The organism is Azonexus sp. (assembly GCF_041909095.1).
Lineage (GTDB): Bacteria > Pseudomonadota > Gammaproteobacteria > Burkholderiales > Rhodocyclaceae > Azonexus.
The window spans coordinates 112,350-167,069 of sequence record NZ_JAYREB010000006.1 but is presented as its reverse complement, the minus strand read 5'-3'; the positions used below and the strand labels follow the sequence as shown (position 1 = coordinate 167,069).

Here is a 54,720-nt window from a genome sequence, read left to right as displayed (position 1 = left end):
CGATGTCGGCTGCCATGCCAGCTACCTCGCGGACGCGTACCCGGTTGGCTGGCAGGAAAGCCTGAAACAGACGGCGGTTGCCGTAATTGACGAAAATCTGGCTGCCCCAGCGGGCGCTGGGGTGTTCGGCAATGGCAATCGAGAAACGGCTGTCGCCATCCTTTTCTCGCCACGCGGCGACGAATCCGTCATAAAACTCGCGGCCGATCGGCGTGACCGTCTGGGCGACGACAACGCCACTCGGATCCTGGCGCAGCAGGGTAGGGCCAAGGCCGTTCTGTTCTGCCGCATGGTCGGCGGCATGGGCGACTGTCGCAGCAGCGGCGATCAAGGCGATGGTCAGGTGGCGCAGCAGGTTCAAGTTGGCGGCCGGTGTTTTAGTTGTACGTCATTATTGTATCGGTGGGCTATTTTTTTGTCATCGTTCGTAACGAGAGAAATTTTATGGTGTTGTATTTCTGGCGTGCAATTTTCCTGGGCAGACAGGATGTCTTGCAGGTGCCGGAATCGGTTTGCCTGGCGTATCCGGCGTGACGCTTCTTTACGGCAAGTGAAGTCGCGGCGCCAACGGCCAGTGGCGCGAGCGTTGCAGAAGCAGCCAGGTCAGCACGAGGCAGGCGGCGTAACCGGCCAGCAGGCTCCAGAACGGCGCGACGCCGTAGGCCAGCGGCTTGGCGACGCCGAGAAAACTGCCGTAAAACAGCGAACCAAGCGAGACGGCAAACATCGCCATGCGCCGCCGATCCAGTCCATTGCCGCCGTAGCGGCGCAGCAGCCAGGAGTTGAAGCTCCACAGCACGATCAGGATCACCTTCACCCACAGCTTCGGATTATCAAAGTAGGGCAGGCCCTTCATGGCGACACCGAGTGCGATGATCAGCGAACCGGAAAACCACAAATGGGCTTCGCCGTTCAGGATCAACGGGCGTTCCACCGCCATGCCCCGCAGACGGCAAAGCGCCAGGAAAACACCGCTCAAGGAGGCGAACAGGGCCGCCAGATGATAGAAAACCGCGAGCGTGACGAGAAGTTCCATGATCGATCTGCCGGATAAATGCGCAGTCGTCATTTCAGAGGCGGGGGGTGACAGGGTGATGACGAATGGCTGGTTTTTGCAGGCCTCCTCTCAAGCGCTGCAGAACCTGGTCAATATTTGCGAAAATAGCGGACCCGATAACAACGACAGCCGACGATGCCCCACAAGAAACTGAAAGTCTCCGCTACCGGCATGCTTGACGCCTATGATGAGTTGCTTGCCGAGCGCGGCTATGTCGCCGATGCGGCGCAGCGGAGGGCGGCGCAGGCCTTGCAGTCGCTCTATGGCAACCTGCTTTCCTTCAAGGTGGACCGGGGCAGCACGATCAAGCGGCTGCTGAAGCCGCCTAAGCCGCCGCGCGGTGTGTATTTCTGGGGCGGCGTCGGGCGCGGCAAGAGCTTCCTGATGGATTGTTTCTATGCCTCGGTGCCGTATCGGCGCAAGAAGCGTCTGCATTTCCACTCCTTCATGCAGCAGATCCATCGCGACCTCGACAAGTATAAGGGCGAGCCCGACCCGATGCTGAAGCTGGCCGCGGCGATCGCCCAGGACGTCCGCCTGCTCTGTTTCGACGAATTCCACGTCTCCGACATCGCCGACGCGATGATCCTTGGCCGCCTGCTCGAAGGCTTGTTCAGCCATGGTGTGATCCTGGTGATGACCTCGAACTACCCGCCGGACATGCTCTATCCCAACGGCCTGCACCGCGAGAGTTTTCTGCCGGCGATCGCCCTGCTCAAGAAACATCTCGATGTGTTCGAGGTCGATGCCGGTGTCGATTACCGCCTGCGCGCGCTGGAGCAGGTCGAGATCTACCACCATCCGGCCGATGACGCGGCGGAGCGCAAGATGCTCGACTACTTCCGCATGGTCGCCGGCGAGGACGGCGAGGAGGGCGGGCAGATCGAAGTTCTCGACCGCCAGATCGCCACCTTGCGTCGCGGCAACGGCGTCATCTGGTTCGACTTCCGCACTTTGTGCGGCGGCCCGCGCTCGCAGAACGACTACCTGGAAATTTCGCGCGGCTACCACACGGTCCTGCTTTCCGGCATCCCGAAGATGACCGTGCACCAGGCCTCGGAAGCGCGTCGTTTCACCTGGCTGGTGGATGTCTTCTACGACAACAAGGTCAAGCTGATCGCCACCGCCGACTGCGCCGCCGATGATTTGTACACCGAGGGTACGCAGGCCAGCGAGTTCAAGCGCACGGTGAGCCGGTTGACCGAGATGAACTCGCGTGCCTATCTCGCCGAACCGCATATCGTCGCCCCTTGAGGAGAGCGCCATGAGATCCGTCCTGAAATTCCTGCTTGCGGTGTGCGTCGTCTTCTGGGCCAGCGTGGCTACGGCGCAACTGGAAGTCATCGAGCTGAAGAGCAAGACGGTCGACGAAGTCCTGCCGGTGCTGCTGCCGCTGGTCGAACCCGGTGGCACCTTGAGCGGCCTGAACAACCAGCTCTTCCTGCGCGCCTCGCCGCGCAACCGCGAGGACATCAAACGGGCGCTGGCGGCGATCGACAAGCCGGCGCGCCGGCTGATCATCCAGGTCGCTCACGACCGCAAGCGGATGAACGCCCAGCGCGAGGCGGAAGCCATCGGCCAGGTGGTGCTCGGCAGCAACAGCCGGGTCGAGGTCGAAGGCCGGGTCTGGGATACCCAAAGCCAGCGCGAGGAAAAAGCCGCGCAACGCGTGCAGACGGTCGAGGGCGGGCGCGCCTTCATCCAGGTCGGTCGTTCGCTGCCGGTGCCGATGCGCATGGTCGCGGTCGGTCCGGGCGCGGCGGTGGTCAACGAAGGCGTCGTTTATCGCGACATCGGTAGCGGCTTCTACGCGACGCCGCGCCTGGCCGGCGAGCGGGTGACGCTGGAAATCTCCCAGCAGGCCGAGCAGATGGAGCGCGGGCGGCCCGGTAGTATCGCCACGCAACGCCTGAGTACCACGGTCAGCGGCCGCCTCGGCGAATGGATCGAACTGGGCGGCACCGGCCAGCAAGCCGGCAGCCAGCGCGATGGCTCGTTCAGCGTCGGCACTGGGCAGACGCGTGAACAGCGGGCGATCTGGTTGCGGGTCGAGGAAGTCGAATGAAAACGGGCCGCGCCAGCGGCCTGTTCGCTGAGACTCCTGCCTGCGCGCATTCCCGCGCGTGAATCTCCTGCCGCCACCGCTGCGCTCCGGTGCTCTACATGCAGCGATAGAGCAGCAGAACGACTGCCAGCAAGCCGGCGTAGCGTAGCCAGCGTACTCGCTGAAAGGCAATGACAACGAGGAGCAGGAAGGGCAGCCAGCGGGGAATGCTGGATTTTTGCGCCGGTGCTTCGGCGTCGGCATCGCGTTGCTGCCGCCAGTGCGCAGCGCGTTCCGGGTCGTGCCAGGGGCTGTCGGCGGCTTCGCTGAGCTTGATGAGACGTTCGATGCAATCGGTGTTACCGGCCAGGGCGCCGGTTTCCAGGGTGTCGGGCAGTTCCCGGTCGTGCTTGGGAACGATGCCCTCGTTTTGCAGCAGGTCGGCGAGGGCCAGGCAGGCCGCGCCGATCGTGTTGCTGTCGGCGGTGGCGAGTTCGCGGCGCTGGCATTCTGCGGCTTTTTCCATTTGGCGCAGCCGTTTCTGGTCGCTTTTGTTTTTTGCCAGCCGGGCGATGAGCAGGCCGGCCCGGTGGGCTGCGTCAGGGACGCCGCGCTTGTCGGCCTTGCTGAATTGCTGCATGGCTTGTTGCGGATTGCCTGCCACGCCCCAGCCGTTTTCCAGACAAATGCCGAGATTGAAGGTGGCGTAGGGGTTGCCCTGATCGGCCGAGAGGCTGAAATGGCGGTAGGCGGCGGCTTCGTCGGCCGGGCCGCCGTGGCCGTTGAGCAGCATGTGGCCGAACAGGTTGCGATAGCCAGCGCTCGGCCAGTCGGCGGCGCGTTGCAGCGCCGTTTCGAGCAGCTCGCGGGCGCGTGTCTGCTGCGCCTCGTCGTCCGTTTCGGCGAGGATTTCAGCCAGTTCGGCCTGCGCGGCGGGCAGGGGCTTGTCGCCCCCGGCGGCGCACTCCAGCCAGTGCCGCGCCTGTTCGTCATCTTGCGGCAGGCCGTTGCCGCTGCGATAGGCGCGGGCGAGATCAAGCGCGGCCTGCGGGTTACCGGCGGCGTAGTCGGCGGCGAGTTTGTCGGCGAAATCGAGGGTCGTGCCGTCGGCCTGCAGCCAGAGGTTGCGCTGGTCGGCGCTGCGGTGGGCGAGGATCGGCTGGCCGCTGAGCCAGAGGTCGGCGAGCGCATTGCGGGTCAGTTCGATATCGGTATTGCGCGCAATGCCGTGGTTTTCGATGATCCAGTCGAATGCCGGCGCAAAGAGGGTCTTGCCGTCGCGCTCGACAATGCCGAAGAGCGCCTGCCCGGCCGCTTCCTGTACGACGAGAAAGAGCGGCGGTCGCTCGGGATCGGGGAAGAAGGCGGCAATGGCCTGGTATTCACAGGGGACGATCAGCGCCGGCAGGTCGAGATTCCACACGCCGAGCCGGCCCTTGTCGCCGCGTTCCTGCACGAGCACGAGGTGGAGGGCGGTGCAGGTACGATTGGCGTGCCATTGCGGCAGCAGGTGGTCGATGTCGCCGTAGCGGGCGGGAATGAGTTCGCGGCCATCGGCGGCGATCATGCCGAAGCCCGTTTCGCTGGTGACGGCGAATTGCGGCGGCGTGGTTTCCGTGCCGCGGATGGCGAGTTCGAGATATTGGCAGGGGGCGCATTGCCGGCCGGTGTGATCGAGCAGGCCCCAGTGTTTTTCGCGGCGTACGGCAAACCAGCAGGGGGTGTCGCCTTGCGCGACGATTTCATCCCATTCGATGGCCAGCCAGGCGCTGCCGTCGGGATGGGCGAGCCCGAGCTTGTCGCCGAGGCGCAGGCGCCAGCCGGGAATGGCCGGGTCGTGGTCGATTTCGTCATGGATCGGCGGTTGTGCGTAGCTTCCGTCACGGCGCAGCAGGCCTTGCTTGCCCTGCTCGGTGACGCTGGCGATGCCGTCTTCGCTGAAGGCGTCGCAGTGCTCGAAGCGCGGGGGGATGATCCAGTTGCCGGTGCGGTCGATGTAGCCATGCAGGTCGCCGCTGCGGGCGGCCGCCAGGTCGCCGGAGAAATCCCAGAGATCGTCGAAGGTGGGCGCGATCTGCCAGGTGCCGTCACGGCGCAGCATGCCCATTTTGTCGTCTTGCTTGACGACGGCGAGGCCGTCGGTGAACCCCCAGAAATCGTCGAGACAGGGGGGGAGAAGCAGCGTGGCCGGGCCGCCGGCGGGCAGGCGCAGAAGCCCGATGCGGCCGTCGCGCTGGACCCAGAGTTCCTCGCTGGCACCTTCGTCGTCGGCCGGCCAGATTTCGCTCCATTCCGCCGGCAGCAGAATCTCGCCGGCTTCATCATCGTCGTTTACCTGGCATACGCCGAACAGCCCATCCTGTTCGACCTGCCGCCGGTTGAGGCCGAGGTCGTTGGCGCGGGCGACTTCCCAGGGATCGGGCTGCGGTACGAAATCGGCGAATTCCTCCTCGCGCGGCGCGTCGTCGCAGTTGCGGAAATAGGCATGGTAGTCGCCGAAGCCGCCGATGCCGAATGACCAGCACCACTGGTTCCAGTCGGTGAAATCGTCGTTCTCGAAGCCGAGAGCACGTTCGAGGCCGAGGTGGTCGCCACGCCGGATGCAGTCGTCGATGTCGGCCCAGACCGTGTTGAATTCGCGCTGTTGCATGGTGACGAATTCTTCCGGCGAGAGGTCGTAAAACCAGGAGTATTCGTCGAGATTTGCCGAGAACAGGATGTCGTCGCCCGCTTGTTCGTCGACGCATTCTTCGAGATAGGCCGCCACGGCACGCAAATGGCGGGGCAGGGCGGGCAGGCGGTCGATCAGCGGGTGTTGCAGCAGGGCATCGGTGACGCGCTGGAAGCGGTTCAGCGCAACGCGGGCATCGGCCGAGAAATTGGGGGTGCCGGCGTCGGCAAAGACGCGCTGGTCAGTGATAGCGTCTGCGGTTTCTCCCAGAGCCAGCAGGATGTACCAGAGGCGCGGCAGGTTGTTGTTGGCTTCGGAAATTTCACGCCGGTCGTCGGCGTCGCCATGTCGGCTGGTCAGGTAGAGGTAGCTGCGATTGCCCATGTCAGTCTCTTGGAATAAAGGCGGATTATGCCATCGGGCTTGTTGGCGGGCGGCGTGCGTCTGCGAGCATTGGAAACTGCTGCCGGGTCGCGCTACGCCAGGGCTATCGCTGCCTGCATGAGAAATCACCAATGCCAGCGCGCTGGCTGGTTCAGCGTCGGCACTGGGCAGACGCGCGAACAGCGGGCGATCTGGCTACGGGTCGAGGAAGTCGAAAGAAAAACGGGCCGCATCTGCGGCCCGTTGTGCAAGCGGTGTATCAGGCGGCGGCCTTGGCAGGCAGCGGGGTGACGACCGGGGCGGGGCCCTTGCTGATCAGGCCCAGCGGCTTGCCCAGCGGCAGCAGGGTGCGGCCGAAGAAATTGTTCAGGAAGACGGCGCCGGCGGCGTAGAAGCCGAGCAGGGAAATGCCCAGTTCCGACCAGGCAGCGAGGGGGCCGAACAGTTCCTTGTTCACGCCGAGGATGGACAGCGCCAGCGACGGCAGCAGGACGTTGATCAGGACCAGGATGACGGCGAACACCTTGTTGGCTTCGAAGGCGGCGACCATGATGAAGAGCGAAAAGATGAAATAGCCGATGCAGGCAAAGGCGAGTTGCTTCGGGTCGGCATTGGCGCCGACCTCGCCCAGCCAGCCGAGGCTGATTGCCCAGTGCATGGCGACGGCGATCCAGAACAGACCGTAGGCGCCGAGGACGATGGCGCCGAAATAGTTGCTCTTCTTGAAGTCGACCATCGAGGCCCAGATCTGAGCCAGCGAGCCGAGGAACAAGGCCCACGGAATCAGGTAGGCGACACCGGTGGTCCAGCCCATCTTGGCCGATGCGGCGACGAAGGTGACCATCGATAAACCGAATACCCCCAGCGCCGTGGGGTCGGACATGACGATCCTGGTTTCAGTGACTTGCTGTTGCATACGCGCTCCCTCGAATTGATTTGTGATTTTTTTGCTGCACTGCGTCAAACGATCGTTTGGACGATCCGGGCGATTTTCAACGGGGGCATGCGAGCGCCATCTGATTTAGGTCAACAAAACAAAATAAATATTTAAAATCATTGAGTTATGAATAATTCAATGCATTATGGCTGAGTGGATGCGGCGCCGCTTGGGCGCAAAAAAAGCCCGGCGTTGCCGGGCTTGCTCGGGATTGCCGGTGACTCAGGCGGCGTTCAATGCCTGGTCAAGGTCGGCGATCAGGTCATCGACGTGCTCGATGCCAACCGACAGGCGGATCATGTCTTCGGAAACGCCGGCCTTGGCCAGTTCTTCCGGCGACAGCTGGCGGTGCGTGGTCGACGCCGGGTGGCAGGCGAGCGTCTTGCAGTCGCCGATGTTGACCAGGCGGGTGACCAGTTGCAGCGCATCCTGGAACTTGCCGCCGCCTTCGCGGCCACCCTTGACGCCGAAGTTGAGGATGCCGGAGGCGCGGCCGCCCATGTACTTCTGAACCAGCGCGTGGTCCTTGTGGTCGGGCAGGCCGGCGTAGTTGACCCAGCTGACCTTCGGATGCGTCTTGAGGAATTCGGCGATCTTCAGCGAGTTGTCGCAGATGCGGTCCATGCGCAGGGCCAGCGTCTCGATGCCCTGCAGGATCAGGAAGGCGTTGAACGGGCTGATCGCGGCGCCCATGTTACGCAGCGGCACGACGCGGGCGCGGCCGATGTAGGCGGCGGCGCCGAGCGCTTCGGTGTAGACGACGCCGTGGTAGGACACATCCGGCTCGTTGAGGCGCTTGAACTTCGCCTTGTGCTCGGCCCACGGGAACTTGCCGCTATCGACGATGATGCCGCCGATGCTGTTGCCGTGGCCGCCGAGGTACTTGGTCAGCGCATGCACGACGATGTCGGCACCGTGTTCGAACGGGCGGCACAGGTAGGGCGAGGGCACGGTGTTGTCGACGATGACCGGGACGCCGTGCTTGTGGGCGACTTCGGCGAGCTTCTCGAAATCGACGACGTTACCCAGCGGGTTGCCGACCGATTCGCAGAAGACGGCCTTGGTTCTGGCGTCGATCAGCTTTTCGAAGGCATCCGGGTCGCGGTAGTCGGCGAAGCGCACTTCGATGCCGTATTGCGGCAGCGTGTGGGCGAACAGGTTGTAAGTGCCGCCGTAGAGCGTCGACGAGGTGACGATGTTGTCACCGGCTTCGGCGATGGTCTGGATCGACGCGGTGATCGCCGCCATGCCGGAGGCCATGGCCAGCGCTGCAACGCCGCCTTCCATCGCGGCGACGCGCTTTTCCAGCACGTCCTGGGTCGGGTTCATGATCCGCGTGTAGATGTTGCCGGCGACCTTGAGGTCGAACAGGTCGGCACCGTGCTGGGTGCTGTCGAAGGCGTACGAGGTGGTCTGGTAGATCGGCACGGCGACTGCCTTGGTCGTCGGGTCCGGGCTGTAGCCGCCATGAACGGCGAGGGTTTCGATCTTCATCCGCGTGTCTCTCTTTTGTGTTTGGAAAGAAAGTGAAGTTTACAGGAGCCCGGCTAGCTTAACCGGGCGTGATGCGGGCTGCCAATAACATCGGCAGCTAAGCTTATGCAGGTTTCACGTGCGGTCGTCGAAGCCGTCGTCTTCCTGCAACCGGCCGGCAGGTTTGAGCAGGAAGCGGCCGGGATCGACGCCGTCCACCAGGTCGTTTTCCAGCGGCAGCGGCTCGCCTTCGAGGCGGCTGAGCAGCAGGTCGGCCATCAGCGACGACCAGACGATGCCGCGCGCGCCGAAGCCCTGCACGCACCACAGGCCGGGGTGGCGGGGCAGGGCCGGCAGGCGTGGCTGGCCCTTGATGGCGGTAAGGTCGGGCAGCGGGCCGACGATGGGTAGGCGGTCGGGCGACATCGGGCGCACACCGCAGCGGCCGCTGAGCGTCGCCGGGTCGAGGGCGGCGGCGAAGCCGGGCAGGCTGCGCTGCAGGCGGGCCAGGTTTTCGGCGTGGTCGGCCGGGCGCAGCGCCAGGTCGGCTTCGCCCGGCTGCAGCGTGGCACCGCTCAGGCAGATGCCGTCGATCGCCGGCATCAGGTAGCCGTGGCGGCAGACGACATGCGGCAGCGGCGTGATGCTGGTGGCCGGCAGGTGGCTGACCTGGCCGCGCGCGCCTTTCTGCGGCTGGCCGGCGAACTGCGCGAAATGCGTGGCGCCGGCACCGGCGGCCAGGATCACCACCGGCGCGCGCGCGATCTCGTTGCCGTCGGCGGTGAGCAGGCGCCAGCCATCGTCCGTTTTTTCCAGACGGTCGACGGCGACGCCGTAGCGCGTGGCGATGCGCTCGGGAAAAGCCGCCAGCGCGGCGCGGCAGACCGAGGCCGGATTGACCCAGCCGCCTTGCGGGAACCACCAGCCGCCGGTTTCCACCGGCCGGCCGAGGCGCTTGGCAACGGCGTCGGCAGCGGCGAACTGGAGGATTTCGGGCGGCAGTTGCAGGCGCTCGACGACGCGGCGCTGGGTCGCTTCATGCGCCGCGTCGCGGCCGAGGTGCAGCACGCCGCAGGGCGACCAGCGGGCGTCCGGCAGCGTCTGCAGCAGGGCGCGGGTGGCCAGGTAGCCGGCGCGGGTCAGGCGCGACAGACGGTTGTCGTCGGCGCTGGGCAGCGGCCGTAGCACCCCGGCGATGTTGTTCGAGGCGCCGGTGGCCGGCGTCGCCGCGCTTTCAATCACTTCGACCTGCCAGCCGGCGCCGGCCAACGCGCTGGCCGTGGCGCAGCCGGCGATGCCGGCACCGATGACGATGGCGCGTCGCTCAGCCGGCGGGCGGTGGCGGTCGGGCCGGCGCGAGCGGAAACGGCCGTGCAGCATCTGCCGCTTGCCGGCGAAGCCGGGGCGCTTTTCGAGGTCGAACTCGGCAGCCTCCAGCGCTGCGCGGACGTGCCCGGCGACCGACCAGGTGGCCAGCGTGGCGCCCGGCGCGGCGAGGCGTGACAAAGCGCGGCACAGTTCCGGCGTCCACAGTTCGGGGTTCTTCGCCGGCGAGAAGCCGTCGAGGAAGAAGGCGTCGACCGAGGCGTCGAGCTGGCGCAACTGGGTCGTCGCGTCGCCGAAGAACAGGGTCAGGATGACCCGACGGTCGTCGAGGAAAAGGCGATGCACGCCCGGCGTCAGCAGCGGCCAGCGGGCCTGCAGTTGCGCCGCCAGCTCGGCGAACTCCGGCCAGGCGCGCTGGGCGACGGCGAGGTCGGCGGCGGAAAACGGGTGCTTCTCGAAGGAAACGAAATGCAGCCGCCGGCAGCGCTGCGGGTCGGCGCGCCAGGCCTGCCAGGTGGCGAGGAAGTTCAGCCCGAGGCCGAAGCCGGTTTCGAGGATGACGCAGCGGTCGCGTCCCTGCCAGCGCTGCGGCAGTTCGTTGCCGCCGAGAAAGACGTGGCGTGCCTGCGCCGGGCCGCCATGGGCCGAGTGATAGACGTCGCCGTAGGCGCTCGAATACGGTGTGCCGTCGTCGGCGAATTCGAGCCGGGCGGGGCGCAGCGGTTCCACTAGTGGAGCAGGCCGGGCTTCTTGTCGCCAGCCGGCATGACTGGCATTTCCCCGGTTGCCGCCGGCGCATAGTCGAGGGCGAGATCCCAGGCGGCCTGGTCGGCCGCCGCACGCAGCATGGCGCACAGCGCCTGCATCAGTTCGGCGTTGAGGTTCAGGTTGAAGGCGCGTTCGCGACCTTCGCGGAAAGTCAGCCGGGCCAGGCCTTCACCCGCCTCGGCCAGCGTCGCCTCACTGGCCAGCAGTGGCGTCGAGCCGAGCGGATAGAGCGGGTTGTCTTCCTTGAACGGCTGCTCGAAACTCGCCTGCGCCGCCTTGGCCGGTGCCTCGGACGCCGGTCGCGGCCGGGCGGCAAGATGCCCGGCGAGCATCGCCGTCAGGTGCGGCCACAATTCGCGCAGATAGCGCCGGGTGATCCAGACCCGGTATTCCTCGTTCGCCTGCGTCGCCACGCGCAACGTCAGGCGATCCTGAACGGCGTCGCGGGCAACCTGGAGCTGGCGGATCTGCATCAGTCGATCTCGTGCAACTGTTGATCGACGCATCCAAGGCATGAGCGAGCGCAGGCGAGACAAGGCGCAGCCGGCCGCCGCATAGCAGCGCTATGCAAGGCCGGATGCAACGCCGTATCGCCAAGCGCAGCCATGCCTTACTCGGGGCGCATTTGGGGGAAGAGAATCACATCGCGGATGGCCGGGCTGTCGGTGAGCAGCATTATCAGCCGGTCGATGCCGATGCCGCAGCCACCAGTCGGCGGCAGGCCGTATTCCAGCGCGCGGATGTAGTCGGCGTCGTAGTACATCGCTTCCTCGTCACCGGCATCCTTGGCCTTGGCCTGCTCCTGGAAGCGGGCGGCCTGGTCTTCCGGGTCGTTCAGCTCGGAGAAGCCGTTGGCGATCTCGCGGCCGACGATGAACAGCTCGAAGCGCTCGGTGATTTCCGGGTTGCTGTCGGAGGCGCGGGCCAGCGGGCTGACTTCGACCGGGTAGTCAATGATGAAGGTCGGTTCCCAGCACTGCGCTTCGGCGCAGGCTTCGAACAGCTGCAGTTGCAGGCTGCCGAGGCCGCCCGGCTTGACCTTCTCGCCGAAGGCAACGATCTTGGCCTTGAGGAATTCGGCGTCGGCCAGTTGTTCGTCGGTGAACGACGGCTGTTCGCGCTGGATCGCCTGGGTGATGGTCAGACGGTGGAAGGGCTTGGACAGGTCGAGTTCGCGCCCCTGATAGATGAAGACTTCCTTGCCCAGCGCTTCGCGGGCGGCGTGGCGGATCAGGCCTTCGGTGAAGTCCATCAGCGTGTGGTAGTTCGCGTACGCCTCATAGAACTCCATCATCGTGAATTCGGGGTTGTGGCGCGGCGAGAGACCTTCGTTGCGGAAGTTGCGGTTGACCTCGAAGACCTTCTCGAAGCCGCCGACGACCAGACGCTTCAGGTACAGCTCGGGCGCGATGCGCAGGAACTGCTGCATGTCGAGAGCGTTGTGGTGCGTGACGAAGGGCTTGGCCGCGGCGCCGCCGGGAATCGGGTGCATCATCGGCGTCTCGACTTCCATGAAGCCGTGGCCGCACATGTAGTTACGGATCGACTGGACGATGGCCGAACGAGCGCGGAAGGTGAAGCGCGTTTCCTCGTTCATGATCAGGTCGACGTAGCGTTGGCGGTACTTCATTTCCTGGTCGGCCAGACCGTGGAACTTGTCCGGCAGCGGGCGCAGCGACTTGGTCAGCAGACGGATGCCGCTCGCCGCGATGGTCAGCTCGCCGGTCTTGGTCTTCATCAGCGTGCCGACGACGCCGAGGATGTCGCCCAGGTCCCAGCCCTTGAAGGCGGCGTAGCTTTCCTCGCCGACCTTGTCGCGCGCGACATAGACCTGGATGCGTCCGGAAACGTCCTGCAGCGTGGCGAACGATGCCTTGCCCATGACCCGCTTCAACATCATGCGGCCAGCAACCTTGACCTCGACCGGCAGGCCTTCGAGTTCCTCGGCCGATTTTTCGCCGTAGCCGTCGTGCAGCTTCTGCGCGGTGTTCTCGCGCTGGAAGTCGTTCGGGAAGGCGACCCCACCCTGACGCAGCTCGGCCAGCTTGGCGCGGCGCTCGGCGATGATGTGGTTCTCGTCTTGTTGCTGTTCGGCGTTGGACATCGGGGAATCCTTGGGGAAATCGGGGTTTGGCGCGGTGGCGCGCGAAAGAGGGGATTTTCGCCGATTCGGGGGGGAGGGACAAGGGAAAGGGGGCTGTTTTCGGTCGGTGGCCGGCGGTTGCGGCTTTGTCTGCTGAGCCGCGGGGTTCCGTCGCTGACTGGCAGGCGGCTTTAGTTTCTGAGGCGCCGTTTTCCGCGCCTGACGCGCGGGCGTACTTTCTTTTTGATGGCAAAAAGAAAGTAGCCAAAGAAAAAGCCACCCCAGGTTACGCGGTCGGCTACGCCGACTCCCCTGCGCTACTCGAAGGGCCGGGCGGCTGCGCAACTCGCCGCTGCGCGGCTCAGACAGTGCTCGCCGACTTCCCCCGGCCCTTCTCCGTTGCTCGGCGCTCCACATGGGGGCCCCGAAAGGCGTCTCTGCTGTACGGCCAAGGTTTAAAACACGACCATCTCAGCAGCGCTCGGTTTTCCGGGCCCCTTGGGAGGCGCCGAGCAACGCAGGCGTTGGCGGAAAAAGGGCGAGCACTGTTTGAGGGGCAAAGCCCCGAGTTGCGCAGCCCCCGCCAACGACGAGTAGCGCAGGGTACCCGCGCAGCGGGCGCCGACCTAGGGTCGCCTTCTTCTTTGGCTACTTTCTTCTTGGCGAAGCAAGAAGAAAGTACGCCCGCCGGTCAACGGCGGAACCCGGCGGTTAATCAACCAAACACGCCCGCGCGTCAGGCGCGGAACCCTGCGCTCGAAAAAATGCGCTGTGCCAAGCAATGCCATAATCCCGCCCCATGGAAATCCTCATCGAAATTCTCCTCAAGGCCGGCCGCTCGGCGGTCGAGCTTTCCCTGTTCATCCTGCTGCCGGTGATGGTGGTGATGCTGTCGCTGATGCGCCTGCTCGAGGCGCGCGGCGCGCTCGACTGGGTGGTGGCGAAACTGGCGCCCTTGCTCAAACCCTTCGGTCTGACCGGGTTGGGTGTGTTCGCTGCGCTGCAGATCAATTTCGTCAGCTTCGCGGCGCCGATGGCGACGCTGACCATGATGGATCAGCGCGGTGCCTCGGACCGCCACATCGCGGCGACGCTGGCGATGGTCTTCGCGATGTCGCAGGCCAACGCGGCGCTGCCGATGATGACGATGGGCCTCGACATCGGCCTGACCCTGCTGTGGTCGCTGATCGGCGGCCTGGCTGCGGCGGCGGCGACCTACTACCTGTTCGGGCGCGGGCTGTCGGCGGCGGAGGGCGTGGTCGACGAACACCTCTCGCACCCGGTGGCGGAAAGCGCCAAGGGCGTGCTCGACGTGATCAACCGGGCCGGCGCCGAGGCTTTCAAGCTGGCGGTGGGGGCGATCCCGATGCTGGTGTTGTCGCTGGTGGTGGTCACGGCGCTGCGCACTTTCGGTGCGATCGATCTGCTGACGAGCTTGCTGGCGCCGCTGCTCGATCTGCTGGCGATCGACCGGGCGCTGGTCCTGCCGGCACTGACCAAGTATCTCGCCGGCGGTACGGCGATGATGGGGGTGATGGACGAGATGCGCCGCGCCGGTCAGGTCAGCGTCGAACTCCTGAACGCCAGCGCCGGTTTTCTGATCTCGCCCTTCGATCTGCCCGGCGTCGCCGTGCTGATCGCGGCGGGGCCGCGCGTCGCCAGGGTGTGGAAACCGGCGGCTCTCGGCGCCTGCATTGGCATCGCGCTGCGCACCGTCGGCCACCTCGTTTTCGCCTGATTCGGCAGGGGCTGGAGTGCGTTGCCGCCAAGGAATCGATTGACCGCCGGACGGCGCTCATTGATACTGAAAAATGACAAACACATCTTCAGGAGCCGCAATGACCGCCCCCCATCCCTTGCTGACCAATCTCCGTGCCCTCCTCGACGACCCCGCTGTGGACAAGATAAGCCAGTTCAAGGCCGATGGCTGGTTCCTGCGGCTATGGATGCCCGGACAGGCGCAGGACCATCCCAGCGGTCAGGTGGCAATTTCATTTTCCGCTGCCGAGATCGAAGGCGTTGATCGTCCGGTCCTCTTCACTTATGTCGATGAAGGCCAGGCGCGTGAGCAAAATCCCGGTGACGAACTGCTGAACTATCCCCTCTCCGTTGTGGCAATGCTGGCGCACCAACGGGAAATGGATGTTGCCGTGATCGATGGCGAGGCCAGCGAGGTGGTGACTCACGAGCAGTTGATGTTGCTGCGTGAATTCATGCTATTGGAAGATGATCCCCAGGTCCGGAATTCGTCGCTGGACAATCGGTTCGTCGAGCAATTCAACGTTTACGCGAAGCGGGTGCTCGATTACTGCCGGGGTACCCGGGACATCCACCGTCTGCATGTGGCGGCAATCGTGCCGGGCGGCGCACCGATGCGCGCGGGTATCCTGATGCGGGCCAACAGTTCGACGGCGCATCGGAAAGCGCTGGAGGCCATGTTCGAGAAAATGATGCAACCGGGCGACAAGCTGACCTTCATCGACCCACTGGAGATGGCGCATCGCCCCTTGGTCGATGCGTTGGAGCAGCAGCCGCCGACTTATGCGCGGCAGCCTGATCAGGGATGGTGGCGCCGGTTGATGCGCCGCTTCGAACAGCCCAGAGTTGTGCTGCTGCAGATGGAGATCACGCTGGAATAGGCGTGACCGGCGTTGTCGGGCCGGGCGTGATGCCAGTTGCGGAATAGAAGACGGTCAACCAGACGGTGACCTGATCAGGCGCCGTCCAGTCGACGCGGTGTTTGCGATGCGCGGCGATGTCGAGGCAATCGCCGGCGCGCAGGTGGCGGGCATCGGTTTCGTCGGCAAAGCGCAATTTCGCCTCGCCCTGCAGCAGAGTCACCCATTCGCCTTCGTCCTGGTCGTACCAGAAACCTTCCGGGCTGGCCTGGCCGGTCGAGACGATGCGCTCGATGCGCAGGCCCGGGCGCTGCAAAAATGTTGCGAATTGCTCGTCGACCGTGACGGTCGACGGCAATCCGGCGAACAGGTTGGACGTCACACGCCCTGTTTCAGGCTGGCCTCGATGAAGGGATCGAGGTCGCCGTCGAGCACGGCCTGGGTGTTGCCGGTTTCGTGGTTGGTGCGCAGGTCCTTGATGCGGCTCTGGTCGAGCACATAGGAGCGGATCTGGTGGCCCCAGCCGATGTCGGACTTGGCGTCTTCCAGCTTCTGCTGTTCGGCCTGCTGCTTGCGCAGTTCGAACTCGTAGAGGCGGGCACGCAGCATCTGCCAGGCTTCGTCGCGGTTGCGGTGCTGCGAACGGTCGTTCTGGCACTGCACGACGATGCCGGTCGGGACGTGCGTCAGACGCACGGCGGAGTCGGTCTTGTTGATGTGCTGACCGCCAGCGCCGGAGGCGCGGTAGGTGTCGGTACGCACGTCGGCCGGGTTGATGGCGATCTCGATCGAATCGTCGACTTCCGGGAACACGAAGACCGAGGTGAAGCTGGTGTGGCGGCGGGCGTTTGAGTCGAACGGCGACTTGCGCACCAGGCGGTGGATGCCGGTTTCGGTGCGCAGCGTGCCGTAGGCGTAATCGCCGCTGAACTTGACGGTGGCGCTCTTGATGCCGGCGACGTCGCCTTCCGATTCTTCCATCACTTCCACGCTGAAGCCCTTCTTTTCACCGAATTTCAGGTACATGCGCAGCAGCATCGCGGCCCAGTCCTGGGCTTCGGTGCCGCCAGCGCCGGCCTGGATTTCCAGGAAGCAGGGCATCGGGTCGGACGGGTTGTTGAACATGCGGCGGAATTCAAGGGCGGCGAGCTTCTTTTCCAGCTCGGCGTTGTCGGCTTCGACGGCGAGCAGGGTGTCGTCGTCGTTGTCGTCCTTGCCCATCGCGAACAGTTCGCGGCCGTCATTGACGCCACTGTCCACGGCTTCGAGGACGAGGACGATGTCTTCCAGCGATTTCTTTTCCTTGCCCAGTTCCTGGGCTCGTTTCGGATCGTCCCAGATCTTGGGATCTTCCATCTCCTGGTTGAGGAGGGTCAGGCGTTCGCGCTTGTGATCGTAGTCAAAGATACCTCCGCAACTCGGCGGCGCGCTGCGCCAGGTCGTCGAGTTTGTTGGCGATGCTGTTGAGCTGTTCGGCTTCCATGTCGGTTCAATTCGTTCAAAGGCAAAACGCGGATTATACATTGACCGGCTGGCGCACCCGGCGCCACCCGGCGGGGAATGGATGCACCATGTCGGGGCGCGATTTTGTCGTTTTTCCGTCGGGTTGTCACAAAACTGCCTGAATCTGCTGGGTCTGGTTGGTGGCAAGCCTCTTGCTTAACAGTGTTTCGGATTAACCGAGATTTACGATTGTGAACGACCAGGCATCTTCCCCCGGCTTTCTTCCCGTACTGCGCAAACGCCGCGAATCGGCCTGGAACAGGATCGACAGCGAGCGCGTCCTGCAGGTGCTGGTCCGCAACCTTGAGGGCATGGTCTTCCGCTGCGCCATCGACGACCACTGGACGATGCATTTCGTCAGCGACGGCAGCCGCGAGCTGACTGGCTACTGCCCCGACGAGCTGGAATACAACAAGCTGGTTTCCTACGAGGCGATCACCCATCCGGAGGACCGTCTGCCGGTGCGGCGGCGCATCGTCGAGGCGATGAACGGCGTTGCCCGTTACCGCGTGCAGTACCGGCTCCTGCACCGCGATGGCGGCGAGCGCTGGGTGCTCGAACGGGGCGCCATCGTGCTCGACGAACAGGGGCGGCGGGTGCTCGAAGGCTTCGTAGAGGACATCACCGACCAGGTTCTCAGCCAGCGCCAGCTGAGCGACGCCGAGCAGCGCTACCGCAGCATCTTCGAGGATTCCGTGGTCGGCATGTTCCAGACCTCGATCGACGGCCGCTACATTGCTGCCAACCGCGCGCTGGCGCAGCTTTATGGTTACGCCGGAGCGGCCGAGCTGATCGCCGGCCTGTCCGACATCGCCGGCGATCTCTATGTCGAGCCAGGGCGTCGCGCCGAGTTCGAGACGCTGATGCGCGAGCACGGCCGGGTCAGCGACTTCGAATCCGAGGTCTATCGCCGCGACGGCAGTCGCATCTGGATTTCCGAGCACGCTCATGTCGTCCGCGGTCCCGCCGGCGAGCCACTGTATTACGAGGGCACGGTCGAGGATATCACCGCCCAGTACCACTACCGCCAGCAACTGGAGTATCAGGCGACGCATGATCCGCTGACCGGGCTGCCCAACCGCAACCTGTTGCAGGACCGCCTGCAGCAGGTGGTGCGCCTGGCCAACCGGCGTGGCTCCAAGGGCAGCCTGGCCTTTGTCGATGTCGATAACTTCAAGCTGGTCAACGACAGTCTCGGCCATGGTGCCGGCGACAAGCTGCTGGTCGAGGTCGCCCGCCGCCTCAAATCCTGCCTGCGCGATTCGGATACCGTTGCCCGCTACGGTGGCGACGAGTTCGTCCTCATCCTCGGCGACTACGACGGTCTGGCCGAGACCCTGAATATCCTGCACCGCATCCAGGACGCCATCGCCGAGCCGATCACCCTGGACGGCCAGGAAGTCCGCGTCAATTGCAGCATCGGCGTCAGCATCTTCCCCGACGACGGCGTCGACCTCGATGTCCTGTTGCGCCACGCCGACGCCGCGATGCACCACGCCAAGAAGCTGGGCAAGGGGCAGTTCCAGTTCTACACCGAAACCCTCAACGTCGAGGCCCGCGAGCGTCTGGCGCTCGATTCGGCCTTGCGCCGGGCGATCGAGGAGGAGGCGCTGAGCGTCGTTTACCAGCCGAAGGTCAACGCCCGTGGCCGTGCCTGCGGTTTCGAGGCTTTGGTGCGCTGGGAGTGTGCGGAGTTCGGCAGCGTCTCGCCGGTGCGCTTCATTCCGCTGGCCGAGGAAAACGGCCTGATCGGCCAGCTCACCTGGTTCGTCCTGCGTCAAGCCTGCCACCAGGCCGCCGGCTGGCGTGCGGCTGGCCATCCGGACCTGCGCATCGCCGTCAACATCTCGCCCAGCCTGTTTCGCGAGAAGGACCTCGCCGCGCTGGTCGGCGCCGTTCTCGAGGAAGCCGGGCTGCCGGCCGCCAACCTCGAGCTGGAGATCACCGAGGGCATGCTGATGGGCGATGTCCAGCGCAGCCTGGCGGTGCTCGGCGAACTGAAGGCGATGGGTGTCGACATCGCGGTGGACGACTTCGGCACCGGTTATTCCTCGCTTGCCTACCTGAAGCGTTTCCCGATCGACATTCTCAAGGTCGATCGCTCCTTCGTCCTCGAATGCGACAGCGGCAACGGTGGGCTTGCCATCACCCGCGCCATCGTCTCGCTGGCGCACAGCCTCAACCTGCGAGTCGTCGCCGAAGGCGTCGAGCAGCAGACCCAGTTCGCCGTGCTCAACGCGCTCGGCTGCCAGGAATTCCAGGGCTACTATTTCGCGCGGCCGATGCCGGCCGGGCAGGTTGCCGCCTATCTGGCGGGCACCTGAAAAAAATGCCGGAATCCGCCGCCTGGGGCGGGATTCCGGCAAAGGCCGGCGCGGCGGTGCGCCGACCGGGGGTTCAGCTTTGGTTCAGGCTGAGGATGCTTGACTTGCGATATTCCTCGTTGGGGAAAACGCGACCGCTGAGCAGGGTTTCGAAGATGTGATCGAAGACGACGCCGGGCTGGCCTTTCTTGAGGCCGGCGCGGAAATAGGAATGGCCCTTGGGTGGATCGTAGAGCGTATTGACGTCGTCGCAATCGATCGCATACACATTCTTCGGCGTCCGCTCCATGTCTTCCGGGCCGGAGTGACCGAGGCGGCGCGAGGCCTCGCCGTTCTTGACATTGCTCACCTTGCTGGCGCGCAGCGCCAGGTCGTCGGAGGCGTAATACACCACCACGTTGCGCGAGGCGTGGCTGATCAGTTCGCCGGGTTGGCCCTTGTGCAGGGATTCGTTGACGATGTCGGCGGCGACCATGAAAGTGTTGCGGAAGAGCAGCGGCAGGCCCTGCGGCTGGTCATAGCGCCGCCAGTTTTCCAGCGTCTGGCGCAGCACCCGGTTACCCATCGAATGGGCCAGCAGGTTGATGCGCTTCAGGCAGGGATCGTCTTCCGGGTTGTATTCAAGCGAGTTGCGCCATTCCATGAAGCGCTGCATCACCCGGGCAAAGGTGAAGGCGCTCTGGTCGGCCGCCTTCTGGTCGTCCCAGTAGTCCTTGATGATGCCGAGATCGGCGTCGCATGGCCAGATCAGCGGCAGGACCAGGACTTCGCCCGCCTTTTTCTTGTCGCACAGTTTCTGCAGTTCCTCGGTCGCCGCGAAGACATCTTCGGGCAGGTTGGCGAAGCCATGGATATACACCAGCACCTGCCGCACCTTCGCCGCTTTCAGCGTCTTGAGCAGGTTCATGCTGCCGATTTCCTCGTACTTGCCCTTCTTGTGCCGGAAACAGCAGAAGAAGCTGCGGCTCGACGAATTGTTCTGCAGGTCGAACGCGAAATCCTTGTTTAGTGCAGGCTCCGTGTTGACCGTCGGCATGCGGCTGGTGATGAACAGCATCGGGCTCCTCCTGTGGGCGTTTACAGACCGCCTCCGAGGGCGATTGCCGTCAAGCTTAGTAGCTGCATGGAATATGTCAAACGATTTTTGCGCGGGCTTTGGCGGGTGAGATGCTGCGTGCTTGCAGCCGCCAGGGGCGCCCTCAGAAACGGCGCATCAGCAGTTGGCGCCCGGCCAGATCGCTGTCGCGGATCTCGTCGAAACCGTGATCCCGGAAACGGCGGGGTTTGACTGCCGAAACCAGGATGCGACCGCTCTTGAAATTGGCGGTGATCCAGTCGACCCGCGCCTTGATCATCGCCCGTCCCAATCCCTGGCCCCGGCGTTCCGGCGCTACTGCCGACAGGTAGAGGATATGGGTGCGGCTCGCCCAGTCGGCCGCCTTGACGCCGCCGACGGCGAGCACCTGTTCACCGGCTTCGGCGATGAAGAACTTGCGGTAGAACACCGGATCGTTCGTCTGCAGTTCCTGGCGCAAGCGTGCGGCGTCGTAACGCAGGGGGTCGGCGAAGGCATCGACGAGGAGTGCGACGCTGGCCTCGACCCGGTTCGCGCAGCCGCTATCCAGCGGGACGATGGCAATCCCTGCGCTGGCGTTGGGAGCCGTGTCAGGTTTCGACAAGTTGGCGCAGCCGCCAGTTGTGTTCCGCGGCGCGGCGGGCGAATTCGCGGTTGAGCGCCGTCTGTCGTTGGCCGAAGGCGTCGCGTTCGCCGTGATCGCGGCGGGCGGCCTCGATGCTGCGCAGGCAACGCCAGCGATAGCCGTGACGGGTCCGGAACAGGCGCATCTCGTTCTTGGCATGATGCACACGGCAGCAGTAGCAGAACAGCATTTCTGTCATCACAACCTCGCGGGAAAGGTCTCGTTGCCAGAACAGCTTGCCGGTGGCGTGTTACGGCAGGATGAAGGCGGCGCGCGCGAGCGCCGGCGGCTGCCGACACGGGGTTCGCCTCAACGGGCGGCGCCGTCCTTGATCGCCGCCAGCTTGACGTACAGCGTGCTGCGGGCGATGCCCAGGGCGCGCGCGGCGCGCGAGACGTTGCCGTTGGCGCGGCGGATGGCGAGCTGGATCGCTTCCTGTTCGAGGTCCTCCAGCCGTCCGGGCACGGCCGGCAGGGCGGCGGTGGGGGGCGTCGTCAGCAGGTCGGCGGCGATGTGCGGCGGCAGCAGGCTGTCGTCGATGCTTTCGCCTTCGCTCAAGGCGAACATCGCTTCGAAAACGTTCTGCAGTTCGCGGATGTTGCCCGGCCAGCGGTAGCGCAACAGGGCTTCGCGGGCGGTCGGCGAAAGCTGTTTCGGCGGGCAGCCGTACTTGCCGGCCAGGCGTTCGTTGAGATGCTCGATCACCGCCTCGATGTCGCCCGGCCGTTCGCGCAGGGCGGGCAGCTTGAGGCTGACCACGCACAGGCGGTGGAAGAGATCCTCGCGAAAGCGCCCGGCCTCGACTTCAGCCAGCAGGTCGCGGTTGGTGGCGGCGACGATGCGCACCGCGACCTTGCGCTCGCGGGTGTCGCCGAGGCGGACGACGATGCCGTCCTGGAGCACGCGCAGCAGGTGCGGTTGCATGTCGAGCGGCATTTCGCCGATTTCGTCGAGGAACAGCGTGCCGCCGTCGGCCTGTTCGAACTTGCCGGGCAGGCCGCCCTTGCGCGCGCCGGTGAAGGCGCCTTCGGTGTAGCCGAAGAGTTCGCTGGCCAGCAGTTCGCGGGTCAGGGCGCCGCAATTGACAGCGACGAAGGGGCCGTCCGGGCGGCTGCCCGAGCGATGCACGGCGCGGGCGAAGAGTTCCTTGCCGGCGCCGGTTTCGCCGAGCAGCAGTACCGGCAGGTCGAGCGGGGCGATGCGCCGGGCGCGGCTCTTGGCCATGCGCAGGCTTTCGCTGCTGCCGATGATTTCGGCGAAGGGGTCGGCAGCCGCGGCCGGCGCCGTTGGGGCATGGGCCGCCGGCCGGCGCGCGCCGCCGAGCGGGATCACCAGCAGGGTGCCGAGTTCGCCGTCCTCGTCGCGGATCAGGCGCTGCCATTCCGGACGTAGCCAGTCCGGGCGCTGCTGGCGGCGGTCGAGTTCGGGCTGTGCCAGATTCAGCCCCGGTACCTGGCCACCGATCTCGAAGGGCAGGCGGACGCCGTGCTGTTCGCGGGCACTCTGCACGCTGCCGGTCGTCTTGACCACCCGGCCGCGGTGATCGAAGAGGACGACGCAATCGCTAGCGTAGCGGGAAAAATCGTCGATTGCCCGGGCCAGCAGGCGGCCGTGCAGCAGGCCGTCGTGGCGCGCCAGTTCGCCTTCGATCTGCTTGGCGGCGGCCATCACCAGGGCCAGGGTGTGGCCGTGGAAGGTTTCCTTGACGCCGGAGACGTCGACCACGCCGAGCAGGGTGCGCGCCAGCGGATCGAGGATGGGCGCGGCGGCGCAGGTCCAGCGCTTGACGTCCATGCAGAAATGCTCGCTGGCGTAGATCTGCACCGGGGCGGCGGTGGCGATGGCGGTGCCGATGGCGTTGGTGCCAATCACCGCTTCGCTCCAGCAACCGCCGGTCGCCAGGTTGATGTCCTCGCCGACGCTGCGCGCCCGGGTTTCGCCGTTGAGGTCGATGATGGTGCCGCTGTGGTCGCACAGCATGATCAGGGTGCCGCATTCGCGCAGGATGTCGCGCAGGCCGTCGAGTACCGGGCGCGCCGCCGCGCACAGGTCGCGGTTCTGCCACTGCAACTGGCGGATGCGTTCGGCAGCCGCGCCCGGGGCGCTGCGCAGTGCCGGGTCGACGGCTTCCGAACGGCAGCGCTGCCAGGAATCGAGGACCACGTCGCGGACGCCGCCGCCGGACCACGGCCGATCCTGCAGGAAACGCTCCCAGGCGGTGGCGACGACGTTCTCGTCGCCAATCCGGGGAACCAGGGAGCCGCATTGGGAAAAGGGCATGGGGCGTCGATCTCGTTGGTTGGTGGTTTTTTGATTAGGTGAAGCGATAAACCATTCCATAACCCTAGTCGGCTTGTCGGGTTATGTCAATAAACTCCTTATGGATCAATGGCTTGTGCGGCGCAGCACGGCGCCGGAAAAGTGTCCGGATTTCGGACACAGGCGTCCGTTCGTCGGGAAAACGGACAGTGGCGGACAGTCGGTGAGGGGGTGCGGGCGGCATCCGGTCAGCGCTCGCAAAGTGCTGATTCACCAGCGAAATTCGGGACATTTGGCGACGCCGTGCGGCGCCTGGCCCGGCCCTTGCCAAGAAGCTGGTGTGGGGAAACCCCCCATGCACACACCAAATACAGGAGGCAACATGCAACAACAATCCACCGTCCAGGTGATGGGAATCGATGCCGGCGGCACGATGACCGACACCTTCTTCGTCCGGGACGACGGCCGCTTCGTCGTCGGCAAGGCGCAGAGCAACCCGGGCGACGAGTCGCTCGCCATCTTCAACTCGTCGCAGGACGCGCTGGCGCACTGGAATCGCAGCGTCGACGAGGTCTATCCGGAACTGGCGACCTGCGTCTATTCCGGTACCGCGATGTTGAACCGCATCCTGATGCGCAAGGGGCTCGACGTCGGCCTGATCTGCAACAAGGGCTTCGAGCAGATTCACTCGATGGGCCGCGCGCTGCAGAGCTACCTCGGCTACGCGCTGGAAGACCGCATCCACCTCAACACCCACCGTTACGACGACCCCCTGGTGCCGGTTTCGCGCACCCGCGGCGTCACCGAGCGTACCGACGTGCAGGGCAAGGTGGTCATCCCGCTGCGCGAGGACGAAGTGCGCCAGGCCATCCGCGAATTGGTCGAAGCCGGCTCGCAGGCCATCGTCATCTGCCTGCTCCAGTCGCACAAGAACGAAAGCAGCGAGCAGCGCGCCCGTGACGTGGCGAGGGATGAATTGCAGAAGCTCAAGGTCGATATCCCGGTCTTCGCTTCGGTCGATTACTACCCGTCGCGCAAGGAAAGCCACCGGATGAACACCACCATCCTCGAAGCCTACGGTGCCGAACCATCGCGCCAGACGCTGAAGAAGGTCAGCGACCGCTTCAAGAAGCACGGCGCCAAGTTCGACCTGCGGGTGATGGCCACGCACGGCGGGACGATCAGCTGGAAGGCCAAGGAACTGGCGCGCACCATCGTCTCCGGGCCGATCGGCGGCGTTATCGGCTCCAAGCTGCTGGGCGAAGCCCTCGGCGACGAGAACATCGCCTGTTCCGACATCGGTGGCACCAGCTTCGACGTGGCGCTGATCACCAAGGGCAACTTCGCGATCAAGTCCGACCCCGACATGGCCCGCCTGGTGCTGTCGCTGCCGCTGGTCGCCATGGATTCGGTCGGCGCCGGCGCCGGCAGCTTCGTCCGCCTCGATCCGTACAGCAAGTCGATCAAGCTCGGCCCCGATTCCGCCGGTTATCGCGTCGGTACCTGCTGGCCGGAAAGCGGGCTGGATACGGTTTCCGTTTCCGACTGCCACGTCGTGCTCGGCTACCTGAACCCGGACAACTTCCTCGGCGGCGCGATCAAGCTCGACGTGCAGCGCGCCCGCGACCACATCAAGGCGCAGATCGCCGACCCGCTCGGCCTCTCGGTCGAAGACGCGGCGGCCGGCGTCATCGAACTGCTCGACCTGACGCTGTCCGAATACCTGCGCGCCAACATCAGCGCCAAGGGCTACAACCCGGCCGAGTTCACCTGTTTCTCCTACGGCGGCGCCGGCCCGGTGCACACCTACGGCTATACCGAGGGCGTCGGTTTCAAGGATGTCGTGGTGCCCGCCTGGGCCGCCGGCTTCTCGGCCTTCGGCTGCGCCTGCGCCGATTTCGAGTATCGCTACGACAAGTCGGTCGACCTCGGCGTCGCCCAGCTCGCCGCCCCCGAAACCAAGGCCGCCGCCTGCCGGACGCTGCAGGAAGCCTGGGGCGAACTGGCGGTGAAGGTCATCGACGAGTTCGTGTTGAACGGCTACAAGGCGGCGGACGTCATCCTGATCCCCGGCTACAAGATGCAGTACATGGGCCAGTTGAACGACCTGGAAATCGTCTCGCCGGTGACCAGCGCCGCCACCGCCGCCGACTGGGATCAGATCGTCGATGCCTTCGAGACCACCTATGGCCGGGTTTACGCCAACAGCGCGCGCTCGCCGGAACTCGGTTTCTCGATCACCGGCGCCATCCTGCGCGGCATGGTCGTGACGCAAAAGCCGGTGCTGCCGGAAGACCCGGACGCCGGCCCGACGCCGCCCAAGGAAGCCTATCTCGGCACGCGCCCCTTCTACCGCCACAAGCGCTGGGTCGACGCCGCGCTGTGGAAGATGGAAAGCCTGAAGGCCGGCAACCACATCGTCGGCCCCGCGATCATCGAATCCGACGCCACCACCTTTGTCGTGCCGGACGGTTTCGAGACCACGGTGGACAAGCATCGGCTGTTCCACCTCAAGGAAGTGAAATAAGGAGACCCACCATGAACATGATGAGCAAAAAGGAAATCGGTTTTGCCGACCTGCTGCAAAACGGCCAGACCCTGAAGCAGTACCGCGACGGGATCATCGCGCGGACCAAGGCCAGCGGCTGCTACAACGGCCTGGAAAAGCTGGCCTTCCGCGACAGCGACCCGATCGGCTATGAAAAGCTGTTTTCCAAGTTGCGCGGCGGCCTGGTGCATGCCCGCGAAACCGCCAAGAAGATCGCCGCCAGCCCCATCGTCGAGCAGGAAGGCGAACTCTGCTTCACGCTCTACAACGCGGCCGGTGACTGTGTGCTGACCTCGACCGGCATCATCATCCACGTCGGCACCATGGGCGCGGCGATCAAGTACATGATCGAGAACAACTGGGAAGCCAACCCCGGCATCAACCCGGGCGACATGTTCACCACCAACGACTGCGCCATCGGCAACGTCCATCCCTGCGACATCGCCACCATCGTGCCGATCTTCTGGGACGGCAAGCTGATCGGCTGGGTCGGCGGCGTCACCCACGTCATCGACACCGGCTCGGTGACGCCGGGCTCGATGTCCACCGGCCAGACCCAGCGCTTCGGCGACGGCTACATGATCACCTGCCGCAAGACCGGCATCAACGACGAGCCGCTGCGCGACTGGCTGCATGAGTCGCAACGTTCGGTGCGTACGCCGAAGTACTGGATTCTCGACGAGAAAACCCGCATCGCCGGCTGCCACATGATCCGCGAACTGGTCGAGGAAGTGATCCGCGCCGATGGCATCGAGGCCTACGAGAAGTTTGCCTTCGAAGTCATCGAGGAAGGCCGCCGCGGCCTGATGAGCCGGGTCAAGGCGATGACCCTGCCCGGCAAGTACCGCAAGGTGTCCTTCGTCGATGTGCCGTACAAGCACGACGACGTGCAGGTCTCCAACGCCTTCGCCAAGCTCGACTCGATCATGCACTCGCCGTGCGAGATGACGATCAAGCCGGACGGCAAGTGGCGGCTCGACTTCGAGGGCGCCAGCCGCTGGGGCTGGCACACCTTCAACGCCCACCAGGTGGCCTTCACCTCCGGCATCTGGGTGATGATGTGCCAGACCCTGGTCCCTACCCAACGCATCAACGACGGCGCCTACTACGCCACCGAGTTCCGCCTGCCCAAGGGCACCTGGTGCAACCCGGACGACCGCCGCACCGGCCACGCCTACGCCTGGCACTTCCTGGTCTCGGGCTGGGCGGCGCTGTGGCGCGGCCTGAGCCAGTCCTACTTCAGCCGCGGCTATCTGGAAGAGGTCAATGCCGGCAACGCCAACACCTCGAACTGGCTGCAGGGCGGCGGCATCAACCAGGACGGCGAGATCCACGCGGTGAACAGCTTCGAGGCTTCGAGCTGCGGCACCGGCGCCTGCGCGGTCAAGGACGGCCTCAATCACGCCGCCGCGATCTGGAACCCGGAAGGCGACATGGGCGACATCGAGATCTGGGAAATGGCCGAGCCGCTCCTTTACCTCGGGCGCAACGTCAAGGCCAACTCCGGCGGCTACGGCAAGTATCGCGGCGGCTGCGGTTTCGAGACGCTGCGCATGGTGTGGAACGCCCAGGACTGGACGATGTTCTTCATGGGCAACGGCTTCATGAACAGCGACTGGGGCATGATGGGCGGCTACCCGTCGGCTACCGGTTACCGTTTCGAGGCGCACAACACCGGGCTGGAAAAGCGCATCGCCATCGGCGACTCGCTGCCGCTGGGCGCCGACCTCGACCCCTCCGACCCGGACTACGAGCGCCACCTCGACGCCACCGCCACGGTCAAGCGCGACAAGCAGTGCATCACCACCGAGGATTGCTACGCCAACCACGACCTCTACCTCAACTACCTGCGCGGCGGCCCCGGCTTTGGTGACCCGATCGACCGCGAGCCGAAGGCGATCGAGGCCGACCTCAACCAGAAGTTCCTGCTCCCGGAATACGCCGCCAAGGTTTACGGCGCGGTGTTCACGCAGGACGCCAAGGGCGTGTTCACGGTCGATCCGGCGCTCACCGCGCAACGCCGCGGCGAAATCCGCAAGGAACGCCTGGCCCGCGCCCTGCCGACCCGCGAATGGATGAAGGAAGAGCGCGAACGCATCGTCAACAAGCACGCCGCCGTCCAGGTGCAGCACATGTTCGCCACCAGCTTCGCGTTGTCCGAGAAGTTCACCCGCGAGTTCAAGGACTTCTGGAACCTGCCGGCCGACTGGCAGTTGCTGGAAGAAGACCTCGGCGTGCCGTCCTACGGCTCCAAGCACCGCATGGACCTGTCGCTGCTGCCCGACGTCACCACCGTCGTCCAGGTCGAAGAGTAATCACAGAATCAAGGAGCAAAAACCATGTCTACCTACACCAACGAGCAGGTCGCCCACCTCGTCGAGGGCAGCCTCGACTGGGAAACCACCTTCCGCATGCTGTCGATGCCCAAGGACAACAGCCGCTTCGAGCAATACCTGGCGGCGCTGCAGGCCAAGGTCAAGTTCAAGGACAAGATCGTCCTGCCGCTCGGCCCGCACCTCTACATCGTGCAGTCGGCCAAGACCAAGCAATGGGTCACCCAGTGCGACTGCGGCCACGTTTTCTGCGACTACCGCGACAACTGGAAGCTGCACGCCAGCATCTACGTCCGCGATACCGAAGAGGCGATGACCGAGGTCTATCCCAAGCTGATGGCCCCGGACACCCAGTGGCAGGTGTACCGCGAGTACTACTGTCCGGAATGTGGCGCCATGCACGACGTCGAGGCGCCGACTCCGTGGTATCCGGTGATCCATGACTTCGAGCCGGACATCGAGGCCTTCTACAAGGAATGGGTGCACCTGCCGGTGCCGGAACGCGCCGACTAAGGGCGCTTGCCCCGGGCGACGGATCAAGGCCGCGCCCGGGGCTTCCACGACGATTCGGAGCAGCAACACAATGAGCAAAGTCTATGAAAATGCCGCCGCCGCCCTCGACGGGCTGCTGTTCGACGGCATGACCCTGGCCGCCGGCGGCTTCGGCCTGTGCGGCATCCCGGAAAACCTGATCGGCGCGCTGCGCGAGTCGGGCACCCGCAACCTGACTATCGTCGGCAATAACGCCGGTGTCGACGACTTCGGCATGGGGCCGCTGCTGAAAACACGCCAGGTGAAGAAGGTGATCGCCTCGTATGTCGGCGAGAACAAGGAATTCGAGCGCCAGGTGCTGGCCGGCGAGCTGGACCTCGAACTGGTGCCGCAAGGCACCTTGGCCGAGCGCTTGCGCGCCGGTGGCGCCGGCATCCCCGGCTTCTACACCCGCACTGCCGTCGGCACCTTGCTCGCCGAAGGCAAGGAGACGCGCCGCTTCGACGGCCGCGACTACGTGCTGGAACCGGCGATCCGCGCCGACCTCGCCATCGTCAAGGCGTGGAAGGGCGACCGCGACGGCAACCTGGTCTTTCGCAAGACGGCGCGCAACTTCAACCCGATGATCGCCACCTGCGGCCGGTTTACCGTCGCCGAGGTCGAGGAACTGGTCGAACCGGGCGAGCTCGACCCCGACCACATCCACACGCCCGGCATCTACGTCGACCGCATCGTCCAGGGCGAGCGCTACGAGAAACGCATCGAGTTCCGCACCGTCGCCGGCGCCGCTGCTCCGGCCCGCGCCGACCCGCTGCGCGACGCAATGGCGCGCCGCGCGGCACGCGAACTGCGCGACGGCTACTACGTCAATCTCGGCATCGGCATCCCGACCCTGGTTGCCAACCACATCCCGGCCGGTATGCGCGTTACCCTGCAATCGGAGAACGGCCTGCTCGGCATCGGTCCCTTTCCGCCGCCCGACGCCATCGACGCCGACCTGATCAACGCCGGCAAGCAGACCATCAGCAGCCTGCCGGGCAGCAGCTTCTTCTCCAGCGCCGACTCCTTCGCGATGATCCGTGGCGGCCATATCGACCTCTCCATTCTCGGTGCGCTCGAAGTCTCGCAGTACGGCGACCTCGCCAACTGGATGGTGCCGGGCAAGATGGTCAAGGGGCCGGGCGGTGCCATGGACCTGGTTTCCGGCGTCGGCCGCGTGATCGTGCTGATGGAGCACTGCGCCAAGGACGGCTCGCCGAAGATCCTGGCGCAATGCACGCTGCCGCTGACCGGGCGCGGCGTCGTAAACATGATCATCACCGATCTCGCCGTTTTTGCCGTCGGCGACGATGGTTTGACCCTGCTCGAACTGCAGCCCGGTGCGACGCTGGCAGAGGTGCGCGACAAGACGGCCTGTCCGTTCGCCGTCGCGCCCGGGGTGTCCGAACTGGCGCTGGAGGAGGCCACGGCATGATCGATCCGGACTATCGGCGCGGCCTCGCCATCCGCCGCCAGGTGATGGGCGCCGCGCATGTCGATCGGGCACTCGGCGAAGTCAGCGACTTCGCCGCCCCGCTGCAGGAATTCATCACCCGCAGCGCCTGGGGCGGCATCTGGAGCCGGCCGGGGCTCGACCGGAAAAGCCGCAGCCTGGTCACCCTGGCCTTCCTCACCGCGCAGGGCCGCAGCCACGAACTCGCCGGCCACCTGCGCGGCGCCCGCAACAACGGCGCAAGTGTCGAGGAAATCCGCGAAGTCCTCCTGCAGGCCGCCGTCTACTGCGGCGTCCCACTCGCCGCCGAAGCGCTGCGCGTGGCGGAAATGGTGCTGCTGGCTGGTGAGGCGGGGTAGGGGCAGGCGGCTGCAGTCAGCAGGGGCCGGTTTCGCAAGGCCGGCCGTCGTAATCGCCGTCCATCTTCACGCCGGGGCAGTGACGCAGGAAATACTCCGCTTCGGCGCAAGAGCTCATCTGGGAACAGTGCTGGCGTCCGTCGCAGCGGAAGCTTTGCGCGGCGGGTTCGGGGATTGCTGCCCGGGGTGCTGCGGTTTCCAGCCGCGGTGCCGAGCCGGCGATCTGCTGGCGCTGGAGATAGGTGTTATAGCCGTAGTAGCCGACCCCGGCGATCAGTAGCGTCGACAACAGCCGTCCGAGCCAGCCCGTTCCGCGCCGCGCATCGTCGCGCCGCGCTGGCCGGGGGCGCTGCGCCGCTTGTCCGACCGTCGTCCGATCGTGGCAGAGCAGGCGTTTCGCCTACTTCTTGCCGTCGGCGCCGGTTTCGATCTCGAAGCTCAGGCGCTCGCCGATGCGCGGGCGGACGCCATCGCGCGGGAAGGCCGAGACATGCACGAAGACTTCCGGGCCGCCGCCGTTCGGTGCGATGAAGCCGAAGCCGCGGTCGTCATTCCATTGTTTGAGGCTGCCTTCGATACGCATGGTGTTTGAATTCAGATGAACAGGTTTTTATTCGTCAAGGCAAGCGGAAAGCAGATCCCAGCGTTCTCGGTAGGCTTCGATACGCCAGAGATGCGAGTAGGCATTTGGAGGGACGTTGACCGCGCGGACAACGCTATCCTTGTGCGTCTGTCCGTTCTTCCCGGGGGATTGAAGCCATTGTTGGTGAAACTTGTGGACATGTTGTGCCATGTCCGCGGACGGGATGATGAAATACTCGAATGCTCGCGACGAGTCAGGCTCGGGAATTCCCGCGAGTATTCAGAAGAACCGGGGGCCAAAGTCCTTTTCAGCCTTGAGGCCAACACTGCATGTTTTAGTGCCGGGGATAAAGGTCTTGACCTGGATATGCACGAACCTGGTTCCTTCCCGATTACTGCACAGTACATCGGTGTTGGGAGTGTTGCCCAGTGTGACCACGGCGGCGTAGCCGCGTCTGCAGAGTTCGCCAGCGACGAAGAATTGGCTTGAGTTGCCGCGCGCGGATTTGTCATGGTTCATGATGCGCAATGACCGTCGATGCTGGTCGCGAGCAGAGGGGCGTCAAACACTTGCCAAGCGTCGGCGAAACCTTGTTCTTGCAGAACCCGCCAATTGATGCCGGGGAATTTCTGGTCCATGAACCAGCGTGCTACAAAGCGCTCAGGTTCCTTGGCGAGAGTGTCGCCGGGGACAATGAAATATTGGACTGCTTGCCCGGGGTCGTTGAGGATGACGAAGACGTAGGTATGCAGCGGATTAACCTTGGCGTGAGCAATCGGGAAGACATTTTTTCGCCGGATCGCTTTTACCTGAACCGTGAAAGAACGCTCGGTTCGGGGATTAAACGCCAAGAGGTCTATTGCTTTTGCGTTGCCGAACGTCAATGAGGTTTGCAAGCCTCTTTTGAGCAGTTCGGCAGCGACGAAAAATTCGCCAGCGAGACCGGTAACCTGACCGTCGGCTCTTTTTCTGTTAGGTGGAGTGTCCGTTTTTTCCATCTGCATAGAGCGCAGAGATAGCGCCAGTTACTTTGCAATCAGGGGAGTTGAGCAAGGGTATGACGGATGTGGCTGTGCTGCAATCGGATTTCCTGATTTGAAATGACCGCTTACTCCAGATACTCGATCATCAACTGCGGAGTCTCGACGCCCATGTATTCGTTCACCGATAGCCGGTAGGCGGCGCGGGTGTTGTGGCCGGGCTGGCTGGCGAAGTTGAACTGGATTGCTTCGATCCGGCTGTTGCCTTTGCGTAGCCGCAGCTTCAGGTGTTTTTCCTTGAGCACGCGTTGTTGTTCGACTTCGAACTCGTCGCAGAACAGCGGCGCCGGGAAGCCCTGGCCCCAGATTTCGTTTTCCAAGAGCTTGGCGGTTTCCAGGCTGATGTAGCCGCCTTCGAGCGGGCCGTCGGTTTCCAGGGTGCGGGTAAGGTCGGCGGGGGCGAGGAGTTCGCCGGCGACTTCGGCGAACAGCGTCTGGAAGCGCTCGAAATCGCCGGCTTTGATGGTGGCGCCGGCGGCCATGGCGTGGCCGCCGAAGCGGACGAGCAGGCCGGGGGCGCGCTTGGCGACGAGGTCGAGCGCGTCGCGCAGGTGCAGGCCGGGGATCGAACGGCCGGAGCCTTTGACGATGCCGCCCTCACTCTGGGCGAAGGCGAACACCGGCCGGTGCAGCTTGTCCTTGATGCGCGAGGCGAGGATGCCGACGACGCCTTCATGCCAGTCTGGGTCGAAGAGGGCGACGCCGGGCGCGGCGGCGTCGACGTCCATCGTCTCAAGTAGCGCCAGCGCCTGTTCCTGCATGCCGGATTCGATTTCGCGGCGTTCGCGGTTCAGATTGTCGAGTTCCTGGGCGATGTTGAGCGCCCGCGCCGGGTCGTCGGTGAGCAGGCATTCGACGCCCAGTCGCATGTCGGCCAGGCGGCCGGCGGCGTTCAGGCGCGGCCCGATCAAAAAGCCGAGGTCGAAGGCGGTGGCCTTGCGCGCGTCGCGCCCGGCGGCCTTGAACAGCGCCGCGATGCCCGGCTGCAAACGGCCGGCGCGCATGCGCTTCAAACCCTGGCTGACCAGGATGCGGTTGTTGCGGTCGAGCTTGACGACGTCGGCGACGGTGCCCAGGGCAACGAGATCGAGCAGGTCGGCGAAGTTGGGCTCGTGGCGCTCAGCGAACCAGCCGCGTTCGCGCAGTTCGGCGCGCAGCGCCAGCATCACGTAGAACATCACGCCGACGCCGGCGATGCACTTCGACGGGAAGTCGCAGCCGGGCTGGTTGGGATTGACGATGCAGTCGGCGGCGGGAAGCGATTCGCCGGGCAGGTGATGGTCGGTGATCAGCGTGGCGATGCCATGCTGCTGGGCGCGGGCGACGCCTTCGAGGCTGGCGATGCCGTTGTCGACGGTGATGATCAGGTCGGGCGATTGCTGCGCGGCGACCTCGACGATTTCCGGCGACAGCCCGTAGCCGAGCTTGAAGCGGTCGGGCAGCAGGAAATCGACGTCGGCGCCGAGCGCCTTCAGGGCGCGCATGCCGACCGCGGTGGCGGTGGCGCCGTCGCAGTCGTAGTCGCCGATGATCAGCAGCTTCGCCTCGGCCTCGATGGCGTCGGCGAGCAGGCTGGCGGCGTCGGTCGCGTGGGTCAGCACGCTGGGCGGCAGCAGCGATTTCAGTTCGTAGTCGAGTTCGGCCTTGTCGGTGACACCGCGCGCGGCGTAGAGGCGGGCGAGCAGGGGATGCAGGCCTTGCTGTTCGAGTTGCCAGACGGTGCGCGGCGGCGCGCTGCGGGTGACGATGCGGGTCAAGATGCTTTTCCTTGCGGCCCGGCCAGTGCCAGGGCGACTTGTTGCGGGTTGCGGCCGGATTTCCAGAACTTCCAGCGCGCGCCGGCGGCGAGCGTCCATTGCAGGCGGCCGTAGATGGTCGGCGCGACGACGACGAGCTCGCTGACGGTCTTGCCGAGACGCTTCTGGATCGGCGCCAGCCAGTCGGCGTCGAAGCGTTCGCAGGCGCGTCGCCAGCCGTCCGGGTCTTCGTAGAGGACGTTCGGCAGCAGCGTGTCGACGACGACCAGCGGCCGTTGCGCGCCGCTGCCGAGGACGGCGCTGGCGGCGCCCGGCAGGGGCTGGGCGGCGATTCCGGCGGCGCGGGCGAGGCCGCGCGCCAGCGGGTCGTCGGCGAAAACTGCGTCGGGGCCGCCGGCCGGCGTCGCCGCCGGGCCGTTGCCCCACAGCCAGAGGCTGTTGATCGCCGGCTTGCCGGCGGCGGCGCGGGCGGCGTTGACCGGGTGCAGGTGGAGGAACATCTGCACCTCGTTCAGCCAGCGGTGCAGCGGCGAAGTCTTGTCGCTCAGGTCGCTGTCCATGCGCCGGCCGGCGACCGCGGAGAGCGGCGCGGCAACGTGGTCGACCGCGGCATGCAGGCGCAGGTACCAGCGCCGCGGCGTCGCCGCGTGGAAGACGCCGACCTCGGCGAATTCGGCGTTGAGCGCGCCGACCAGCGCCTGCGCTTCGACGGCGTCGATGTCGAAGGCGCCGGCGTCGGCAAGGACGATGCGTTCGTGGTGAAAGCGCAGGTGCACCGGGTCGGCGCATAGCCAGTGGCCGTCCTCGGGTGCGCTCTCGGCTTCGCCGAGACGGCGGAAGGCGGCGCTGCCGGCGTTGGCAATGCCGAACTGTTCGAGCAGCGCGGATTCCACGGCCAGCGGTGCGCCGCGGGTGAACTCGGCATGCCCGTCGAGCCAGGCGAAGGCCGGGGTGTTGAGGTCGGCGAGGGTTTGCGTGTCGCCCGGTTCGGGCCAGATCAGTTCGGGGACGAGCAGGGTGAGGCGCACGGCGAAACTCGGGGCTGGGGAAGCTGCGAGTTTATCACCGGGAGGCGGCCGGCCGCCTCAGTTCGCGGCGTCGTCGGCCGATTTGCCGCGCCGGCCACCGAGCATCAGCAGGAGGCGCAGGACGACGACGGCGGCGAAGGCGCTGCCGAGTACCGTCGGCCAGCCCCAGGCGGGGAACAGGGTGGCGGCGAGCGCCGCCACAATCAGGAAGAGGAGGGCGAAGTGCATGGCCGCATGGTAATCGCTGCCGGCTTCCGGTGACAATCCCGCGCTACCGGTCCGCCGCCTTGCCGCGTATCCTTGGCGTCCCCCGCAAAACCGCCTGCCGATGACCACCGAACTGACCCCGCGCAACGAACGCCTGCTCCTGCTGGTCCTGGCCGCCATCCAGTTCGGCCACATCCTCGACTTCATGATCATGATGCCGCTCGGGCCGATCCTGATGCGGGCCTTCGCCATCAACGCCGGCGAGTTCGGCTTCCTGGTCGCTTCCTATAGCTTCAGCGCGGCGGCGGCCGGCCTGCTCGGCGCCACCTTCGTCGACCGTTTCGAACGCAAGCGCCTGCTGCTCGTCGTCGTTGCCTTGTTCGGACTGGCGACGCTGGCCTGCGCGCTGGCGCCGGGTTATGCCACGCTGCTCGTGGCGCGCGGGCTGGCCGGGACTTTCGGCGGCCTGCTCGGGGCGCTGGTGCAGACGATGATCGGCGATGCCATCCCGTTTGCCCGCCGCGCCCAGGCGACCGGTGTCGTCGCCAGCGCCTTCTCGATCTCGACCATCGCCGGCGTGCCGCTCTCGCTGTGGCTGGCCAACCACCTCGGCTGGCACGCGCCTTTCGTGCTGGTGGCGGCGATCGCCGCCGTCTGCATCGGCGTCGGCCGGCGCTGCCTGCCGGAACTGCACGGCCATCTCGGCGCCCCGGCGCACCCGCTGGCGGCGGCCGGCGAGGTACTGAAGGAAGGCAACCATCGGCGCGCCTTGCTGTTTTCGGCGCTGGTCATCTTCTCCGGGTTCACGGTGATTCCCTACATCACCATCCAGGCGGTCGGCAACGTCGGCATCGCCCAGTCCGAGATTCCCCTCGTTTACCTGGTCGGCGGCGCCGCCACCTTCTTTAGCGCCCGCGCCATCGGCCGCTGGGCCGACCGTCGCGGCAAGGTGGCGGTCTATCGCTGGCTGGCGCTGGCGGCGCTGTTGCCGCTGCTGCTCGTCACCCATGCCGGACAGCTACCGCTGTGGGGCTGGCTGGTCTGTTCGACCAGCTTCTTCGTGCTGATTTCGGGGCGCATGATTCCCGCCATGGCGATCGTCACTTCGGCCGCCCAACCGCGTCTGCGCGGCACCTTCATGTCGCTCAACGGCACTGTCCAGGCGCTGGCGATGGGCCTGGCGACGACCCTCGGCGGCGCCCTGATCGAGGTCGATGCGGCGGGCCACCTGAGCGGTTATCCGCTGGTTGGCTACGTCGCGATGGCGGCCAACCTGCTGGCCTTCGCCTGGGTTGCCCGCATCGTCATGCATACGCGGGCTGCCGGCTGAAGGCAGGGTGTGTTAGCCTGCAGCGCCTTGCTTTTCACCCCGAAGTCATATCTTCTGCGGAGTTCATCATGAGCCGTTCCTTCCTGACTGGCGCCATCGTCGGCGCCGCCCTGCTCGGCGCTGCCTTGTTGCTCAATCCATCGGCTGATCGTCATCGCGAGAAGATCAAGACGGTGCTCGCCGAGCGCAGCCAGCTCAATGCCGCCTTCGGCGTCGGCGCCCTGGTCGCCTTCGCTTCCAACTACCACAGCCTGGGCCTTGCGTCCTACACCACGGCGGGCGACCAGACCTTGTCGTTCGGTGTGCTCGGCATGGTCTTCGTGCTCGATTAGGCGCGCGGCGCAGCCTGAAAGCCGGGCCACCTTGGTTGGTATCCCATGAAGTCCCTTGCCGCATTCGTCCGGGAGCAAGCGATGCGTTCCTTGTTGATTCTCTTCTCTTTCCTCGTCCTTGCCGGCTGCGGCAACAAGCCCGAAGCCGATAGCCAGGCGATGGCGCCGGTGGAGCGTGCCGGCAGCGCGGCAAGTGCACCGGCACCCGCCGACAGCCCAAGCCGTTACCTAGCCTACGAGCACAGCATTGATCTCGAGGTGGTCGAGGAACGCGTCGCCGAGGTTCACCAGCAGGCCGAAGCCGCCTGTCTGGCCGCGGTGGCCGAGCAATGCGTCATCCTTGAATCGCGCATCGGCACCGGGCGGGGCAGTTATGCGCAGCTCACCCTGCGCGCCAGGCCGGCTGGCATCCGGCAACTGGTGCAGGCCTTTAGCGCCGCCGGCCGGGTCGCCAGCCAGTCGACGATGGCGGAAGACCTGGCCGGCCCGCTCGAGGATTCGGCCAAGAAGCTGGCCATGCTGGACGACTATCGGAGCAAGCTCGAAGTTCTGCGCAACAAGGCCAGTGGCGATATTGACGCGATGATCACGGTGAACCGGGAACTGGCTCAGACGCAGGCACAAATCGAGGAAATCAGCGGCGCCCGCGCCCATGACCTGCAACGCGTGAATACCGAAGTGCTGCGCCTGTCGATATCGGCGACCGGCACCACGTCGTCCTGGCGGCCGGTGCGCGACGCTCTGGACGAGTTTGTCGACAACTTGGCGCACGGCTTGTCGGGCGCGATCACGGCGATTGCCTACTTCATTCCGTGGAGTATCGCCTTCCTGTTGCTCGGCGGGCTGGCCCGCCTGCTCTGGCGCCGTTTCCGCAAGCCCGCGCCGAAGGCGGTGAGCTGAACGGCGCCGCGTTAAACTGCCGGCTTTTCCTGCCCGGAGTCGATCGATGAACGAGGCCGCATACTGGATCCTGCGCTGCCAGCACCGTGTATTCACCGTGCCCGGCGACTGGCCTTTTCCTTTTGGCACGGCGGCGGATTTCGGACTGCCGGGCAGCGGCCTGGTGGTCGGCGAAATCGGTGGCCGGTCCTGTCGGGCGCTCGATGTTGCCGACTGGCCAGCGATCGCCGGCGGCGAGCCGGTGTCCCTGCGGGCGCTGCACGGACTGGCCGGGATGGAGGTGTTTGCCTTCGCCGGGCGGGCGACGCAACTGCTCGACTGGCAGGCCAACCACCGCCATTGCGGCAGTTGCGGCACGCCGACCGCGCGCCTCGGCGGGGAATTCGCGATGTCCTGCCCGGCCTGCGGACTGGTCGTCTATCCCCGGCTGTCGCCGGCGGTGATGGTCCTGGTGCGCGACGGCGAGCGACTGCTGCTGGCGCGCAGCCCGCATTTCAAGGCAGGCGTCTACAGCGCGCTGGCCGGCTTCGTCGAACCCGGGGAAACGCTGGAGCAATGCGCGGCGCGCGAGGTGCGCGAGGAAGTCGGCGTCGACATCGCCGAGCTGCGCTATTTTTCCAGCCAGCCGTGGCCTTTCCCGAACTCGCTGATGATCGCTTTCTTCGCCGATTACGCGGGCGGCAAGATCGTTCCCCAACCGGGCGAGATCGAGGACGCCGCCTGGTTCGCGCCGGACGCGCTGCCGGCCTTGCCGGACCCGGTGAGCATCGCCCGTCGGTTGATCGACGCGGCGCTTGCCGGCTAGCTAGTCGGGCGTCGCGCCGGCGCGCATGAAGGCCGGCAGCGCAATCGCCGGCGATGGGTTGGCAGTGCCGTGGCGGGCGGCGAATTCACGGATCGCAGCGATGCGTTGCTCGGTATCCGGATGCGTCTGCAGCAGCGTCGGTCCGGACGGCATCGACTGCCGGCGGGCGACTTCCTCGAAGAAGGCGGCGGCATCGCCGACGTGGCCGTAGCGCTGCAGCACCGCCTGCAACGCGGCAGCGTCGGCGGCTTCTTCCTGGGCGCGGCTGAACGACAGGATGGGCAGCATGCCGACGCCGCCCAGCCATTGCTGCAAGGCGCCGTCGCCGACGCCGGAGAAGCTGGCCAGCGCCAGCGCGACGGCGAAGCCGCGGCCCATCGCAACGACCGGGTCGCGGTGCCGGATGTGGGCGATTTCGTGGGCCAGCACCATGGCCAGCGCGTTCTCGCTGGGCAGGGTGTCGATCAGTCCCTGGAAGACGACGATGTGACCGCCCAGCGTCGCCATTGCGTTGACCGTGTCGCTGTCGGCGTAATGCACGGTCAGCGTCATTCCCGGTGGCAATTGCATGTCGGCCGCCAGCCCGTTGGCGAGCGCCTGCAGGTAGTCGCGGCGCTGGCGCTCGCCCGGCTTTGCCGGGGCCGCCGGCAGCCAGCGGCTGAAGCTGGCGGCAAGCGCCTGTTCCTGGGCGAAGGGGATATGGCGGGCAAGCTGGCCGGCGAGCAGCGATAGCGCGAGCACGGCAACCAGGATGACGGCGCTGATGCCGCCGACGAGCAGCACGAAATCCTTCAGCGGATGCGTCGGGCTGACGTTGATGCCTTCCGGTACCTCGCGGTTCTCGTAGCCGCTCATGCTTCAGCGGCGCGCCCGGACGGCGGTGCCGTAGGCGACGACTTCGACGGCGCCGACGCTTTGTGCCGCCCCCTTGTAGATCGACGCGGTTTCCAGGCGCAGGTTCCAGACGCCGCTCGCCCCCTTGCGCCGCGCTTCTTCCTTCATGCGCAGGACGGCTTCGCGGCGGGCGCGTTCGAGCAGCGATTCATAGGAACTGACGCGGCCGCCGACCAGATTGCGCAGGTTGGCGACGAAGCGCTTGAAGAAATCGACCGAGACGACGACGCTGCCGCAGACCAGGATGCCTTCCAGGCGCTCTTCGTCCGGGATGCGCCGTTCGGAGAAGACGAGGATGTCGCGCAGCGTCTTCTCGCGTTCGATGATCGACTTGAAATGGCGCTTTTCGGCGAGCTGTCCGAAGACGAAGCCGAGCAGCAGCAGGACCAGGAATAAGATCAGGTCGAACATCGCATCATTCCACGACGACGGCGGTGCCGTAGGCGAACAGTTCGGCGGCGCCGGCGGCGACCGACGAGGTCGAGAAGCGGACATTGACCACGGCGTTGGCGCCGATCGCCTTGGCCTGCTCAAGCATGCGCTGCAGCGCTTCCTCGCGCGATTCGGTGAGCAGTTCGGTGTAGCCCTTCAGTTCGCCGCCAAAGATGTTCTTCAGCCCGGCCATCAGGTCGCGGCCGACGTGCTTGGAGCGCACCGTACTGCCGTTGACCAGGCCGAGGTGCTTGACGATGGTTTTGCCGGGAACGGTCTCGATATTGGTGACGATCATTGCAAATTTCCTCAACAGGTTGCTGGGCCGGGGTTTCCGGGTGCGTGTACCATAGCGGTTTTGTTGCGTTGCGGGAATACGCATGTCATTGCCCTACGAGTTGCTGATCGGCCTGCGCTACACGCGCGCCAAGCGTCGCAACCACTTCATTTCCTTCATTTCGCTGATCTCGATGGCCGGCATCGGTCTCGGCGTCGCCGCGCTGATCGTCGTCCTCTCGGTGATGAACGGCTTCCAGAAGGAATTGCGCACGCGCATCCTTGGCGTCGCCTCGCACATCCAGGTCACCGGCATCGACGGCGGGCTCGAGCACTGGCAGTCGATCGCCGCCGGTGTCGAGAAACACCCGGAAGTCCGGGCGACGGCGCCCTTCGTCCAGTCGCAGGGGATGTTCTCGGTCGATGGCGAGGTCAAGGGGGCGCTGATCCGCGGCATCGTCCCCGAACAGGAAGACCGTGTCGCCGATTTCCGCAAGACGATCAAGAGCGGCAGCCTCGACGACCTCAAGCCCGGCGAATTCGGCGTTGTCCTCGGCGCCGACCTGGCGCGCTCGCTGCACGTGTTCACCGGCGACAAGTTGACGCTGATCGCGCCGCAGGGCACGGTGACGCCGGCCGGGGTGGTGCCGCGCGTGCGCTCGTTCAAGGTGGTCGGCATCTTCGAGGTCGGCATGTACGAATACGACTCCGGGCTGGCGCTGATCCACCTGCAGGACGCGCAGCGCCTGTACCAGATGGGCGAGCAGGTGAGCGGCGTGCGCCTCAAGGTCGACGACCTGTTCAAGGCGCCGCGCATCGCCCGCGAGCTGGTCGCCTACATCAACGCCGACGCCTACATCCACGACTGGACCAAGAGCCACGCCAACTTCTTCCGCGCCGTGCAGATCGAGAAGACGATGATGTTCATCATCCTCTCGCTGATCGTCGCCGTTGCCGCCTTCAACCTGGTGTCCACGCTGGTCATGGCGGTCACCGACAAGCAGGCCGACATCGCCATCCTGCGCACGCTTGGCGCCCGGCCGCGCTCGATCATGGCGGTGTTCATGATCCAGGGCGCGCTGGTCGGCTGCATCGGGCTGGCGCTCGGCGTCGCCGGCGGGGTGGCGCTGGCGCTCAACGTCGATGTCGTGGTACCGGCGCTCGAGCGCCTGCTCGGCATCCAGTTCCTGGCCAAGGACGTCTATTACATTTCCGACCTGCCGTCCGAACTGCTGTGGAGCGATGTCTGGGGCGTCACCCTGATCGCCTTCGTGCTTTCTCTACTGGCGACGCTCTACCCGAGCTGGCGCGCGGCGCGGGTCAATCCGGCGGAGGCGCTGCGCTATGAGTGAAATCATCCTGCAGGCCCAGGGCCTGGCCAAGACCTTCCGTGGCGGCGGGCTCGACGTGGCGGTGCTGGCCGGCATCGATCTGAGCCTTGCCGCCGGCACCACGCTCGCCGTGGTTGGCGCTTCCGGTTCCGGCAAGAGCACCTTGCTGCACCTGCTGGGCGGGCTCGACGCGCCGAGCGCCGGCACGGTGTCGCTGATGGGGCGCGATTTCTCGGCCTTGAACGAGGTCGATCGCGGTGACTGGCGCAACCGCCATCTCGGCTTCGTCTACCAGTTTCACCACCTGCTGCCCGAGTTCTCGGCGCTGGAGAACGTCGCGATGCCGCTGCTGATCCGGCGTCAAGCGCGTCCGGAAGCCCTGGCGGCGGCGGCTGAGATGCTCACCGCGGTCGGCCTCGGCCACCGCCTGGAGCACCGGCCGGGCGAGCTGTCCGGCGGCGAACGCCAGCGTGCGGCAATCGCCCGCGCGCTGGTCAGCCGGCCGTCCTGCATCCTGGCCGATGAACCGACCGGCAATCTGGACAGTCATACTGCTGCCGGCGTCTTCGAACTGCTGCTCGAACACGTGCGGCGTCAGGGCGCCAGCCTGGTCATGGTCACCCATGACCGCGGGCTGGCGGCCAGGGCCGATGCGATGATCGAACTGAACGACGGGAAGCTATTCACCGCCTGATATTCGTTTGACATTTTTCGCTCTCTGGCTATTCTGGTCGCGTCCGTAGCCTGGGGGTAGAAAAAAATGCGCGCCTTGTTCCTGCCGGCAGTGGCTTTGATGAATCGCCTGCGTTTCCGCGCCAAGTTCATTTTTCTTGGCAGCGCCTTGCTGGTCGTCTTGCTGGTGCTGCTGGCAACGCTTTACGACAGCCTCCGCCGCGACATCCGCAGCGCCGAACACGAGCTGGCCGGTCTGCAGATGCTCAAACCGATGAATCGCACGGTGCAGTTCATGCAGCAGCATCGTGGGCTGTCGTCGGGGGTGCTCAACGGCAATGCGGCGATGCAGGAGCGGCGGGCGCAGGTGGCGAAGGAAGTCGACCGGGCGCTGGAGGAAACCGCCGCCCGCCTCACGCCGGCGCTGCGCGACAGTCAGGACTGGCAGGCGATCCGCGGTGAATGGACGGAAATCGGCCACCAGGGGCTGAACTGGCCGGCGCCGGAAAACCTGGCCCGGCACAGCCAGATGATCGCCAGCGTCCTTTCCTTCATGGTCGAACTGGCCGACGAAACCGAGTTGACGCTGGATCCGGTGATCGACACCTATTACTTCATGGATACCGTCGTCAACAAGATGCCGGCGATGCTCGAACCACTTGGCATCATGCGTGCACGGGGGACCGGGGCGCTTAGCGCGCAGGAGCTGACGCTGGAAATGCGGCGCGAGATCGTCGCCCTGCTCGAACGATTGAGTGGAAACCTGAAACAGCAGAATGCGAATCTGGAAAAGGCGATGAAGCACGCGCCTGAACAGCGCGCCGTGCTGAGCGGGCCGAGCAGTGAATTCACTGAGGCCACCGGCAAGGTGTTCAATCTGGTTCGCGAAGACATCCTCAACGAGCGCTTCCAGACCTCGGCCGCCGATTATTTCGCGCTGACGACGCAGGTCATCGATCTCGGCTACCGGATCATGTACGACACCCTGATCCCGCAGTTCGAGAAGCAACTGGAGAAACGCCAGGCCGATGCCCAGCGCGTCCTGCTGCTGCAGGGCGTGCTGGCGACCCTGGTGACGCTGCTCGTCGCCTATCTCGGGATTGGCGCCTATTATTCGGTGATCGACACGGTCGAAGTGTTTTCCGTCGGCGCCCGGCGCATGGCCGATGGCGACATGACGGTGCATTTTGCGACCGCCGGCAACGATGAACTGCACGCCGCCGGCTGCGACCTCAACGACATGGCGGCGTCGATCCGGGCCCTGCTGGCGCGCATCCAGGACGATGTTGGCGAGTTGCGCAACGCGGCCGGCGAACTGGCCAGCTCGAGTCACCAGATTTCGCACAGCGCCGGCACGCAGAGCGACTCGGCGTCGAGCATGGCGGCCTCGGTCGAGCAGATGACGGTTGGTGTCGATCACATCGCCAGGAACGCCCAGGATGCCGAGTCCTATTCCCGGGAGTCGGATCGCGTTGCCGGCGAGGGCGGCGAGACGGTGCGCCGGGTGGTTGCCGAAATCCAGGGCATCGCCGAATCGGTCAATCACTCGGCGGCCAGCGTCGAGGCGCTGGGGCAACAGTCCGACCAGATATCGACCATCGTCGGCACGATCAAGGACATCGCCGACCAGACCAATCTGCTGGCCCTCAATGCCGCCATCGAGGCAGCGCGGGCCGGCGAATCGGGACGCGGCTTCGCCGTGGTCGCCGATGAGGTGCGCAAGCTGGCTGAGCGGACCGCGAAATCGACCCAGGAAATCGCCGGCATGATCGCCGCCATTCAGTCCGGGACGGCGACTGCGGTCGACAGCATGAAGCGTGGTGTGGCGCGGGTTGGGCTCGGCGTCGTCGAGGCGCAGCGGGCCGGCGAGTCGATCGATCAGGTCCAGGAACATGCGCGGCGGGTGGTCGAGGCGGTGTCCGAGATTACCGTCGCCCTGCGCGAGCAGGCGGCGGCCAGCACCGAGATTGCGCAGAATGTCGAGCGCATCGCCCAGATGGCGGAACAGAACAACGCCGCCGCCGGCAGCAACGCCCATACCGCCGACGGCCTGCGCCAGCTGGCCGAGACGCTCAACGGCGAGGTTGGCCGCTTCCACACCTGAAACCGCAGCCGCGCGCGCCGGCGCCGGCCGGCGTATCATTTCTCCCTTTTTGACAACAACAGAAAGCAACCAGGGAGGAAGCTTCATGATTTTCGACATCGAGAACGAGACCTTGCCACGGGAAGAGCTCGAGGCCTTGCAGTTGCGCCGGCTGCGCAGCACGGTCGAGCGCTGCTACGCGACGGTCAAGTTCTACCGCGAGGCGATGGATGAACTGGAGGTCAAGCCGCACCATATTCAGTCGCTGGCCGATGCCCGTCTGCTGCCCTTCACCAAGAAGGAACAACTGCGCGACAACTACCCCTTCGGCATGTTCGCCGTGCCCACCGAGCAGGTCGTTCGCGTCCATGCCTCGTCCGGCACCACCGGCAAGCCGACCGTCGTCGGCTATACCCGGCGCGACATCAGCAACTGGGCGCAACTGGTCGCCCGCAGCCTGGCTTCCGCCGGCCTGCATCCCGGCGACCGCCTGCACAACGCCTACGGTTACGGCCTGTTCACCGGCGGCCTCGGCCTGCATTACGGCGCCGAGGAACTCGGCGTGCTGACCGTGCCGATGTCCGGTGGCCAGACCCAGAAGCAAGTCATGCTGCTCTCCGACTTCGAAGCCACCGCGCTGTGCTGCACGCCGTCCTATGCGCTGAACATCGCCGAGGAAGCCGAGAGCATCGGCATCGACCCGCGCAAGCTGCCGCTGCGCGTCGGCATTTTCGGCGCCGAGCCGTGGACCGAGGAAATGCGCTACGAGATCGAGGCGCGCCTGGGGCTCGAAGCGATCGACATCTACGGCCTGTCCGAAGTCATGGGGCCGGGCGTCGGCGTCGAGTGCATCGAGGCCAAGAAGGGCCTGCACATCTGGGAAGACCATTTCCTCGTCGAGTGCGTCGATGTCACCACCGGCCAGCCGCTACCTGACGGCGAGGAAGGCGAGATCGTGTTCACCTCGCTGACCAAGGAAGCCTTCCCGATCCTGCGTTACCGCACCCGCGACATTTCGGTGATCGACCGCACGCCGTGCAAGTGCGGCCGCACGCATGCGCGCATCCGCCGCATCTCCGGGCGTTCCGACGACATGCTGATCATCCGCGGGGTGAACGTCTTCCCGACCCAGGTCGAGGCGGTGCTGATGCGTACCGAAACGCTGTCGCCCTTCTACCAGATCGAGGTTTTCCGCGAAGGCTTCATGGATTCGATGATGGTCAATGTCGAGGCCAGCCCGCCGCTGTTCGCCAAGGGCCAGGAGGCGATGGACCGCATCGCCGCCAAGGTGCAGAAGGACATCAAGGACTTCATCGGTGTTTCCTGCCAGGTCAATGTCAAACCGACCGGCGCCATCGAGCGTTCGATGGGCAAGGCGGTGCGCGTCATCGACCACCGCAAGAAGTCAGGCTGAGCGCCTGCGGGCGCGGCGCCGGTGCCAGTGGCGGACGAGGTAGAGCCGCCAGGCGCCGCGCGTCAGCAGGTAACCGGCCAGCGCCAGGCCGTCGGCAAGGACGATCAGGCCGACGGCGAGTGGCCGGGCGACGGCCAGCATCCAGGTGTGCATGGCTTGCGTCCAGGCGCCGAACTCAGCGAAGCTGAACGCCGGCGGCAACAGGAAGCCGGCGGTATCGCCGATCAGCAGGCGGCCGGTCTGGTAGGCCAGCAGATAGAGCGGGACGATGGTGAACGGGTTGCTGTAGAGCGTCACCACCAGCGCCAGTGGCAGGTTGGCGCGGAACAGGATGGCGCACAGGGCGGCGCCGGGCATCTGGAAAGGCCCGGGAATCAGCCCGCAGAACAGCCCGGCGGCGATCGCCCCGGCCGCCGAGCGGCGGTTCAGGTGCCAGAGTCGCGGGTGTAGCAGGGTATTTTCGAACGGCCGTAACCAGGGGTTGCGGCGTATCGTCTCGTGATCCGGCAGGTAGCGTTTGAGCAGGCGGCGCATGGGGCGATTATCGCAAAGGCCGGGCTCGCCGTCGGTAACGCTTCGTGCCATGATATTGGCATGAAATCCGCCGCGTTTGCCTTCGCGCTGGGTGTGCTGTTGCTGCAGATCCAGGCGCAGTTGCCCGATCCCTTGTGGTGGTCGCTGCCGGGGCTCGTCCTGTGCCTGCCGGCCTGGCGCTGGCGCCGCTGGCCAGCGCAACTGTTGCTGCTGATCGGCGCCTGCGGCCTCGGTTTCGGCTGGGCGGCGTGGCGTGCCGAACTGCGTCTGGCCGACCAGTTGGGCGCGGCGTGGGAGGGCAGGGATGTCGCGGTGGTCGGCGTGGTCGCCGGCTTGCCGCAGGATTTCGAGCGCGGCCTGCGTTTCGAATTCGCCATCGAACGGGTGCTCGATGCCAGCGCCGTCGTTCCGCAGCGTGTGCAACTGGCCTGGTACGACGACGGCGAGACGCGCCACCCGGTCAGCCCTGGCGAGCGCTGGCAATTCACCGTCCGCCTCAAGCGGCCGCACGGGGCGGCCAATCCCGGCGGTTTCGACTACGAGCTGTGGCTGCTCGAACGCGGCATCCGTGCCACCGGCTACGTGCGGCCGGCGCCGGCGCAGCGTGTCGACGCTTTCGTCGTGCGCCCGGCTTATGTCGTCGAGCGGCTGCGGGCAGCGGTCCGCCAGCGTTTCGAAGGTGCCCTGCCGGCAGCCAGCCATCCCTGGCGCGGCATCCTGACGGCGCTCGCGGTGGGCGACCAGAAGGCGGTCGACGGCGATCTGTGGACGGTCTTCAACCGTACCGGGGTAACGCACGCGATGGCGATCAGCGGCATGCACATCACCCTCGTTGCCGGGCTCTGCGGCGCGTTGCTGGCTGGGCTGTGGCGCCGTCTGCCGGGACTGGCGCTGCGCTGGCCGGCGCAGAAGGTCGGCGTGCTGACGGCGGCACTGGCGGCCTTTGCGTATACCGCGCTGGCCGGTTTCGGGGTGCCGGCGCAACGCACCCTGTACATGTTGCTGGTTGCCGTCGCGGCCATGCTTTCCGGTCGTATCGTGGCGCCCGCCCGGGTACTGGCGCTGGCCCTGGTCGTCGTCCTGATCGTCGATCCCTGGGCGGTGCTGGCGCCGGGTTTCTGGTTGTCCTTCGGCGTCGTCGCCGCCTTGCTCCATGTCGGCGCGGCGCTGGTCGGCGCCGGCCGCGGCTGGCGTGATCGCCTGCGCGGCTGGGGGGCGGTACAACTGGCGGCGACGCTTGCCTCGCTGCCGATCCTGTTGCTGGTCTTCGGCCAGTTTCCGCTGATCTCGCCGCTCGCCAACCTGATCGCGATTCCGGTGATCAGCCTGCTGGTGACGCCGCTGGCGCTGCTCGCCGCCGTTCTGCCGTGGACTTTCCTGCTTCAGGCGGCGCACGCCGTGCTCGAACCGCTGATGCAGTTCCTGATCTGGTGCGCGGCCTGGCCTATGTGGCAGGTACCGGCGCCGCACCCGGCGGCGCTGTTGCTGGCTGCCCTCGGTGTCGTCGTCTGCCTGCTGCCGCGTGGTGTGCCGGGGCGCTGGCTGGGGCTGAGCTTGCTCCTGCCGCTGCTGTTCTGGCCGGCGCCGGAAATTCCCGACGGCGAGGCGCGCGTCGCCGTGCTCGACGTCGGCCAGGGGCTGGCGGTGACGGTGCGCACCCGTGGCCACCTGCTGGTCTACGACACCGGCCCGCGCTACGCTGCCGACGCCGATGCCGGGCAACGCGTGGTCGTGCCCTATCTGCGCTGGCTGGGGGCGACGCGCATCGACCGCCTGCTGGTTAGCCACGGCGACGCTGATCATGCCGGCGGCGTCGATTCGCTGCGCGCGGCCTTGCCGGTCGGCCAGACGCTCTCGTCGGAAGCGGCGCTTGGGCGGCGCTGCGCGGCTGGCGAGACGTGGCGCTGGGACGGCGTCGATTTCACGATCCTGCATCCGGCAGCCGAGGCCTATGCCGACAGCGGCCGCCACAACGCGCTGTCCTGCGTGCTGGCGGTGACGGTCGGCGGCGAGCGCTTGCTGCTCACCGGCGACATCGGCGCCCGCGAGGAAGCCGCAATGCTGGCGCGCGATGCGCCGGCGCTGCGCAGCAGCGTCCTGCTGGCACCGCATCATGGCGCCAAGGGCTCGTCGACGGCGGAATTTCTCGCTGCGGTCAGCGCCAAAGAGGTGCTGTTTTCGGTTGGCCATCGCAACCGTTTCGGCCATCCGCGGCCAGAGGTGCTGGAACGTCACGCAACGACGGGCGCCCGCCTGTGGCGGACCGATCGCGATGGTGCCTTGCTGCTGACGCTACGCCCGGCGGGGCGGGAAATCGCTGCCTGGCGACAACTGCGCCAACGATACTGGCAGGGACGGTGATACATTGCGTCCGAGGAGGAAGACGCAATGACGATAAAACAACGCAGCGTCCGCTGTCTCAGCCCGTCCGGGCTGCACCGGATGAATTATTACGAATGGGGCGAGCGCGACAATCCGCGGGTGCTCGTCTGCGTCCACGGCCTGACCCGCAACGCGCGCGATTTCGATCGTCTGGCGCAGGCCCTGTCCGGGCATTACCGGGTCGTCTGTCCGGATGTCGTCGGGCGCGGCCTCAGCGGTTGGCTGCGCGATCCGGCGGCCTACACGATTCCCCAGTACGTTGCCGACATGGTCACGCTGCTCGCCCGTCTCGATGTCGAAACCGTGCATTGGCTCGGTACCTCGATGGGAGGCCTGATCGGCATGGCGCTGGCGGCGCAGGAAAATTCGCCGGTGATGCGCCTGGTCTTGAACGACGTCGGGCCGTCGATCACCCGTGTTGCGCTGCAGCGCATCGCTGCCTATGTCGGTGCCGATCCGGACTGGGCGACCCCGGCCGAGGCAGTCGCCTACCTGCGCGAGATCAGCGCGCCCTTCGGCAGCTTGAGCGAAGCGCAATGGCTCGAGCTGACCGAGAGCAGCATCCGCCAGCGCCCTGACGGCCGCTGGGGTTTTCGTTACGATCCGCGCATCGCCGAGCCGTTCCGCGCCGCCTTCGGCGACGGCGACATCTCGCTGTGGCCGCTCTACGAGGCGATCCGCTGTCCGACGCTGGCCATCCGCGGCGCCGATTCCGATCTGCTGGCGTGCGATACCTGGCAGCGCATGGGCGCATCCGGGCCGCGCGCGGAACTGGCCGAGATTTCCGGGGTCGGACACGCCCCGATGTTCCTTTCCGACGACCAGATCGACGTCGTCCGCAACTTTCTTCTGCATGCATGAATACGATCGAGATTCCCGGCTATCGCATTGAAACCCTAGATATTCCCGCCACCCGTCCCGGGCTGCCGACCCAGGTCCTGCTGCACGAAGGGCTGGGCTGCGTCGCCATGTGGCGCGATTTTCCGCAGCAACTGGCGGCGGCGACCGGCTGCCGGACCATCGTCTATTCACGGCCCGGGTATGGCGCTTCCGATCCGCATCCGGAGGCACGCCAGCCGGATTACATGCACCGCGAGGCGCAGCACATCCTGCCGGCCTTGCTGACGGCAATGGCGGTCGAGCGGCCGTTGCTGGTCGGCCATAGCGATGGCGGCAGCATCGCGCTGATCTTTGCCGGCAGTTTTCCCGAACGGCCGGTCGGCGTCGTCGTCATGGCGCCGCACGAGTTCGTCGAGGCAGAAACCCTGGCCGGCATCCGCGCCGCGCGCGAACTCTGGCACAACAGCGACTGGCCGCAGAAGTTGGCGCGCTACCACCGCGATGCGCCGCGAGTCTTTGCCGACTGGAACGATTGCTGGCTGGCGCCGGCCTTTCGCGACTGGAACATCGAGGCCTTCCTGCCGGCGATCCGTTGCCCGGTGCTGGCGATTCAGGGCGAGGACGACGAGTATGCGACGCTGCGCCAGATCGAGGTGATTGCCGAGCAGGTGCCGGAAACGCGCCTGCTCAAGCTGGCGAACTGCGGGCATACGCCGCAGCGCGACCAGCCGGCGGCCGTGCTGGCGGCGATTGCCGAATTCGTCAGTTGGCGGTGAACTGCTCGCGGGTAATCCGCCATTTGCCCTGGTCGCGAACCAGTTGCAACTGCTTGACGCCTTCGTCCTCGAAACGCTTCGACCGGTAGTTCATCGGGAAAGTCAGGGTGGCGCGCTCCTTGCCATCCATTTCGATCGTCGCTTCGCCGAAACTGATGTCGATCAGGCCGGCTTGGTCAATGACGCGGCGCCGGCTGGCCTGCCAGGCTGCCGGGCTGTCGGTATTTCCCGCGTAGTCGGCGGCGTAGAACGAAAAATAGGCTTCGACGTCGCGGTTGGCCCAGGCCTTGCGCCAGTCTTCCAGCATGCGCAGCAACTCGTCGCGGCTTGATGCGCCGTTGTCGGCGACCACAGGGGGGGGCGCTGGCGGTACCACGGCGCTGGCGGCATCGCTGCTCGGGGTGACGGCGACGACCGGGGCGGCGCTCAGCGTTTCCGTCGGCAAAGGGGCTGCCGCCTGGGCAGGCGGTGCGACTTCGACCGCACCGGGCACCGGCAAGGCAGCAGTCGGCTGGCTTTCAACGAACTGTTCCGGCGACGGCGGCGTCGGCGCGCTGAGATCGCCGTAAAGGCTCATCAGTGCGATGGCGCAGAGCGCTCCTACCGAAACCCCCGCCACCAGATAAGTGGTGAATCCCGTATTCCCCTTGTGGTTCATGCTGGCTCCCTGATTATTTGATCATCTATCGAGACACTGTTTTGGTATACCGTGCGAGAGCCGATTCTTCCATGATAAATGACGAAGATTTGTAAAGAAAAGTGTATTACTTTTGTATAATTGTTGCCGGAAACGCTTGCAGCATCTGGGAATAGCGTTTGGCATTGTCCACATAATGGCTGGCCGAATGTTTCAAACGGGAAATTTCTTCATTTGACAGCTCGCGAACCACTTTCCCCGGTGAGCCGACGATCAGCACGCCATCCGGGAAAACCTTGCTTTCCGGGATCAGGGTATTCGCACCGACGATGCTCGATCGGCCGATCACCGCCCGGTTCAGGATGATCGAGCCGATGCCGATCAGGCTGCCGTCGCCGACCGTGCAGCCATGCAGCATGACCAGGTGACCGACGGTGACGTCGTTGCCGATATGCATCGGTACGCCCTCGTCGGTGTGCAGCACCGAGCCGTCCTGGATGTTGCTGCGCTCGCCGATGTGAATCGGGTCGTTGTCGCCGCGCAGGGTGGCGTTCCACCAGATCGAGGCCTGGGCGCCGAGGCGGACGTCGCCGATGATCGTGGCGTTGGGGGCGATCCAGGTCTGGTCGCCAAGTTGCGGGATTTTTTCGCCGAGTTGATAGACGGGCATGGGTTTTCTCCAAGGGGGGAAGGTTTGCCGGTCAATTTTCTCATGTTACGCTTGACCACCGAGCGGGCTGCGGGGCCGGCCAAGCAAAGAGACAGCATGCCATTTCCGAAACTCAAATCCGGACACTGGGTCCTCATCGTCATCGCCCTGCTGGTTGCCCTCGACTGGGCGATCCGCCGGCCGGACGGCCAGACCCGCCAGCTCAACGAGGTTCTGGCCAGCCAGGGCAGCCCGGCGCTGCAGAACTATCCCTACCGTTTTCAGGTGTTGCGCGTCGAGAGGGGGATGGCGGTGCTGAGTACGCCGCGCAACGTCGAGGTGCCGGCGTTGCGGGCGCTCGCCGTGCTGCACCCGGAAGTCAATGTCAAGGACCCGAACAATCCGGCCTTCATCGCCATCGAGAAGGAACTGGCCCGGGTGCAGTCCGAAGCCGCCGAGCTGGTCCGGGCACAACCGGGGATCAAGGGGGTGCGCTGGGAACTCGACCGGCAGTGGCTAAGCCGCCAGGGCATCGAGGTGATGGAGCGCTGAGGGGCTGGCCTGTGGCATGATGCCCGGCGTGGCAGGCTTTCCCGGATTGCAGAATGGACGATTTTTCCAGTTTGACCGCCGCCGTGCGCGAATTTCGTGATGCGCGCGACTGGCAGCAGTTTCATACCTTGCGCAACCTGATCGTCTCGCTCAATCTGGAAGCCGGCGAACTGCTTGAGCTGATGCAGTGGAAGAGCGACGCTGAGGTCGAGGCGCTGGCGGACGGCGCGCCGACGCGCGAGGCGCTGGCCGACGAATGCGCCGACGTGCTGCTCTACCTCTTGCTGATTGCCGAGCGCAGCGGCATCGACCTGGCGGCGGCGACCCGCGCCAAGCTGCAGAAGAACGCCGCCAAGTACCCGGTCGACAAGGCGCGCGGCTCGCGCGCCAAATACACCGAACTCGGCTGAGGCAATGGCCGATTCGGGCTTCTACCGCGACCTGCCGGCGCTGTCGTCGTTCGCGGTGGCGCTCGATACGCGCCACCACGTCGACCTGCCCGACGACTGGTGGGTGGTGATCGCCGACGTCGTCGATTCGACCCGGGCGATCGCCGACGGCGCCTACAAGAAGGTCAATACCGTCGGTGTCGCCTGCATCGCGGCGATCGCCAACCTCGACCGCAGCATCGAGCTGCCTTTCCTGTTCGGCGGCGATGGCGCCACCTTTGCCATTCCCGAACGCCTCTGCGCGCCGGCGGTGATCGCCTTGCGCGGCGCCCAGCAACTGGCGGCCGACAGTTTCGGCCTGCACTTGCGTGCCGGCCTCGTCAGCGTCGGCGCACTGCGCGCAGCCGGGCACTGGGTGCGGCTGGCCAAGCTGGCGCTGTCCGAGCAGATCAATCAGCCCTTCTTTTCCGGGCGCGGCTGGGAGGAGGCCGAGCGCCGGGTCAAGCGTGGCGATCCCGGCGTGCAGCACGTCCGCCTGGGCGAGGGGCCGGCCAGCGCCAGTTTCGAGGGCTTCGAGTGCCGCTGGCAGAACGTGCCGAGTTTTCGCGACGTCAAGCTGGCGCTGATCGTCGTCGCCACGGCGCTCGATCCGGCGCTCAACCAGGCGACTTACGCCCGGGTGCTGGAACGGATCGGCGAAATCTTCGGCGATCCCGGTAGCCATCATCCGCTGCACGCCGGGGCGCTGCAGTTGTCCTTCTCGCCGCTGCTGCTGGCCGGCGAGACCAAGGTGCGCAGCGCCGGGCGCGGTGTCATCGCCGGGCTTGCCTACGCCTGCCGCCTGTTGCTGCAGAATGTCGCGGGCTGGTGGCTGTTCCGCCACGACATCGACACCGCTGCGGTGGCGTGGAGCCGTTACCGCGACGATCTGGTCCGGCACAGCGATTTCCGCAAGTTCGACGGCGCCTTGCGCATGCTGCTCGATGCCGGGGAAACGCAGATCGCCGAACTCGCGGACTGGCTGGCCGCCGAGCAGGCGGCGGACAGGCTGGCCTGGGGCATGCACCGCTCGCGCGAAGCGCTGATCACCTGCCTGGTCGAATCGCACGCCGGCAAGCACCTGCATTTCGTCGACGGCAGCGACGGCGGTTACGCGCTGGCGGCGCGCCAGCTCAAGGCGCAGCTCGGCGAGCGCCGGGCCTGAAACTCAATTGACCGGATAGGCATCTCAAACATCATGAGCCGCGTAACGCTACCTCCAACTCTTCCTCCTCATACCGCTGCGTTCAATAGATTTGAACAAACTAATGTCGAGCTCAATCGGTTCTATTGGACATTCAAGTGCTCTCTTGAGCACATTCTTCCATACATGGCTGTGGTAGGCAGCGTTCCTGAACTACTCAAGGGGCCATCAGGTGAACGCTTGAACATATCGTCAAATCAGTTCATTGCTGAGGCTCCACAAACGGAACGCGTTGCTCGCCACTCCCTACTCGTGCTGGCTGTTACTGCCTATGAGGACTATTTGAAGGAAATCCTCACGACCTTCCTCATCAAGAATTGGAAATCAGACAAGACATACAAGGTGAGCTTTCGCCCACAAGATCTTCCAGCTACCGCCGACATGCAAGACTGGCTGAGAGAAAAGTCAATGCAAACTGTCGTTGATGACCACATCTCTCGGGCCTACGATGGCCGCTTCGCAGCCATTTCGAAGCTTGTTGTTGAATATGGTGCGCAGCGGCCGAACTTGCATAAATCCATGCAGGAGCTTTCAGGGAAAGCATGCGAGGCAAGAAATTGCATCGTCCATTCATCAGCTATTGTCGATGCTAGAGCTGCAAAAGCATTAGTGTCGGTAGTTCCCGGCATTGCTGAGGGAGCTTCGTTAGATATTTCCGAAGACCTGCTTTGGAAATTCTTTGGGGCGCTCCGTGACTCTGCTCGCGCTCTAGATGTTGAGCTGCGGAAACTGACATGACTCGATGCCTAGCCTATCATTCCACCGGACCTGCGCGAAAAGCCGCGCAGGCCGGTGAATTCAGACCATAGGCGGCGTCCAGGCTCTGCAGCAACTGTTCGTAGAAGCTGTCGGGGACGATCGGCTTGGCGATGAAGGCGTTCATGCCGCTGGCGCGGCAGCGCTCGCGGTCCTCGACGAAGGCGTTGGCGGTCATGGCGACGATCGGCACGGCGGCGTAGCCGGGCAGGCGGCGGATGCGCCGGGTGGCTTCGAGGCCGTCGAGGTTCGGCATCTGCAGGTCCATCAGGATCAGGTCGTAATGGCCGGTGCTGGCCATCGCCACCGCCTGCAGGCCATCCTCGGCGAGGTCGGCGGCGAGTCCGGCGTCGAGCAGCAGCATCTGGGCGATCTCGCGGTTGACCGGTTCGTCCTCGACCAGCAGCAGGTGGCGCTTGCCGTGGCGTGCCGCGAGGCCGGCCTCGCTCTGGTCGATGCTGTCGCTCGTGGCCGGGGACAGCGCTTCGCCGCGTTCCAGCCAGGCCG

54 protein-coding genes and 1 pseudogene (2 of these 55 running past the window's edge) are annotated in these 54,720 nt (G+C 65.5%); 27 read left to right on the top strand and 28 right to left on the bottom strand.

All coding sequences use genetic code 11. The annotated features are described in order from the left end of the window. Positions 1–361, bottom strand: the 5' portion of a protein-coding gene (locus tag ACE3OV_RS12965; RefSeq protein WP_374327651.1) for a CsgE family curli-type amyloid fiber assembly protein. Its footprint begins 74 nt before the window's first position; only the first 361 of its 435 coding nucleotides appear in the window; it begins with the start codon at positions 359–361; the stop codon falls past the left edge of the window. Between the two features lie 180 nt (positions 362–541). Continuing rightward, on the bottom strand, positions 542–1,036 hold the full coding sequence (locus ACE3OV_RS12960) for a hypothetical protein (protein WP_374327649.1): 495 nt from the start codon (positions 1,034–1,036) through the stop codon (positions 542–544). On the opposite strand from ACE3OV_RS12960, the gene ACE3OV_RS12955 reads away from it, so the two are divergent. From ACE3OV_RS12955 to ACE3OV_RS12945, 3 genes are read left to right on the top strand one after another with little or no spacing between them, the layout of a single operon-like run. Beyond that, on the top strand, positions 1,035–1,211 hold the full coding sequence (locus tag ACE3OV_RS12955) for a hypothetical protein (RefSeq protein ID WP_374327648.1): 177 nt from the start codon (positions 1,035–1,037) through the stop codon (positions 1,209–1,211). The genes ACE3OV_RS12960 and ACE3OV_RS12955 overlap by 2 nt on opposite strands. Beyond that, positions 1,193–2,311, top strand: coding sequence for a cell division protein ZapE (gene zapE, locus ACE3OV_RS12950; RefSeq protein ID WP_374327647.1), 1,119 nt, complete (start codon positions 1,193–1,195; stop codon positions 2,309–2,311). Before ACE3OV_RS12955 ends, zapE begins: the two co-directional genes overlap by 19 nt. Before the next feature lie 10 nt (positions 2,312–2,321). Then, positions 2,322–3,122 carry a secretin N-terminal domain-containing protein gene (locus ACE3OV_RS12945; RefSeq protein WP_374327646.1) on the top strand — a complete coding sequence of 267 codons (801 nt, stop codon included), beginning with the start codon at positions 2,322–2,324 and terminating at the stop codon, positions 3,120–3,122. Positions 3,123–3,216: 94 nt separating this feature from the next. Here the strand turns inward: ACE3OV_RS12945 and ACE3OV_RS12940 are convergent, their stop codons facing one another. The 6 genes from ACE3OV_RS12940 to lysS form a co-directional block, all read right to left on the bottom strand. Then, positions 3,217–6,156, bottom strand: a complete 2,940-nt coding sequence (locus tag ACE3OV_RS12940; protein WP_374327645.1) for an SEL1-like repeat protein — start codon at positions 6,154–6,156, stop codon at positions 3,217–3,219. Positions 6,157–6,415: 259 nt separating this feature from the next. Continuing rightward, positions 6,416–7,039, bottom strand: coding sequence for an acetate uptake transporter (locus ACE3OV_RS12935; protein ID WP_374327644.1), 624 nt, complete (start codon positions 7,037–7,039; stop codon positions 6,416–6,418). Positions 7,040–7,315: 276 nt separating this feature from the next. After that, the gene (locus ACE3OV_RS12930; protein ID WP_374327643.1) at positions 7,316–8,587 is read right to left on the bottom strand and encodes a bifunctional O-acetylhomoserine aminocarboxypropyltransferase/cysteine synthase; all 1,272 of its coding nucleotides are present in this window, start codon (positions 8,585–8,587) and stop codon (positions 7,316–7,318) included. A gap of 114 nt (positions 8,588–8,701) precedes the next feature. Next, positions 8,702–10,621 carry a bifunctional tRNA (5-methylaminomethyl-2-thiouridine)(34)-methyltransferase MnmD/FAD-dependent 5-carboxymethylaminomethyl-2-thiouridine(34) oxidoreductase MnmC gene (gene mnmC / locus ACE3OV_RS12925; RefSeq protein WP_374327642.1) on the bottom strand — a complete coding sequence of 640 codons (1,920 nt, stop codon included), beginning with the start codon at positions 10,619–10,621 and terminating at the stop codon, positions 8,702–8,704. Then, a complete protein-coding gene (locus tag ACE3OV_RS12920; protein ID WP_374327641.1) occupies positions 10,621–11,133 on the bottom strand; it encodes a hypothetical protein in 513 nt (170 codons plus the stop codon). Before ACE3OV_RS12920 ends, mnmC begins: the two co-directional genes overlap by 1 nt. Before the next feature lie 137 nt (positions 11,134–11,270). Continuing rightward, entirely contained in the window at positions 11,271–12,764 is a 1,494-nt protein-coding gene (gene lysS, locus ACE3OV_RS12915) for a lysine--tRNA ligase (protein WP_374327639.1), read from the bottom strand. A 778-nt stretch (positions 12,765–13,542) separates the two neighbouring features. Here lysS and ACE3OV_RS12910 point away from each other — a divergent pair. Further along, positions 13,543–14,481 (top strand): nucleoside recognition domain-containing protein, encoded by a 939-nt coding sequence (locus tag ACE3OV_RS12910; protein WP_374327637.1) that lies wholly within the window; start codon positions 13,543–13,545, stop codon positions 14,479–14,481. A 100-nt stretch (positions 14,482–14,581) separates the two neighbouring features. Beyond that, positions 14,582–15,382, top strand: coding sequence for a hypothetical protein (locus ACE3OV_RS12905; RefSeq protein WP_374327636.1), 801 nt, complete (start codon positions 14,582–14,584; stop codon positions 15,380–15,382). On the opposite strand, the gene ACE3OV_RS12900 is transcribed toward ACE3OV_RS12905, so the two are convergent. Together ACE3OV_RS12900 and prfB are read right to left on the bottom strand one after the other, a co-directional pair. Then, the gene (locus ACE3OV_RS12900; protein WP_374327635.1) at positions 15,369–15,743 is read right to left on the bottom strand and encodes a cupin; all 375 of its coding nucleotides are present in this window, start codon (positions 15,741–15,743) and stop codon (positions 15,369–15,371) included. The genes ACE3OV_RS12905 and ACE3OV_RS12900 overlap by 14 nt on opposite strands. Beyond that, a protein-coding gene (gene prfB / locus ACE3OV_RS12895) for a peptide chain release factor 2 (RefSeq protein ID WP_374327634.1) occupies positions 15,740–16,844 on the bottom strand; the annotation gives its coding sequence in 2 pieces (ribosomal slippage) (positions 15,740–16,762 and positions 16,764–16,844; 1,104 coding nt in all). Before prfB ends, ACE3OV_RS12900 begins: the two co-directional genes overlap by 4 nt. Positions 16,845–17,055: 211 nt before the next feature. Between prfB and ACE3OV_RS12890 the strand changes: the two genes are divergently transcribed. Next, positions 17,056–19,188 carry an EAL domain-containing protein gene (locus ACE3OV_RS12890; protein WP_374327632.1) on the top strand — a complete coding sequence of 711 codons (2,133 nt, stop codon included), beginning with the start codon at positions 17,056–17,058 and terminating at the stop codon, positions 19,186–19,188. A 73-nt stretch (positions 19,189–19,261) separates the two neighbouring features. On the opposite strand, the gene ACE3OV_RS12885 is transcribed toward ACE3OV_RS12890, so the two are convergent. The 4 genes from ACE3OV_RS12885 to ACE3OV_RS12870 all read right to left on the bottom strand — a co-directional run bounded on the left by ACE3OV_RS12885 (position 19,262) and on the right by ACE3OV_RS12870 (position 23,168). Beyond that, positions 19,262–20,245, bottom strand: coding sequence for an alpha/beta hydrolase (locus ACE3OV_RS12885; protein WP_374327631.1), 984 nt, complete (start codon positions 20,243–20,245; stop codon positions 19,262–19,264). 142 nt (positions 20,246–20,387) lie between these two features. After that, complete coding sequence (locus ACE3OV_RS12880; RefSeq protein ID WP_374327630.1) at positions 20,388–20,867, bottom strand: GNAT family N-acetyltransferase; 480 nt, start codon at positions 20,865–20,867, stop codon at positions 20,388–20,390. Continuing rightward, the gene (locus ACE3OV_RS12875) at positions 20,854–21,087 is read right to left on the bottom strand and encodes a hypothetical protein (RefSeq protein WP_374327629.1); all 234 of its coding nucleotides are present in this window, start codon (positions 21,085–21,087) and stop codon (positions 20,854–20,856) included. Before ACE3OV_RS12875 ends, ACE3OV_RS12880 begins: the two co-directional genes overlap by 14 nt. A 110-nt stretch (positions 21,088–21,197) precedes the next feature. Continuing rightward, entirely contained in the window at positions 21,198–23,168 is a 1,971-nt protein-coding gene (locus tag ACE3OV_RS12870) for a sigma-54-dependent Fis family transcriptional regulator (RefSeq protein WP_374327628.1), read from the bottom strand. Positions 23,169–23,529: 361 nt separating this feature from the next. Here ACE3OV_RS12870 and ACE3OV_RS12865 point away from each other — a divergent pair, with 361 nt between their 5' ends. The 6 genes and pseudogenes from ACE3OV_RS12865 (at position 23,530) to pcaC (ending at position 30,371) form a co-directional block, all read left to right on the top strand. Beyond that, positions 23,530–25,674 carry a hydantoinase/oxoprolinase family protein gene (locus ACE3OV_RS12865; protein ID WP_374327627.1) on the top strand — a complete coding sequence of 715 codons (2,145 nt, stop codon included), beginning with the start codon at positions 23,530–23,532 and terminating at the stop codon, positions 25,672–25,674. An 11-nt stretch (positions 25,675–25,685) separates the two neighbouring features. After that, positions 25,686–28,010: a hydantoinase B/oxoprolinase family protein gene (locus ACE3OV_RS12860; RefSeq protein WP_374327625.1), complete on the top strand. Its 2,325-nt coding sequence runs from the start codon at positions 25,686–25,688 to the stop codon at positions 28,008–28,010. Between the two features lie 24 nt (positions 28,011–28,034). Further along, positions 28,035–28,541, top strand: a complete 507-nt coding sequence (locus ACE3OV_RS12855; RefSeq protein WP_374327624.1) for an acetone carboxylase subunit gamma — start codon at positions 28,035–28,037, stop codon at positions 28,539–28,541. Between the two features lie 70 nt (positions 28,542–28,611). Beyond that, positions 28,612–29,307 (top strand): annotated as a pseudogene (locus ACE3OV_RS12850) (CoA transferase subunit A); the annotation flags it as partial. Positions 29,308–29,343: 36 nt separating this feature from the next. Continuing rightward, positions 29,344–29,994, top strand: a complete 651-nt coding sequence (locus ACE3OV_RS12845) for a 3-oxoacid CoA-transferase subunit B (protein ID WP_374327693.1) — start codon at positions 29,344–29,346, stop codon at positions 29,992–29,994. Next, positions 29,991–30,371, top strand: coding sequence for a 4-carboxymuconolactone decarboxylase (gene pcaC, locus ACE3OV_RS12840; RefSeq protein WP_374327623.1), 381 nt, complete (start codon positions 29,991–29,993; stop codon positions 30,369–30,371). The genes ACE3OV_RS12845 and pcaC overlap by 4 nt, the downstream gene beginning before the upstream one ends. A gap of 16 nt (positions 30,372–30,387) precedes the next feature. On the opposite strand, the gene ACE3OV_RS12835 is transcribed toward pcaC, so the two are convergent. From ACE3OV_RS12835 to ACE3OV_RS12805, 7 genes are all read right to left on the bottom strand, one after another. After that, positions 30,388–30,660, bottom strand: coding sequence for an excalibur calcium-binding domain-containing protein (locus ACE3OV_RS12835; protein WP_374327622.1), 273 nt, complete (start codon positions 30,658–30,660; stop codon positions 30,388–30,390). Between the two features lie 111 nt (positions 30,661–30,771). Then, a complete protein-coding gene (locus ACE3OV_RS12830) occupies positions 30,772–30,954 on the bottom strand; it encodes a cold-shock protein (RefSeq protein ID WP_374327620.1) in 183 nt (60 codons plus the stop codon). A gap of 279 nt (positions 30,955–31,233) precedes the next feature. Beyond that, positions 31,234–31,473, bottom strand: coding sequence for a hypothetical protein (locus ACE3OV_RS12825; RefSeq protein ID WP_374327618.1), 240 nt, complete (start codon positions 31,471–31,473; stop codon positions 31,234–31,236). Continuing rightward, positions 31,470–31,952, bottom strand: a complete 483-nt coding sequence (locus tag ACE3OV_RS12820) for a hypothetical protein (RefSeq protein ID WP_374327617.1) — start codon at positions 31,950–31,952, stop codon at positions 31,470–31,472. Before ACE3OV_RS12820 ends, ACE3OV_RS12825 begins: the two co-directional genes overlap by 4 nt. Before the next feature lie 110 nt (positions 31,953–32,062). Further along, complete coding sequence (recJ, locus tag ACE3OV_RS12815; protein WP_374327616.1) at positions 32,063–33,751, bottom strand: single-stranded-DNA-specific exonuclease RecJ; 1,689 nt, start codon at positions 33,749–33,751, stop codon at positions 32,063–32,065. Then, on the bottom strand, positions 33,748–34,779 hold the full coding sequence (locus ACE3OV_RS12810) for a hypothetical protein (protein WP_374327615.1): 1,032 nt from the start codon (positions 34,777–34,779) through the stop codon (positions 33,748–33,750). The genes recJ and ACE3OV_RS12810 overlap by 4 nt, the downstream gene beginning before the upstream one ends. A 57-nt stretch (positions 34,780–34,836) precedes the next feature. Further along, a complete protein-coding gene (locus ACE3OV_RS12805) occupies positions 34,837–35,007 on the bottom strand; it encodes a hypothetical protein (RefSeq protein WP_374327614.1) in 171 nt (56 codons plus the stop codon). A 100-nt stretch (positions 35,008–35,107) separates the two neighbouring features. Here ACE3OV_RS12805 and ACE3OV_RS12800 point away from each other — a divergent pair, with 100 nt between their 5' ends. The 4 genes from ACE3OV_RS12800 to nudC all read left to right on the top strand — a co-directional run bounded on the left by ACE3OV_RS12800 (position 35,108) and on the right by nudC (position 38,353). Continuing rightward, entirely contained in the window at positions 35,108–36,316 is a 1,209-nt protein-coding gene (locus ACE3OV_RS12800) for an MFS transporter (protein WP_374327612.1), read from the top strand. A gap of 68 nt (positions 36,317–36,384) precedes the next feature. Further along, positions 36,385–36,648: a hypothetical protein gene (locus ACE3OV_RS12795; protein ID WP_374327610.1), complete on the top strand. Its 264-nt coding sequence runs from the start codon at positions 36,385–36,387 to the stop codon at positions 36,646–36,648. 81 nt (positions 36,649–36,729) lie between these two features. Further along, positions 36,730–37,548, top strand: coding sequence for a DUF4349 domain-containing protein (locus tag ACE3OV_RS12790; RefSeq protein ID WP_374327609.1), 819 nt, complete (start codon positions 36,730–36,732; stop codon positions 37,546–37,548). 46 nt (positions 37,549–37,594) lie between these two features. Further along, positions 37,595–38,353 carry an NAD(+) diphosphatase gene (nudC, locus tag ACE3OV_RS12785; RefSeq protein ID WP_374327608.1) on the top strand — a complete coding sequence of 253 codons (759 nt, stop codon included), beginning with the start codon at positions 37,595–37,597 and terminating at the stop codon, positions 38,351–38,353. On the opposite strand, the gene ACE3OV_RS12780 is transcribed toward nudC, so the two are convergent. From ACE3OV_RS12780 to ACE3OV_RS12770, 3 genes are read right to left on the bottom strand one after another with little or no spacing between them, the layout of a single operon-like run. Next, positions 38,354–39,208, bottom strand: a complete 855-nt coding sequence (locus tag ACE3OV_RS12780) for a M48 family metallopeptidase (protein WP_374327607.1) — start codon at positions 39,206–39,208, stop codon at positions 38,354–38,356. A 3-nt stretch (positions 39,209–39,211) separates the two neighbouring features. Beyond that, complete coding sequence (locus ACE3OV_RS12775; RefSeq protein ID WP_374327606.1) at positions 39,212–39,658, bottom strand: YbjQ family protein; 447 nt, start codon at positions 39,656–39,658, stop codon at positions 39,212–39,214. 4 nt (positions 39,659–39,662) lie between these two features. Beyond that, on the bottom strand, positions 39,663–39,977 hold the full coding sequence (locus ACE3OV_RS12770; RefSeq protein ID WP_374327605.1) for a YbjQ family protein: 315 nt from the start codon (positions 39,975–39,977) through the stop codon (positions 39,663–39,665). Positions 39,978–40,065: 88 nt separating this feature from the next. On the opposite strand from ACE3OV_RS12770, the gene ACE3OV_RS12765 reads away from it, so the two are divergent. The 4 genes from ACE3OV_RS12765 to ACE3OV_RS12750 all read left to right on the top strand — a co-directional run bounded on the left by ACE3OV_RS12765 (position 40,066) and on the right by ACE3OV_RS12750 (position 45,455). Further along, on the top strand, positions 40,066–41,307 hold the full coding sequence (locus ACE3OV_RS12765; protein ID WP_374327692.1) for a lipoprotein-releasing ABC transporter permease subunit: 1,242 nt from the start codon (positions 40,066–40,068) through the stop codon (positions 41,305–41,307). Then, entirely contained in the window at positions 41,300–41,980 is a 681-nt protein-coding gene (gene lolD / locus ACE3OV_RS12760) for a lipoprotein-releasing ABC transporter ATP-binding protein LolD (protein WP_374327602.1), read from the top strand. The genes ACE3OV_RS12765 and lolD overlap by 8 nt, the downstream gene beginning before the upstream one ends. Positions 41,981–42,046: 66 nt before the next feature. After that, the gene (locus ACE3OV_RS12755) at positions 42,047–44,062 is read left to right on the top strand and encodes a methyl-accepting chemotaxis protein (protein ID WP_374327600.1); all 2,016 of its coding nucleotides are present in this window, start codon (positions 42,047–42,049) and stop codon (positions 44,060–44,062) included. Positions 44,063–44,147: 85 nt separating this feature from the next. After that, positions 44,148–45,455, top strand: a complete 1,308-nt coding sequence (locus tag ACE3OV_RS12750) for a phenylacetate--CoA ligase family protein (RefSeq protein WP_374327599.1) — start codon at positions 44,148–44,150, stop codon at positions 45,453–45,455. Here ACE3OV_RS12750 and ACE3OV_RS12745 read toward each other — a convergent pair. After that, positions 45,447–45,989 carry a DUF2062 domain-containing protein gene (locus ACE3OV_RS12745; RefSeq protein WP_374327597.1) on the bottom strand — a complete coding sequence of 181 codons (543 nt, stop codon included), beginning with the start codon at positions 45,987–45,989 and terminating at the stop codon, positions 45,447–45,449. The genes ACE3OV_RS12750 and ACE3OV_RS12745 overlap by 9 nt on opposite strands. A gap of 60 nt (positions 45,990–46,049) precedes the next feature. Here ACE3OV_RS12745 and ACE3OV_RS12740 point away from each other — a divergent pair, with 60 nt between their 5' ends. From ACE3OV_RS12740 to ACE3OV_RS12730, 3 genes are read left to right on the top strand one after another with little or no spacing between them, the layout of a single operon-like run. Next, positions 46,050–48,350, top strand: a complete 2,301-nt coding sequence (locus tag ACE3OV_RS12740) for a DNA internalization-related competence protein ComEC/Rec2 (RefSeq protein WP_374327596.1) — start codon at positions 46,050–46,052, stop codon at positions 48,348–48,350. A gap of 27 nt (positions 48,351–48,377) precedes the next feature. After that, positions 48,378–49,232: an alpha/beta fold hydrolase gene (locus ACE3OV_RS12735; RefSeq protein ID WP_374327594.1), complete on the top strand. Its 855-nt coding sequence runs from the start codon at positions 48,378–48,380 to the stop codon at positions 49,230–49,232. Then, positions 49,229–49,987, top strand: coding sequence for an alpha/beta fold hydrolase (locus ACE3OV_RS12730; RefSeq protein WP_374327592.1), 759 nt, complete (start codon positions 49,229–49,231; stop codon positions 49,985–49,987). The genes ACE3OV_RS12735 and ACE3OV_RS12730 overlap by 4 nt, the downstream gene beginning before the upstream one ends. Here the strand turns inward: ACE3OV_RS12730 and ACE3OV_RS12725 are convergent. After that, complete coding sequence (locus ACE3OV_RS12725) at positions 49,974–50,645, bottom strand: hypothetical protein (protein ID WP_374327591.1); 672 nt, start codon at positions 50,643–50,645, stop codon at positions 49,974–49,976. The two genes, ACE3OV_RS12730 and ACE3OV_RS12725, sit on opposite strands and share 14 nt — an antisense overlap. A gap of 106 nt (positions 50,646–50,751) precedes the next feature. Then, positions 50,752–51,294, bottom strand: coding sequence for a gamma carbonic anhydrase family protein (locus ACE3OV_RS12720; protein ID WP_374327590.1), 543 nt, complete (start codon positions 51,292–51,294; stop codon positions 50,752–50,754). A 96-nt stretch (positions 51,295–51,390) separates the two neighbouring features. On the opposite strand from ACE3OV_RS12720, the gene ACE3OV_RS12715 reads away from it, so the two are divergent. Genes ACE3OV_RS12715 through ACE3OV_RS12700 form a run of 4 tightly spaced genes read left to right on the top strand, consistent with a single transcriptional unit; the run spans position 51,391 to position 54,195 of the window. Then, positions 51,391–51,825, top strand: coding sequence for a hypothetical protein (locus tag ACE3OV_RS12715; RefSeq protein ID WP_374327589.1), 435 nt, complete (start codon positions 51,391–51,393; stop codon positions 51,823–51,825). A gap of 53 nt (positions 51,826–51,878) precedes the next feature. After that, on the top strand, positions 51,879–52,235 hold the full coding sequence (locus ACE3OV_RS12710) for a nucleotide pyrophosphohydrolase (RefSeq protein ID WP_374327588.1): 357 nt from the start codon (positions 51,879–51,881) through the stop codon (positions 52,233–52,235). A 4-nt stretch (positions 52,236–52,239) separates the two neighbouring features. Then, a complete protein-coding gene (locus ACE3OV_RS12705) occupies positions 52,240–53,418 on the top strand; it encodes a DUF3095 domain-containing protein (protein ID WP_374327587.1) in 1,179 nt (392 codons plus the stop codon). Between the two features lie 33 nt (positions 53,419–53,451). Then, on the top strand, positions 53,452–54,195 hold the full coding sequence (locus ACE3OV_RS12700) for a hypothetical protein (RefSeq protein WP_374327586.1): 744 nt from the start codon (positions 53,452–53,454) through the stop codon (positions 54,193–54,195). 16 nt (positions 54,196–54,211) lie between these two features. On the opposite strand, the gene ACE3OV_RS12695 is transcribed toward ACE3OV_RS12700, so the two are convergent. Next, a protein-coding gene (locus tag ACE3OV_RS12695) for an ATP-binding protein (protein WP_374327585.1) crosses the window boundary here: on the bottom strand, positions 54,212–54,720 show its 3' portion. The gene runs 1,888 nt beyond the window's last position; only the last 509 of its 2,397 coding nucleotides appear in the window; the start codon falls outside the window, past its right edge — the gene reads right to left on this strand; its stop codon occupies positions 54,212–54,214.

What these genes read in the sequence shown, in the direction of transcription:
- lolD (WP_374327602.1), top strand. Translation starts at nt 41,300, where the DNA reads ATGAGTGAAATCATCCTGCAGGCCCAGGGCCTGGCCAAGACCTTCCGT.
- ACE3OV_RS12855 (WP_374327624.1), top strand. Translation starts at nt 28,035, where the DNA reads ATGTCTACCTACACCAACGAGCAGGTCGCCCACCTCGTCGAGGGCAGC.
- lysS (WP_374327639.1), bottom strand. Translation starts at nt 12,764, where the DNA reads ATGTCCAACGCCGAACAGCAACAAGACGAGAACCACATCATCGCCGAG.
- zapE (WP_374327647.1), top strand. Translation starts at nt 1,193, where the DNA reads ATGCCCCACAAGAAACTGAAAGTCTCCGCTACCGGCATGCTTGACGCC.
- ACE3OV_RS12775 (WP_374327606.1), bottom strand. Translation starts at nt 39,658, where the DNA reads ATGTTCGACCTGATCTTATTCCTGGTCCTGCTGCTGCTCGGCTTCGTC.
- ACE3OV_RS12910 (WP_374327637.1), top strand. Translation starts at nt 13,543, where the DNA reads ATGGAAATCCTCATCGAAATTCTCCTCAAGGCCGGCCGCTCGGCGGTC.
- ACE3OV_RS12945 (WP_374327646.1), top strand. Translation starts at nt 2,322, where the DNA reads ATGAGATCCGTCCTGAAATTCCTGCTTGCGGTGTGCGTCGTCTTCTGG.
- ACE3OV_RS12735 (WP_374327594.1), top strand. Translation starts at nt 48,378, where the DNA reads ATGACGATAAAACAACGCAGCGTCCGCTGTCTCAGCCCGTCCGGGCTG.
- ACE3OV_RS12955 (WP_374327648.1), top strand. Translation starts at nt 1,035, where the DNA reads ATGATCGATCTGCCGGATAAATGCGCAGTCGTCATTTCAGAGGCGGGG.
- ACE3OV_RS12720 (WP_374327590.1), bottom strand. Translation starts at nt 51,294, where the DNA reads ATGCCCGTCTATCAACTCGGCGAAAAAATCCCGCAACTTGGCGACCAG.
- ACE3OV_RS12790 (WP_374327609.1), top strand. Translation starts at nt 36,730, where the DNA reads ATGCGTTCCTTGTTGATTCTCTTCTCTTTCCTCGTCCTTGCCGGCTGC.
- ACE3OV_RS12705 (WP_374327587.1), top strand. Translation starts at nt 52,240, where the DNA reads ATGGCCGATTCGGGCTTCTACCGCGACCTGCCGGCGCTGTCGTCGTTC.
- ACE3OV_RS12725 (WP_374327591.1), bottom strand. Translation starts at nt 50,645, where the DNA reads ATGAACCACAAGGGGAATACGGGATTCACCACTTATCTGGTGGCGGGG.
- ACE3OV_RS12885 (WP_374327631.1), bottom strand. Translation starts at nt 20,245, where the DNA reads ATGCTGTTCATCACCAGCCGCATGCCGACGGTCAACACGGAGCCTGCA.
- ACE3OV_RS12935 (WP_374327644.1), bottom strand. Translation starts at nt 7,039, where the DNA reads ATGTCCGACCCCACGGCGCTGGGGGTATTCGGTTTATCGATGGTCACC.
- ACE3OV_RS12800 (WP_374327612.1), top strand. Translation starts at nt 35,108, where the DNA reads ATGACCACCGAACTGACCCCGCGCAACGAACGCCTGCTCCTGCTGGTC.
- ACE3OV_RS12755 (WP_374327600.1), top strand. Translation starts at nt 42,047, where the DNA reads ATGCGCGCCTTGTTCCTGCCGGCAGTGGCTTTGATGAATCGCCTGCGT.
- ACE3OV_RS12845 (WP_374327693.1), top strand. Translation starts at nt 29,344, where the DNA reads ATGGCGCGCCGCGCGGCACGCGAACTGCGCGACGGCTACTACGTCAAT.
- ACE3OV_RS12960 (WP_374327649.1), bottom strand. Translation starts at nt 1,036, where the DNA reads ATGGAACTTCTCGTCACGCTCGCGGTTTTCTATCATCTGGCGGCCCTG.
- ACE3OV_RS12920 (WP_374327641.1), bottom strand. Translation starts at nt 11,133, where the DNA reads ATGCAGATCCGCCAGCTCCAGGTTGCCCGCGACGCCGTTCAGGATCGC.
- ACE3OV_RS12940 (WP_374327645.1), bottom strand. Translation starts at nt 6,156, where the DNA reads ATGGGCAATCGCAGCTACCTCTACCTGACCAGCCGACATGGCGACGCC.
- ACE3OV_RS12750 (WP_374327599.1), top strand. Translation starts at nt 44,148, where the DNA reads ATGATTTTCGACATCGAGAACGAGACCTTGCCACGGGAAGAGCTCGAG.
- ACE3OV_RS12905 (WP_374327636.1), top strand. Translation starts at nt 14,582, where the DNA reads ATGACCGCCCCCCATCCCTTGCTGACCAATCTCCGTGCCCTCCTCGAC.
- ACE3OV_RS12700 (WP_374327586.1), top strand. Translation starts at nt 53,452, where the DNA reads ATGAGCCGCGTAACGCTACCTCCAACTCTTCCTCCTCATACCGCTGCG.
- ACE3OV_RS12875 (WP_374327629.1), bottom strand. Translation starts at nt 21,087, where the DNA reads ATGACAGAAATGCTGTTCTGCTACTGCTGCCGTGTGCATCATGCCAAG.
- ACE3OV_RS12795 (WP_374327610.1), top strand. Translation starts at nt 36,385, where the DNA reads ATGAGCCGTTCCTTCCTGACTGGCGCCATCGTCGGCGCCGCCCTGCTC.
- ACE3OV_RS12780 (WP_374327607.1), bottom strand. Translation starts at nt 39,208, where the DNA reads ATGAGCGGCTACGAGAACCGCGAGGTACCGGAAGGCATCAACGTCAGC.
- nudC (WP_374327608.1), top strand. Translation starts at nt 37,595, where the DNA reads ATGAACGAGGCCGCATACTGGATCCTGCGCTGCCAGCACCGTGTATTC.
- ACE3OV_RS12740 (WP_374327596.1), top strand. Translation starts at nt 46,050, where the DNA reads ATGAAATCCGCCGCGTTTGCCTTCGCGCTGGGTGTGCTGTTGCTGCAG.
- ACE3OV_RS12710 (WP_374327588.1), top strand. Translation starts at nt 51,879, where the DNA reads ATGGACGATTTTTCCAGTTTGACCGCCGCCGTGCGCGAATTTCGTGAT.
- ACE3OV_RS12805 (WP_374327614.1), bottom strand. Translation starts at nt 35,007, where the DNA reads ATGCACTTCGCCCTCCTCTTCCTGATTGTGGCGGCGCTCGCCGCCACC.
- ACE3OV_RS12770 (WP_374327605.1), bottom strand. Translation starts at nt 39,977, where the DNA reads ATGATCGTCACCAATATCGAGACCGTTCCCGGCAAAACCATCGTCAAG.
- ACE3OV_RS12870 (WP_374327628.1), bottom strand. Translation starts at nt 23,168, where the DNA reads ATGCCCTTTTCCCAATGCGGCTCCCTGGTTCCCCGGATTGGCGACGAG.
- ACE3OV_RS12715 (WP_374327589.1), top strand. Translation starts at nt 51,391, where the DNA reads ATGCCATTTCCGAAACTCAAATCCGGACACTGGGTCCTCATCGTCATC.
- ACE3OV_RS12745 (WP_374327597.1), bottom strand. Translation starts at nt 45,989, where the DNA reads ATGCGCCGCCTGCTCAAACGCTACCTGCCGGATCACGAGACGATACGC.
- ACE3OV_RS12860 (WP_374327625.1), top strand. Translation starts at nt 25,686, where the DNA reads ATGAACATGATGAGCAAAAAGGAAATCGGTTTTGCCGACCTGCTGCAA.
- ACE3OV_RS12730 (WP_374327592.1), top strand. Translation starts at nt 49,229, where the DNA reads ATGAATACGATCGAGATTCCCGGCTATCGCATTGAAACCCTAGATATT.
- ACE3OV_RS12825 (WP_374327618.1), bottom strand. Translation starts at nt 31,473, where the DNA reads ATGAACCATGACAAATCCGCGCGCGGCAACTCAAGCCAATTCTTCGTC.
- ACE3OV_RS12830 (WP_374327620.1), bottom strand. Translation starts at nt 30,954, where the DNA reads ATGCGTATCGAAGGCAGCCTCAAACAATGGAATGACGACCGCGGCTTC.
- pcaC (WP_374327623.1), top strand. Translation starts at nt 29,991, where the DNA reads ATGATCGATCCGGACTATCGGCGCGGCCTCGCCATCCGCCGCCAGGTG.
- ACE3OV_RS12930 (WP_374327643.1), bottom strand. Translation starts at nt 8,587, where the DNA reads ATGAAGATCGAAACCCTCGCCGTTCATGGCGGCTACAGCCCGGACCCG.
- ACE3OV_RS12820 (WP_374327617.1), bottom strand. Translation starts at nt 31,952, where the DNA reads ATGGAAAAAACGGACACTCCACCTAACAGAAAAAGAGCCGACGGTCAG.
- ACE3OV_RS12865 (WP_374327627.1), top strand. Translation starts at nt 23,530, where the DNA reads ATGCAACAACAATCCACCGTCCAGGTGATGGGAATCGATGCCGGCGGC.